We start from the raw sequence: 57671 nt of genomic DNA, 5'->3' as shown, positions 1-57671 counted from the left end.
GTATTCCCATGGGCCACGAGTTTACGTCGCTGGTTCTGGCACTGCTGCAAGTAGGTGGACACCCACCGAAAACCTCTGACGAGGTGCTTAACCAGATTAAAGCGCTCGAAGGCGATATGCTCTTTGAGACCTACTACTCGCTGTCCTGCCAGAACTGCCCCGATGTGGTTCAGGCGTTAAACCTGATGGCGATCTTTAATCCCAACGTCCGCCATGTGGCGATTGATGGGGCGCTCTTCCAGGACGAAGTTGAAGAGCGTGAAATTATGTCAGTGCCCAGTATTTATCTAAACGGTAAGCCGTTCGATCAGGGCCGCATGACCCTTGAGCAAATTCTGGCCAAAGTGGACACGGGCGCCGCCGACCGCGAAGCCAACAAGCTAAGCACCAAAGCCGCATTCGATACACTGGTGATCGGCGGTGGCCCCGCGGGTGCTGCAGCTGCCATTTATTCTGCACGCAAAGGCATTAGTACCGGTGTTGCGGCTGAGCGTTTTGGTGGCCAGGTAGCGGATACCATGAGTATCGAAAACTTTATTTCGGTTACTCATACAGAAGGTCCCAAGCTTGTTAGCGCGCTTGAAGAGCACGTCAAGGATTACGACGTTGATGTAATGAACTTGCAAACGGCAACTGCCTTTAAAGCTGCTGAGGCCGAAGGTGGCTTGCACGAAGTGACCTTTGAGTCAGGTGCAAAACTCAAGAGCAAAACACTGGTTCTGGCGACCGGCGCCCGTTGGCGCGAAATGAATGTCCCCGGCGAGCAGCAATACCGCAACAAAGGCGTTGCTTACTGCCCGCACTGCGACGGCCCGCTATTTAAAGGCAAGCGCGTCGCGGTTATTGGCGGCGGCAACTCTGGCGTTGAAGCTGCCATTGACCTATCGGGCATCGTTGCTCACGTCACCCTTTTCGAATTTATGGGTGAAATGCGTGCCGATGCGGTACTGCAGAAAAAACTTAAGAGCCTGCCCAACGTGGACATTATCTTAAATGCTCAAACCACCGAAGTAACCGGTGACGGCAGCCGCGTTAATGGCCTGACCTACAAAGACCGCAACACCGATGAGACTAAAAACATCGCGCTGGAAGGCATCTTTGTCCAGATTGGCCTGGTGCCAAATACCGAGTGGCTGAAAGGCTCGCCCATCGAAATGACACCGCGCGGGGAAATCATCGTCGACTCTCACGGCATGACCTCGGTACCCGGCGTATTTGCCGCGGGTGATGTTACCACGGTGCCTTACAAGCAGATTATTATTGCCATGGGCGAAGGCGCAAAAGCCTCACTTGGCGCGTTTGATTACCTGATCCGTAACTAATCGCCAAGCACCAACACCAAAAAGCGGGTAGTGGTTTTCCACTACCCGCCTCCCCTATCCCTTTGACGTATAACACCGTGACGTCATAACCGCTATCCTACGTCATGTTATTCGGCCAAGGCTTGCCGATACCGAAGGCTCCAAGAAAATCCGGCTCTCTCCCCCTGGAGGCCGGATTTCTTTGTCTTTAACTCACCAGCCAGCAACCAGCAGCCACCAACCAGATAGTCTAGTCGCAGCAACTCATCAAAAAAAGGGATTCTGGGCAGGGCAGCGCTTGCAGATGAACCAACTAATGCCTCTTCTACGAAACATCGTCCTGTTTAGGTATCACACTGCACACAGTGCAAGCCGGATCACGCGGTACATTGAAGTGTCGCCACTGGCCTCGTAGGCCATCAAAGGTTGCAAGCCCTTGGTGGGTTTGCCCGGCGCCACTTAGCAATTTGAACGCCTCAACTGCTTGAAAACATCCGATTAACCCCACCAACGGTGCCATCACACCACTTTCTGCGCAGCCAAGTGCCTCATCACCCATATCGTCCGGTGGGTAAAGGCAGGCATAGCAGGGGCAGTTTGGGTCACGGGGGCTAAACACCGCAAGCTGACCAGAAAAGCGAATGGCAGCGCCTGACACCAACGGAACACCTACCTTTTGCGTGGCAGCATTGATGGCATAGCGGCTGGAAAAACGATCCGTACAATCCAGCACCACATCGGCAGCAGCAACGAGCTGCTCCAGGGCTTCCCCCTCCGCATGCGTTTCAAGTGCTGTAATACGGCAATCCGGGTTTAGCGCCTGCATACTGGCCTTGGCAGAAGCCGCCTTATTCTGCCCAATGCTTGCCTGCTGATGAGCAATTTGACGCTGAAGGTTAGACAACTCGACATGATCAGCATCTACAATCGTTATCCGCCCGACACCCGCAGCGGACAGGTAAAGTGCCGCCGGCGAGCCCAACCCTCCCGCACCGATGATCAGGGCGTGGGCACTACGCAAGCGCTCTTGCCCTTCAATATCCACTTCAGGCAGCATAATGTGACGGCTGTAGCGCAGCAGTGTCTGATCATCCATCATCGACTTATTTGTCCTCAAAGTGCTCAACGTCGGGTACATGCAGGCTAAAGCTTTCTTTCACCTCTTCCATAACCACGTAACTTTTAGACTCTTTGACGCCGGGGAGCGTAAGCACCACGTCTCCTAATAGCTGACGGTAGGCGGCCATTTCTGGAATGCGGCATTTCAAGATGTAATCAAATTGACCAGAGACCAGATGGCACTCCTGGATTTGCGGCAGCTTTTCAACGGCTCGACGAAATTCATCAAATACGGCTGGCGATTGAGTTTCCAGGCTAATTTCAACAAAGACCAGTAAATTGGCTTTGAGTGCCTGGGGGTCAAGAATCGCCTGGTAGCCACGAATAATGCCCGCGCGCTCCAGGCGCTTGACACGCTCCAAACAAGGAGTTGTGGATAAACCAACCTCTGATGCCAAATCAACATAGGAAATACGTGCATTTTCCTGCAGGCAGCGCAGAATTTTAAGGTCGATACGGTCTAGCGTTCTATTTTTAGGTTTCATAGCAGGATCCACTACAGATAAGCCAGACGAGCTAGTAGCGCCCAAGGGTAATACGCTCATGCCCACCGAGGTCGCAAACACTTTCAACGTTTTGATAACCCGCATCCACCAGCGCTGCGCGCACTGAGGCTGCCTGACGATAGCCATGCTCTAGCAACAGCCATCCTGAGGCTGTTAAGTAGCGCCGCGCCGTGGCCACTAAATGTATCAAATCGGCCAGCCCATCGCCCCCTGCCACCAGCGCACTCAGCGGCTCAAAGCGCACATCCCCTTGGTGCAAATGCGGATCGTCAGCGGCAATATACGGCGGATTACTCACAATAAGATCAAACCGCTCTACGGGTGTCGCATCCTGCTCAAAGGCAGCAAACCAATTGCTTTGCATGAACGCTACGTTATCGATCCCTAACGCGGCTGCGTTTCGCTGTGCCAAAGAAACCGCTTCTGAGCGAAGGTCGACACCAACCACCTGCCAACCAGGCTGCTCACTGGCAAAAGCCAGTGCAATGGCTCCGGTGCCCGTACCTAAATCCAGCAAGCGCCCGACGGGAGAGGCAACGTGGTTGAGCGCTGTTTCTACCAGCGTTTCGGTATCCGGCCGCGGTATTAGCGTCTCTTTTGAAGTGACCAACCGCAACCCCCAAAACTCTCGCTCACCGGTCAGGTAGGCCACTGGCTGCCCCTGAACACGCGCCGCCACCAGTGCATCAAAGCGCGCATGCTCCCACCCGGAACAATCACGGTCGCCCCAGGTATACAGCCATGTGCGGTCCCGTTGAATTACGTGGGCAAGCAGGACGTCGGCATCCAGGCGCGGCGAGGCTGAGCCGGCGGCTTTTAAGCGCTCTGCTGCGGCCTGTAGAAGCGCATCAAACGTCATTACGTGTCCTGAAGCGCCGATAGCTGTTCGGCTTGATACTCGTGGATCAAGGGCTCAATGACCTCATCCAATTGCTCGCCGCTCACCACTTCATTGAGCTTATAAAGCGTCAGGTTGATACGATGATCGGTAATTCGACCTTGGGGGAAGTTGTAGGTACGGATACGTTCGCTACGATCACCAGAGCCTACCAGCGAGCGACGGGCATCCGCCTGCTCCTGACGTTGGTTATCGACCGCATTACGCTTCAATTTCGCGGCAAGCAGCGACATCGCCTTGGCCCGGTTTTTATGCTGACTACGCTCTTCCTGGCACTCAACCACTACGCCTGTCGGTATGTGGGTAATACGAATCGCTGAGTCGGTGGTGTTAACGTGCTGGCCACCGGCTCCACTTGAACGGTAGGTATCGACGCGTAAATCCGATGAATTAATATCGATATCGCCAACATCATCAACTTCAGGCATCACCGCCACGGTACATGCCGAGGTATGAATACGCCCTTGAGATTCAGTAGCAGGAACGCGTTGCACTCGGTGAGCACCCGACTCAAATTTCAAACGCGCATAGACGCTATCCCCCTTAACGCGGGAAATAATCTCTTTATAGCCGCCCTGCTCGCCATGGTTGGTACTCACTACTTCGACGCGCCAGCCACGTTTTTCCGCATAGCGTGAGTACATACGAAACAAATCACCTGCAAAAATCGCGGCTTCATCACCACCGGTACCGGCGCGTACTTCCAAAAACACGCCTCGGCCATCATCGGGGTCTTTAGGCACCAGCAAACGCTTTAGCTCAGTATCCAGTAGGTCTAGCTGCTCGCGCCCTTCACTGACTTCCATCTCGGCAAGCTCACGCATATCAGGATCATCGTCCCGACTAAGCTGCTGGGCTGCCTCAATATCGTTTTCAACGCTGCGATAGCGCTGCCAAGCCGCTACCAGCTCATCCAGCTCGGCGTACTCACGTGAATAGTCGCGAAAGCGCTGCTGATTATTAATGACCTCAGGGTCAGACAGCAGCATCGCCAGCTCTTCAAAACGTTCGGTAAAGCTATCGAGGCGTTGGCGCAAGGTATCTTTCATGCGGGCGTATTATCCTTCTGGCGGTTAGCCGTGGGCGCGGGCTTTTCAAAGGCGGGTTTAACAGGCAATAGTAAGCGTGGCGCGGCCTCCAGCAAGTCATGCTGCTCTTGCGAGGCGGCATCGCGTATTGCTTGCGTGGGCTGGTGCATTAAGCGATTAGCCAGTTGGTGAGCCAGCCGTTCAATCACTTTGGTTGGGTCTTCACCGCGCGCCAAGCGCTCCAACGCCTGATCGCGCGATTGATCGCGCAGGGTTTCGGCGTGCTGACGGTAATCGCGAATCAACTCGCCACCGTTACGAATACGTTTTTCATGCTGCCAACTACTGACACCGTGTTCAATCAGTGACTCGGCTTGGTCAGCAGCTACTTGGCGATAGCGACGATTCTCTTCGATCACCTCTTCCAGATCATCAACCGTATAAAGGAATACATCGGCAAGCTCGCCTACTTCGGATTCAATATCCCGCGGCACGGCGATATCCACCATAAAAACCGGGCGGTGGCGACGCTTTTTAAGTGCGCTTTCAACCATCCCCTTGCCTAAAATCGGCAGGGGGGATGCGGTGGAAGAAATAACGATATCAGCTTCTTCCAGCGCGACCGGAATTTCAGACAGCGTAATCGCCTTACCGCCCAATCGCGAGGAGACAAGCTCAGCACGCTCACGTGTGCGGTTAGCCACAGTTAATTGACGTACACCGGCTTCATGTAGATGACGCGCGACCAGCTCGATGGTTTCACCCGCACCGATTAACAACGCCCGCGAGCGACTAAAATCATCAAAAATTCGGCTAGCCATGCTCACCGCAGCATAGGCCACCGAAACCGGATTTTTGCCAATCCCGGTTTCGGTACGTACCTGCTTGGCAATTGTAAAGGTATGTTGAAAAAGACGCTCAAGCTCGCCGCCTAACCCCTGCATTTGGCGCGCCTGTTGATAGGCATCTTTCAATTGACCAAGTATTTGCGGCTCACCCAAGACCATCGAATCCAGACCAACGGCCACACGCATTAAATGGCGCGCAGCGTCGTTGTCTAAATAGTGGTACGCGCAGCGGGTCAGCTCCTCAACACTCAAGTTATGAAAACGCCCTAGCCACTCAAGCACGGCTTGCTCGCCAGCAGCGTCCGTTACGCAATATAGTTCAGTGCGGTTGCAGGTGGAGAGCACCGCTGCTTCGCTAATATGTGACAGACCACGCAGTTGCTCCAGCGCGTGTTCTAACTGCGTCGGAGTAAAGGCTACCTGCTCGCGTACGGCCACACTGGCAGTACGGTGATTGATTCCCAAGGCAAGAAGCGTCATACGGTATGCGTCTTCGCTAGTGGTTCGGTCATCACGTTGCTATCGGTCTTGAAGTCTCAATGGTTTACGTCTTACGCTTAATTAGCGCAAGTCTGGGCAACGGCTGATCATTACTCAATTGCGCTTATCTACCAGCCTTTCAAGGCCGACTATTCTATCACAGCAGACTAACATCTGGCGTACATCACTTTGCCGCAGCCAGCCAAGCCGCTATGCTGAACGCTCGGCCACTAAAATGAGAGACGCATGCCCCTTCGCTCACTACAATTGGGTTCATCCCTACTGCCCTTGGCCGCCACCGTGGTATTCCTGAGCGGCTGCCAGTCAGCACCCTCTTATAAAGGCGGCTTGCCAGACCTGATAGCTTCTGACCCCATGCAGTCGGCCCCACCTATTACCCGAGGCCTGGACGCCGATGGTCTACGTACGCTGCTTACGGCGGAATTAGCGGGCCAACGTGGCGATTACCGCTCTGCCAGCCAAGGTTACCTGGAGGCATCGCAACGCTATAGTGTTCCGGCGCTGGCTGAACGCGCCACTTTTGCGGCTCGGTTTGGTGACGATGTAGCGTTAATGGAGGCATCCGCACTGCGTTGGCGTGAGCTGTCCCCCTCGGCAGAATCACCCAACCAGCTACTGGCCGCGATCTCTTTGCAGCGAGGTGACTGGCTGGACAGCCTTGAACAGCGGCTAGCGATCACTCAAGCAGGCGGCAATGGCGAGCTTGCGGCCTTCGTCGACATCGCTATCACGGAAGGGAGCGCACCGCTCAACTTACTGGCCCAATCAATGCGCGCCCACTTGGCTCAGCCCAGTGCAGAGCAGCTTGAGTATCATAGCGATGCCTTGCTTGCCACTGCGCTACTTGAATCAGCGCTTGGCAATACCCGCCAAGCGCAAGCGTATCTGGACGACGTTGCAAAGCAAGCGCCAGAATCAGCGATGCTTTGGCTTGCCCAAGCACAACTGGCGCTCGAAGCTGGCGATCTACACACAGCCAGGCGAGCCGCGCAACACGGCGCCAGCATTGCCCCCGATGACGTACGGTTTACGCTGCTGCTGGCTCAAGCCGAAATTCGTTTGAATAATATTGCCGCCGCAGAAGCACAAACGGATGCGCTACTGGAAAGCCATGGCAGAAACCAGCGCTTACGCTTGGCCCTAACGCAACTCTACCTTGAGGAAGGCTACAGCGAGCCTGCTTACCGCCTGCTGCAGCCACTCACAAGTCAGGACAATGTTCCCGACCTTGCCTACTACCTGCTGGGCGCTATCACGCAGTCCCAAGGCGATACCGATAACGCACTGCTTTACTACCGCCAGGTAGGCGAGGGAGAGGAGTTTTTACCCGCCCGTGCGGCAGCCGCTCGCATGTTGATTGACGATGACCGTGTAATGGATGCGCGGGCTTTTTTACGCATTGAGCGAATGCGCTATGAAAATTACTTTGACGACCTGGTCGCCCTTGAAGTGCAACTGCTGGACGAACTGAACGCGCCCGATGAAGCATTAGCGCTACTTGACCGCGAATTGGCGCGCACACCAGATGACGTTAACCTGCTTTATTTACGCGCCATGCGCTCCTGGCAGAGTGGCAACTTCCCAGGCATGGAGCAAGATTTACGTCAGCTTTTGCGTGTTGAACCCAACAACGCAAATGCCTTAAATGCACTGGGCTATACCTTGGCAGACCTTAACTTGCCAGGACGCATGGAAGAAGCCCGCGAGCTGATTGAGCGCGCCTACGAAGAAGACCCCAGCAACCCGGCGATACTTGATAGCATGGGCTGGGTATATTTCCGGCTGGGCCAAAATGAAGAAGCGCTTGTCTGGCTTGAAAGTGCCTATAACCAGATGCCCGACCAGGAAGTGGCCGCTCATTTGGCCGAAGTCTTACATGCCCTTGGCCGTAGCGATGAGGCTCGCATGTTAATCCAACGGGTGCTTGATAACACAACGCACCACCCCCAGGTTGACGAGTTACTTGAACGTCATCCTGAACTCACCCCGTCAGGTGCTCCCTAACGGGGCTGGCGCCTCTCTTTATGCTTGATACGCCATTAAGACGCCGCCATTACCCTTTCAACACATTGACATGGAGCCTGTTATGTTGAACACACTGCCCACTTTTATGCGCTTTACCAGCACTGCTCGCGCCCCTCGCCTCTTGCTTGCCAGCATAGCGTTACTGCTACTTGCCGGGTGCGCGACGCAAGGCCCGATGGAAGAAAGTGGCCGCCAAGCAGGTCAATGGGAACGCCAGCAAGCGGATGTTGAAGCCTTTGATTCCTGGACATTGATCGGCAAAGCAGGCCTTCGCACACCACAAGAGAATCAGAGCGCCAACCTGGACTGGAGCCAACACCCCCACTATTTCCGCATGCTGATCAGCGGGCCGTTTGGTGGGGGCCGCAGCGTACTTGAAGGTCGTGAAGGTCGCTTCTCGCTAACCACGGGTGATGGCCGCTTTGAAGCAGAAACACCGGAAGCACTGATGGAAGAGCAGTTAGGCTGGTCACTTCCGGTTAGCGCCATGCCTGACTGGGTGCGCGGCCTGCCCGGTGAACATGCAAGTTATCAGTTGGAAACCGACGAGCTGGGCTTTCCGCAGCACATGCAGCAGGATGGCTGGGAAATTGATTACCGCGACTGGGAAGAGGTTGAAGGTATGTGGCTACCTCGCCGCCTGGTGATGAACTATGACGATGTACGCATCACCCTGGTCGTTAACCAGTGGCGCTCTCAATAACGCTGTATGCGCCCGTTGAGTTGTCGCGCCTAATTCAAGTCACGTGAGAGCGTTAATGCCTGCTTCTTTAACACTACCCGCACCTGCGAAGCTCAATCGCATGCTGCACATTGTGGGCCGTCGCGACGACGGCTACCACGAATTGCAAACCCTGTTTCAAATCGTTGATATCAGTGATCAGCTCACACTCACCCTGCGCGAAGACAGCGATATCACGCTCGCCACTCCGATAAACGGTGTGGCTCACGATGACAACTTGATGGTTCGCGCAGCCCGCCTGCTTCAGCGCTCAGCAGGCAGGTCACCAAAAGCCATGCCAGGGGCTACGCTAACCATTGAGAAGAATCTTCCCATGGGAGGCGGGCTGGGCGGTGGCAGCTCGAATGCCGCCACCGTATTACTGGGGTTAAACAAGCTGTGGCAATTAGGGCTTTCAATGGAGGCATTAGCCAAGCTGGGCTTACAGCTTGGCGCCGATGTACCGGTCTTTATTTATGGGCACAGCGCCTGGGCTGAAGGGGTTGGTGAAAAACTGACCTCCGTGACCCTGGATACGCCCTGGTTTGTGATTATTCACCCGAAAGTGAGCGTCTCAACCCCCCTGATATTCCAGGACCCGGAATTGACACGCGACAGCCGCCCCATTACTATGGCGCGCGCACTGCAGGGGGGAGCGTCTGAGTGGCGTAACGACTGCGAGGCCATCGTAAAAAAACGCTATCCGCTGGTGGCGGAAGCGCTTGATTGGCTCGCGCAGTATGCACCTGTTCGGCTGACCGGTACTGGCGCTTGTCTGTTTGCGACGTTTGAGTCTGAACAAACCGCACGTACAGTCGCTGAATTGGCAGCTCAATGCTGGCCGACATGGGTCGCACGCGGCCTGAACACCTCTCCCCTACAAGATGCTCTGGGCTGCTGAGAGCGCCCGGTCATCGCATTAGGTTATTGCTGGGGTATCGCCAAGTGGTAAGGCACCGGTTTTTGGTATCGGCATTCCCAGGTTCGAATCCTGGTACCCCAGCCAACCTGACATGATCTGCGTTTTCTCCCCTGATTCCAAACACTGCAAAGGTGGCTGCGCGTGTCAAAATTGATGGTTTTCACCGGGAACGCCAATCCCGAACTCGCTCAAAAGATTGCCGAGAGCTTGGACAGCCGTATGGGTAATGCCACGGTTGGCCAATTTAGCGACGGCGAAATCGCAGTCGAGATCAATGAGAACGTGCGCGGTAAGGACGTGTTTATCCTCCAGTCCACCTGTGCACCGACGAATGACAACCTGATGGAGCTGATCCTGATGGTTGATGCTCTGCGTCGTGCCTCAGCGGCGCGGATTACGGCGGTTGTGCCGTATTTCGGCTATGCCCGTCAGGATCGCCGCGTACGCTCTGCTCGTGTCCCTATTTCCGCTAAAGTGGTGGCGGACATGATGGTAAAAGCGGGTGTTGATCGCGTAATGACGATGGACCTGCACGCCGACCAAATCCAGGGTTTCTTCGATGTCCCGGTAGACAACGTCTACGGTTCGCCGATTCTTCTGGATGATATCGAGCGCCAAAACTACGCTGACTTGGTCGTGGTTTCACCCGACGTAGGCGGTGTCGTTCGTGCTCGTGCTATCGCCAAACAGCTGAATGCTGACCTTGCGATTATCGACAAGCGTCGCCCCCAAGCCAATCAGGCTCAGGTGATGCACATCATCGGTGAAATTGAAGGCCGTACTTGCGTAGTCGTTGACGACATGATCGACACCGCTGGTACGCTTTGCAAAGCCGGTGAAGCACTGAAAGATCATGGCGCTGCACGCGTAGTGGCCTATGCGACACATCCGATCTTGTCCGGCCCCGCCGTTGACAACATCACCAACTCTGTACTGGACGAAGTTGTCGTGGCCGACACTATTCCGCTTGCTGACCATGCGCGTCGCAGTGGAAAAATTCGTCAGTTGAGCGTTGCCGGTTTGATTGCAGAAGCGATCCGTCGGGTTAGCAACGAAGAATCTGTTAGCGCGATGTTCCATTGATCGCCTAACGATATAGCCCCCTTCTGGGGCCTTGGAAACGTCGTCGTCTGGTCGCGGACAGCGGCGTTTTCTTACTTAAACCAAGAGGCAAATTACATGTCTGATTTTATCCTGAAAGCCAGCGTTCGTAACGACCTGGGGAAAGGTGCGAGCCGCCGCCTGCGTCGTGCGAACCAACAAGTACCGGCCGTTGTTTACGGCGGTGAAAAAGGCGCGCAATCAATCTCTGTAGAAAAAACTGCTTTCTACAAAGCGATTGAAGACGAAGTCTTCTTCTCCTCAGTAATCAAGCTGGTTATCGATGGTAAAGAAGAGCAAGTAGTGGTGCGTGATCTTCAGCGTCACCCCTACAAGCCGCTTCTGACTCACGCTGACTTCCTGCGTGTTGACGCTACTCATGAAATCACCATGAACGTACCGCTTCACGTAATCAGCGAAGAAAAGTGTGTGGGCATCAAAGACCAGGGCGGCGAATTGCACGTACTGGCTAACGAAGTTGCCATCAGCTGCCTACCGAAAGACCTGCCTGACTACCTGGAAGTTGATATTTCCGCGGTTGAGCTGGGCACGATCCTGCACCTGTCTGACCTGACACTGCCGAAGGGCGTTTCCTCCGTTGACCTGTCTCACGGTGAGGAGCACAACCACGCCATTCTCAGCATTACGAAAGTTAAAGTACGTAATGACGAAGAAGCAGACGAAGGCGAAGAAGGCACCAGCGCTGAGTAAGGCCGATAAGGGTGCGCATCGCCTTAATGGCTGAATACGTACCTGGCCCGGGCCATGCTCGTATGGCCCGGGAATGATAAGATCAAGCGCTTCGGCGCTTGATTTTTTTTGCGACTTGCCTTTTTGCAACTGCACCTCAAGCCGCCAATGGCGCACGACGTCAAGAATACGCCCGGATTTTTTTGGAGGTAGGTCAATGAGTCAGGTAACGGCCCTGATAGGACTAGGCAACCCCGGCGCCGAGTATGATACCACCCGGCACAATGCGGGTTTCTGGCTGGTCGATGCCATTGCGCGCAGCGCCCATACCGAACTGCGCCCGGAAAAGAAGTTCCTCGGCCTGTATGCCAAGGCCCGCGTGGGCGACCACGAGCTTCATCTGCTCAACCCTACCACCTTCATGAACCGAAGCGGCGCCTCTGTGGCAGCGCTTACCCAGTTTTTTAAACTTGCCCCCGAGAATTTACTGGTCGCTCATGATGAGCTAGACCTCCCCCCGGGGCAGGCGCGCTATAAAACAGGCGGTGGCCACGGTGGTCATAACGGCCTGCGCGATATCATCAGCGCACTTGGCAACCAAAAGCAGTTCCACCGTCTACGCATAGGCATCGGTCACCCAGGTGAGGCACGTCAGGTCACCCACTACGTGCTTGGTCGGCCCGGCAAAGACGAGCAGGCGGCCATTGATCATGTGCTTAACGAGTGCGAAGCCACACTTCCGCTTGTACTTGATGGCGATTGGGCGAAAGCCATGAATCGCCTGCATAGCGTAAAATAGTTACTATCGATTTTTTTCACTTTAGACCCGCGCTGAACACATCCTTTCGTTAGCGCGCGCCTAGCGGCCAGGAATGAACTTATGGGCTTTAACTGCGGCATCGTCGGCCTACCCAACGTAGGCAAATCCACGCTCTTCAATGCGTTGACAAAATCAGGCATTGATGCGGAAAACTTCCCGTTTTGTACGATAGAACCCAACGTAGGCATCGTTCCCATGCCTGACCCACGTTTGGACAAGCTGGCTGCGATCGTCAAACCTGAACGAGTCCTGCCCACGACCATGGAGTTTGTCGATATCGCAGGCCTCGTAGCAGGTGCCTCCAAGGGTGAAGGTCTGGGCAATAAATTTCTTGCCAACATTCGCGAAACCCAAGCGATTGCCCACGTGGTGCGCTGCTTTGATAACGACAACGTTATCCATGTTGCCAACCAGGTTGACCCTCGCGCCGACATCGAAACGATTAACCTTGAGCTTGCCCTGGCGGACCTGGATACCGTTGAGAAGGCCAGCCAGAGGCTCTTGCGTTCGGTCAAAGGCGGCGATAAGGAGGCCATCGCAACCAAAGCCATCCTCGACAAGATTGAGCCACACCTGGCCGAAGGCCACCCATTGCGCAGTTTTGGTCTGGATGAGGACGAAAAGCATCAGGTGAAAAGCTTTGGTTTTTTAACCCTAAAGCCCACCATGTACATCGCTAACGTCAATGAAGACGGGTTTGAGAACAACCCTTACCTGGATATCGTTAAAGAAATAGCTGCCGAAGAAGGCGCCGTCGTGGTGCCCGTCTGCAACCAGCTGGAAGCTGAAATCGCTGAGCTGGAAGATGAAGAACGCGCCATGTTCCTGGGTGAGATGGGCATGGAAGAGCCCGGCCTTGACCGCGTTATTCGCGCAGGTTATGCCCTGCTGGGCCTGCAAACCTACTTCACTGCAGGCGTAAAAGAAGTCCGCGCATGGACAGTAAAACAGGGTGCTACGGCTCCAGAGTCTGCTGGCGCTATCCATACTGACTTCCAGAAAGGCTTTATCCGCGCAGAAGTGATCGCCTATGACGATTTTGTCTCACTGGGCGGTGAGCAAGGTGCTAAAGATGCGGGCAAATGGCGCCTGGAAGGCAAAGAGTACATTGTGAAAGATGGTGATGTGGTGCACTTCCGGTTTAATGTCTAATTGACCATCCCGTAATCTGCTAGCTCCTGCCATGGGCGCACTCTTGCGCTCATGGCAATTTGTCTCTTCATCTGCCACCTTCAGGCAACGCCCCTACCTCTTTTTTCTTAATTTTTCAGTGGCATCCTACGCCCAGCCGACTAATACTGAGGCATCCGAGCTTATTCAACCGGAAGCTGATACCTATGGAAACACTGTACAAAGTGCTGTTACTTGGCAGCCTGATGCTTATGATCATTGCGCTGGTGCAACGGCTCTCTGCACGTACGGCGTTTCCTGAAGCGACGCTGCTGGCGTTAACAGGCATCACCCTGGGGCTCTCTTACGCGACCCTGTCGACATTGTGGCCTGCCATAGATCTCTTTGATCCTCTCTTATCAGCATCCTTGCCTGCTGAAATATATCTGTGGATTTTTCTCCCCCCGCTGTTGTTCCAGGCAGCGCTCAGTGTCGATGTTCGTGAAATGGTGCCTGATGCAGCGCCTATTTTACTCCTTGCGGTAGTGGCTGTTTTCGTTGCTACAGGTATGGTGGGCCTGTCTATATGGCTGCTAGGCGCAGCAGCGCTGCCTGTTGGGCTGTTACTTGGCGCCGTCATCGCGACAACTGACCCATCCGCCGTCATTGCCATTTTCCGTAACGTTGGAGCACCTCCACGGCTAATCCGTCTAGTGGAAGGCGAAAGCCTGCTAAATGATGCGGCCGCAATCGCGATTGTCAGCGTGCTACTCGCTTCACTTACCGACCATGTCGCTACCACTGCGCTACAGGTGGCCGGGATGCTAGCGTTATCCTTGGGTGGCGGTTTGATCCTTGGCGCTATCATCGGGCGTATCGGTGCAGAGGTACTCGCTCTTATCGGTAATGATGGCAAAGCGCAGATAGCCATCACGCTTTCTCTGCCATACCCCACCTACCTGCTGGGCGAAAGTTTCGGTGTTTCGGGGGTTGTCGCCGTCGTAGCCGCAGGCCTGGTGCTCAACGGTTTAGGCAGAACGCGGACGTCACCCGCCAATTGGGAATACCTGCAACTTCTCTGGGTGCAAATTGCCTCCGTCGCGGGTGCCATGGTGTTTTTGCTCGCCATGCTGCAAGTGCCAAAAATGCTGGAAGGGATGACTCTTGCGTGGCTACCGTTACTCGTAACGATTATTCTGGCGACCTTACTGGCACGCCTCCTCGTTCTATTTGGCTTTCTGCCGCTGTTGAATCGACTCAAACTTTCAACCCCGATCAGCGCAAGCTATAAGCTGGCTATCACCTGGGGAGGACTACGTGGCGCGGTCACACTCGTACTTGCGCTTGGCGTTGCAGAGCAAACAGCGCTTTCAGCAGACGTTCGCCATTTTGTCGCTATCCTGGCCACCGGCTTTGTACTATTCAGCCTACTAGTTAATGGAACCAGTCTTCAGGCGGTCATTCGCAAGCTAAAGCTTGATCAGCTAAACCCTTATGATAAAGCGCTTCAGCAACAGGCCATTCATCTTTCGTCCATTGAGGTTGAAAGCGCGGTACAACGCACAGCGCAGAACTTCAACATTGCCCCCTCCATCACCGATGATGTCATTGCTAAATTTCGTCGTGATATGGCCATCGAGACGGCCCCTTTCGCGCTTGATCAAGCGCTACCTGAACGAGACCGTATGGCAATTGCGCTGGTGACGCTGGCTGTTCGAGAGCGCGATCTTATTCCGCGCTACGGAAACGGCGTCACCAGCATCCATAACCTGGATACGATGATGCGCGCCAGCGGCAGAACCATTGATGCGGCTCGCTCAGAGGGCCGCTTGGGTTATAACAGAGAAACACGGAAAATAACCTCTCACACTCGCTGGATTAAGCTGTGCACCTTTCTTCACCAGCATATGAGGATTCGCTGGCCGCTGACACGTCTGCTATCTAACCGTTTTGAGTTATTAATTTGCCACAGGGCGGTGCTAGAAGAGTTGCGCCATTACACGACACAGCGGCTAACCCCGCTATTCGGTCAGCGCATGGCTGAATTACTTGATGAGGTGCTCAATATAAGGATCAGCGCTGTCGATCAAGCAATACGTGAGACGGAAGCAAAGTTTGGTCGTCACGCCTACCAACTTGAGCAGCGCATGTTACGCCTTTATGCGTTGCGCCGAAGTGCTGAAAGTATGGAAGAAATGGTAAAAGACCGCTTAATCTCTCAACAGGTTTTCGACGATATACAGCGTGGTTTACATCGCATTTGGCACAAGGCAACTGACCGTCCCAGCCTTTCCGGGCACGATTACGAGCACTTTCCTAAACACTCTCCTAAACACTCCCCCAAGCCCCCTCACAAGTTCACTGACAAACCACCAGGGAACAGCCACTCCCTACCCAATGTAACGCCATCAGACAAACCACCTCAAAAAGGCAACGAGTAACTACCTGGGCATCGCGCTTATTACGTTAAAATATTGACGAGCGGAAAAAAAGCTGTTAATATACGCCCCCGCTGAAAGGCTACGTAGCTCAGCTGGTTAGAGCACATCACTCATAATGATGGGGTCCCCTGTTCAAATCAGGGCGTAGCCACCAACACCGAATAGCAAAAGGCCCGCTGACTTAGTCAGCGGGCCTTTTTCGTTGTTGGGCGTTATCTAGTGCGCATCAACCAAGCGCCGGCCGATTCAGAAACACTTTCAATGCTCGGGCTAGGTATTCCACGTCACGCGTACCCGCCGTTTCACGGATAGAGTGCATGGCCCACTGTGGCACGCCGATATCCAGCGTAGGCACGCCCAGCTCCGTCGCCGTAATCGGCCCAATGGTGCTACCGCAGCCCATATCCGCCCGCGTCACAAACGACTGTACCGGCACGTCGGCTTCGCGACACACATCACGAAATAGCGCACCGGTTACGCTATTGGTGGCGTAGCGCTGGCTGGCATTCACCTTGATAACCGGGCCGCCGTTAATGGCGGGGCCATGCTGCTCATCATGCTTATCGCGAAAGTTAGGATGCAACGCATGCGCATTGTCACAGGAAATCATCAGCGATGACTGAATCAACTGAATCAGCGACTCCTCGCTGCCCTCTCCTACCTGCGCATTGATGCGCTTAAGCACATCGCCCAGGAACGGCCCCTGCGCACCACAAGCGCTCGCACTACCCACCTCTTCGTGATCGTTCGCCACTAACAACGCCCCCTGGCTACCATCACTTTCGAGCAAGGCCTCCATGCCAATAAAACAGGAGAGCAGATTGTCCAGCCGCGCACTGGCGATGAGCTCTTGCTTCACCCCTACGAGCGAAGGCGGCTGCACATCGTAAAAACCCAGTTCAAAATCCACCACCTCAGCGGAGCGCACACCGTGCTGCTCCTCAAGCCAAGCGGCTAGCAATTCAGAAAGCTTGGCGCTATCGCTTTGCAGCAGTACCGGCGCCATTTGCGTTTGCGGATTAATAGCACGGCCCGAATTCACCTCGCGATCCAGATGGATGGCCAGGTTCGGCACCATCGCAATAGGCCGGTCAACATTCAGCAGCAGGCTTTCCAGCCGCCCGTCTGCATGGCGCACATGTACGCGCCCAGCTAATCCTAAATCACGGTCAAACCAGGGCGCCAACAGTACGCCCCCATACACCTGCACGCCAAGCTGCAACCAACCTGCAGAGTACTGAGTGGCGTTGGGCTTTAAGCGCAATCCGGGGCTATCCGTATGCGCGCCCAGCATACGCAAACTTTTAAGCGTATCGCTTGGCAACTGAAAGGCGATAATGGAAGAATCATTGCGCGTAACGTAATAGCGCTGCCCAGGCGCCAGCTGCCAATTAGCTGTCTCGTGGAGGCGCTGAAAACCTGCTTTCTCCAAGCGTTCGGCCATTGCCTTCGTTGCATGCCAAGGTGTGGGCGACTGGCGCAGAAAATCACATAACCGCGTTAGCCGATCGGCGTTGAAAGCTTCGGACATGGAAATCCTCATAACAGTAATGATTGAGTCTCATAGAGCAAACGACCTGCTACAATGCCCCCTGGCCTACGCAACACATAGGTCACAAGCAGGTCTAGGGAAGAATGAGTGTACACAAATCCGGGAGAGCTTGACTGATGAGCTTGTTTGCAACGCTTTCGCGCTCGGTCGCCCTTGCCGTGATGCTGGTCGTTACCAGCCCGGCAGTTATGGCGCAAATTGCGCCGACCGACGAACAACGCCAAGCGGCAGTAGAAATTGCGGATGCGCTCCGCTACGGCCACTACGCCAACATAACGTTTGATGAGCAGTGGTCACAGGAGGCCTTCCAACGCTACCTGGATATCCTCGATGGTCAACGCGCTTATTTACTGAATCGCGATATAGAGCCCTACCGCCATTATGAAAATGATATGGCTGAAGCACTCTTTAACGGCGATTTGGATGATGCTTACGCGCTTTATAACCAGCTAAGCGAGCGTAATATTGCGCGGGTTGAATGGCTGCTTGCACGTCTTGATGAAGGCCTATCGTTTAGCTTTGATAGCGATGAGCGCCTGGAAGTTGATCGCGAAAATGCTCCCTGGGCCACCCGCGAGAGCGAACTTGATGAGCTGTGGCGCAAGCGGTTAAAAAATGACGCGCTAACGCTCGCGCTTACCGACCAGGATGACGAGCAGATAGTCGACAACCTGCGCCAGCGCTATGAAGGCCAGCTTAGTCGCCTACGCCAAACCGAATCAGAAGATGTCTTCGGCTTGATAATGGCAGCGGTCACCAGCACGATTGATCCGCATACCGGCTACCTCTCACCACGCCAAAGCGAATCCTTTGACATCCAGATGAGCCTCTCGCTGGAAGGCATTGGCGCGCTACTGCAGGCCGATGGCGAATACGTGAAAGTAGCAAGCCTGGTGCCCGGCGGCCCCGCTGACCGTGCAGATGTCCTGGAACCTGCCGACCGCATCATTGCGGTTGGCCAGGAAGAGGGCGAAATGGTCAACGTTGTGGGCATGCGCCTGGACAACGTCGTTGACTTGATTCGTGGCCCCAAAGGCTCCGTCGTCCGCCTGGATATCGTGCCCGCCCAAGCGGTGGACATGACCCGCTCGCATATTGTCGAGATCACCCGCGATACGGTAAGCCTTGAAGACCAGGCTGCCCATGGCGAAGTGATCAACGTTGAGCGAGACGGTGAACCCCATCCCATTGGGGTCATTAACATTCCTACTTTCTATGTTGATTTTGACGCCTGGCAGGCGGGCGAAGAGGAGTATCGCAGCACCACACGCGATGTCGCCCGTGAAGTCGAGCGCCTAAAAGAGCAAGGCGTAGAAGGCATTGTGCTGGATCTGCGTAATAACGGCGGCGGCGCGCTTCAAGAGGCTAACTCGCTGATTGGCTTGTTTATTGACCGAGGCCCCACCGTACAGGTACGTGACGCTCAAGGGCGCATTCAGCTCTATGGCGATACCAGCGCAGGCACACTCTACGATGGTCCGCTGACCGTGCTGGTCAACCGCCTTTCCGCCTCTGCCTCGGAAATCTTTGCAGGCGCTATTCAGGATTATGGTCGCGGCCTGGTAGTAGGCTCATCAACCTTTGGCAAAGGTACCGTACAAACGCTGAACGACCTAAGCCATGGGCAGATCAAGCTGACCCGCGCCAAGTTTTACCGCATCACCGGTAAAAGCACGCAAAACCGTGGGGTTGAGCCTGACATTAGCTTCCCGAGCTTAATCGACCCAGAACGGATCGGTGAAAGCAGCCTGGATAACGCCCTTGGCTGGGATACTGTTCAAGATGTTCAGTACCGTCGCTACGGAACGCCGGAAGCCTTTATAGACGCACTGAACACCCAACACGCAGCGCGCGCCAAAGAGAACCCCAACTTCCGCTATGTTGAGCGCCAGTCCACGCTGGCCCGCCAGCTACGTGAGCAGCACACCAGCGTGAGCCTGAACCGCGAGCAGCGCCAGCGTGAGCTTGAGGCTCAAGAGGCCGAGCAGCTTTCGCTAGAGAACCAACGTCGCCGGGCACTCAAACTGCCAGAACTAGACGAGTGGATGGATGCACGCCTGGAGAGCAGCGAACCCAGTGACGATGCTGACGAAAACGGAGAGGATGAAGGCATGCCCGCTGATCGCGCTCCCGTACTAGAAGCCGCAGAAATCCTGCTGGATTACGCGCAATTTCAACAGGCCCAGCGAATGGCGACACGCTAAATAACCATTGATCGCTGTATGACGCCGACCTTTTAGGTCGGCGTTTTTTTACGCGTGACTTTTGACCCGCCAGATACACGAAATCAACCCAATACCGTTAGGCAGCGGGGCCAATAATTTTACAGGGGTTAATAACGTCCTGGAGACGATAAAGGTTTGAAGAGGTAATAAAGGTTTGAAGAGGTAATAAAAATCAGGGGAGCTAGAAAGCAGCACGCTTTTCAGAACTAGGCACAGAAGCACACTGTGAATCTAAAAAGGCAAGTAGATGGCTCCTCGAACAGGACTCGAACCTGTGACCCAATGATTAACAGTCATTTGCTCTACCAACTGAGCTATCGAGGAATAACGCGCTACCTATAGCAGGCTATGCCGAAACAGGTAGTAAAATAGTCAGCTTGGCTCCTCGAACAGGACTCGAACCTGTGACCCAATGATTAACAGTCATTTGCTCTACCAACTGAGCTATCGAGGAACATCTTAAGCTATTGTGTTTTAAGCAGAACCAACCTGTAAAGTGTTGGCTCCTCGAACAGGACTCGAACCTGTGACCCAATGATTAACAGTCATTTGCTCTACCAACTGAGCTATCGAGGAACTTCTCAAACACGGTGCGTAGTATACTGATTTAGAGACTAAGGTCAAGTATCGATTATTGGGGAATGCTAGCCCCCGGTTTCTTGTGCCCGTATAATAGGATTATTCAACAGTAGCCTACGCTGCTAAAACGATACCCCATTCATTCCTCGTCCCCCGACGACCCATAGACGACAGGTACCGATGGCGAAGAAGCTCTTCATCAAAACGCACGGCTGCCAAATGAACGAGTACGACTCCTCCCGTATGGCGGATCTACTCGGTGAATCTCACCAGCTTGAACTCACCGACAATGAGAAGGAAGCCGATGTCATCCTTCTTAACACCTGTTCAATTCGTGAGAAGGCTCAGGAGAAAGTGTTTCATCAGCTGGGGCGCTGGAAAAAGCTAAAAGACGCCAACCCGGACCTGGTAATTGGCGTAGGCGGCTGCGTGGCAAGCCAGGAAGGCGATGCGCTGCGTAAGCGTGCGCCCTTCGTGGATATGATTTTCGGCCCGCAGACGCTGCACCGTGTGCCCTCCATGCTGGATGCGCGCAGCAACAATCAAATTGCCGCCGTAGACGTAACGTTCCCGGAAATCGAGAAGTTTGATCACCTGCCCCAGCCCAAGTCAGATGGCGCCACGGCCTTTGTCTCGATCATGGAAGGCTGCTCCAAATACTGCACCTTCTGCGTGGTGCCCTATACCCGCGGAGAAGAGGTCTCGCGTCCGTTTGAGAAGGTGATGGATGAAGTTATCCACCTGGCCGATCAAGGGGTGCGCGAAGTCAACCTGCTGGGCCAAAACGTTAACGCCTACCGAGGCGACAACGACGACGGTGATGAAATTGATCTTGCCGAGCTGATTGCCTGCATCGCTGCAGTAGATGGCATTGACCGCATACGCTTTACCACCTCGCATCCGGTTGAGTTCACCGACAGCCTGGTGGATGCATTTGCAGACATCCCGGAACTGGTCAGCCACCTGCACCTGCCGGTGCAATCGGGTTCCGACCGGATTCTCAGCGCCATGAAGCGTGGCCATACTGCCGAAGAGTACATTGAGAAGATGGAGCGCGTGCGCGCTAACCGTCCGGATATCAGCTTCTCATCGGACTTCATTATCGGCTTCCCAGGTGAAACCGAGGAAGACTTTGAAGCCACGATGAATCTGATCCACCGGATTGGCTTCGATCACTCGTTTAGTTTTGTGTACTCGGCGCGCCCGGGCACCCCCGCCTCAGGCCTGCCGGATGACACCCCAGAAAGCGTCAAGAAGCAGCGTCTGGCGATTCTGCAAGAGCGCATTCTGCAGAATGTGGCCCAGATCAGCCGCCGCATGGTGGGGTCTACCCAGCGCATTCTGGTCACCGGCTTTTCACCTAAAGACCCCGGCCAACTCTCTGGGCGTACGGAGAATAACCGCGTGGTTAACTTCCGTGCGGCTAACCCTACCGAGCTAATCGGCTACTTTGTGGATGTTGAGATCACTGAGGCATTCCCCAACTCGCTGCGCGGCGAGCTCGTCTCCCCCGAGCGTTACTGATCGCTATCTTATCTTAGGTAATTGCCCCAACCCCGGTTGGGGCAGTAAGCTGGGTGTCTACACACATTAACTGACGGATTTCCTACTCTTGAGCCAGCCATCACCTCAGGCCAACCGCATTATCACCCTAAGCCTTGAACCCAATGACCCACAGCGGCTTGCCAGCTTAAGTGGCCAGCAGGACGAGCATCTAAAGCTGATTGAGAGCCGCTTGGACGTGACTTTGCGCAACCGGGGCAATATGTTTCAGCTGGCCGGTGCTGCCAACCGCATCAAAGCGGCGGCTAACGTGCTTGAGCACCTCTACCGCGAAACGGCGGTGGATGATCTTTCGGCAGATACCGTGCACCTGTTCCTGCAAGAGTCTGGCCTGGAAGCACTAGAAGACGAGCAGGACGGAGAAGGCAGCCCCGATGACGTGGTAATGCGCACGCCGCGCACCATGATCAAGCCGCGCGGCTTGAACCAGCAGCGCTACGTCACCAGCATCCGCGAGCACGATATTAACTTCGGCATCGGGCCAGCCGGCACCGGCAAAACGTATCTGGCGGTAGCAGCAGCGGTTGAAGCGCTTAACCAACAGGAAGTGCGCCGCATCTTACTGGTACGCCCAGCGGTTGAAGCGGGTGAAAAACTCGGCTTTTTGCCTGGTGATCTAGCCCAAAAGATCGACCCGTACCTGCGCCCGCTGTACGACGCGCTGTACGAGATGATCGGTTTTGAACAAGTGGCCAAGCTCATCGAGCGCCAAGTGATTGAAATAGCGCCGCTGGCCTATATGCGCGGTCGCACGCTGAATAATTCGTACATCATTTTGGACGAAAGCCAGAACACCACGCCGGAGCAGATGAAAATGTTCCTGACCCGGATCGGTTTTGGCTCAACGGCCGTGATCACCGGGGATATCACCCAGGTCGACCTTCCTCGTGGGCAGCGCTCTGGCTTGTCCCAGGTACTTGACGTACTGAAAGATACGCCTGGTATCGGCGTTACCCACTTTGCCGCCAAGGATGTCGTACGCCACCCCCTGGTGCAGCGTATTATCGAAGCCTACGACGAATTCGAATCGCAGCAGGAAGTGGAAGAGCGTGCCCGCCGTGAAGTACGCCAGCAAGAGCGCGAGGCACGCCTTCAGGGGCGCGAACAGTCTCAGGAACGATGGGGAGATACATCACGTTGAACAATATCGTGATTGATCGACAGGCCGCTATTGATGAACCGCTGCTGCCCACGCTTGAACAGCTCACCCACTGGGTGGGCTGTGTGTTTTCTCATCACCCGGATGATGAGCGCCAAGAGCTTACGATCCGCTTTGTGGACGAGCAAGAAAGCCAAGCCTTAAACCGCGATTATCGCGGCAAAGACAAGCCCACCAATGTGCTATCGTTCCCATTTGAAAACCCGCCGGGGCTCACGCTACCGCTGCTCGGCGATTTGATTATTTGTCATGCCGTTGTGGTAAAAGAGGCGGGCGAGCAACAGAAGCCGTTAACGCACCACTATGCGCACATGGTCGTTCATGGCACGCTCCATTTAATGGGCTATGACCATATTGAAGATAATGAGGCAGAAGAGATGGAGCAGCTAGAGCGTACGCTGCTTGCTGAGCTGGGCATCTCTGACCCTTACCATGTGCCATGACACTGACAACGCGCAGGGAAGAAACCGTTCATTGATGCAAGGCAAGAGGCATAGTGCAACATAGCGCCCTGTACCAGGGGGACACCGCCTTGTTGGCACCCTGTTTTTTGTTGATACTAGATTTAGGCACGTTACGACACCTGTCTGCCCCGTAAACAAGAGATTTGACGCATGAGCGAAGACCGATCGAGCAATCCTAATCAAAAATCCTGGCTCGAGAAACTCTTTGGCGCCCTTACCGGAGATACCGACGAACCCAGTTCACGCGCTGAGCTGATGACGTTTTTACGCCATACCGCTGGGAAACTGAAGCTGGATCAGGACGCCATCATGATTATTGAAGGTGCGCTTGAAATTAGCGATCGACAGGTTCGAGAAGTATTAATACCCCGCTCTCAGGTATCGGCCATAACGCTGGACCAAACGCGTGATGGCTATTTACCGCTTATCCAGGAAACCGGTCACTCCCGTTATCCTGTGATTGGCGAGAATTTGGATGATGTTAAAGGGATATTGCTGGTAAAAGACTTGCTTCCTTTACTGTCGCAAACCCAGGAAAGCCGGGACGCCTTCAAACTGGAAGATGTTCTACGTCCGGCCATGTTTATTCCAGAGTCGAAACGGCTTAACAGCCTGCTCAAAGAGTTTCGTGATACGCACAACCACATGGCAATTGTGGTAGATGAGTATGGCGGTACTGCCGGCATTATTACGATTGAAGACATTCTGGAACAAATCGTGGGTGATATTGAAGACGAGCACGATACCGACGAAGAGGACGATATCCGCACGCTGGAAAACGGCCACTTTGCTATTCGCGCCCTCACCCCCATCGAAGACTTTAACGAACGCTTTGGCACCGAATTCTCTGATGATGAATTCGATACCGTGGGCGGTCTGGTGATGCAGCAATTTGGTCATTTGCCCGGGCGCAGCGAGCATACTCGCTTCGGCGGCTGGCACTTTGTCATCTTGAATGCTGATAACCGGCGCATCCGCTTATTAGAGGCCTATCGTGAAAGCGATGGCGAGAGCCTCGAACCTCAAAAAAACGACTAGCAGCTTACCGATTAACCACGTATTGACAGGATATTTCATGGGGCCAACACCCGCCTTTATGCTTCAACTGTTACTGGCCCTGGTTGCGGGCGGCTTTACCACGCTAACCGCTTCACCATTTGAACTATGGTGGCTTGGCCCGGTAGCGATTGCCCTGCTTTACGTAGGGATTCATACCTTAACGCCCGCCCAGGCAGCGCTTAAAGGCTGGCTCTATGGCATTGCACTCTTTGGCAGCGGCGCCTCATGGGTCTATATCTCCATTCATGATTACGGCTATACCGGCGTGCCGCTGGCAGCGTTGCTGACCGCACTTTTTGTCGCCGTACTGGCCCTTTTTTATGCGGGCACTTTCTGGCTTTACCGGCGCTTTACCACGCCCCGATTGGCATGGCTAACGTTTGCCGGTGCCTGGGTGCTGGGTGAAGTGCTGCGCACCTACCTGTTCACAGGCTTCCCTTGGCTACTAATGGGCTCAGGCTATGTCGATTCACCCTTGGCAAGCTGGGCACCAATTGGCGGTGTCTACCTACTTTCCCTGCTGGTGGTGCTTAGCGGCACACTGGCAGCTAACGTGCTTCTGCGCCGCCAGTGGTGGGCACTGGCCCCGTTACTGGCGATCTGGCTGATACCGCTGGCCTTGCCTGCACAGTGGACCACCCCTTCCAGCACACCGACTCGGGTTGCTTTACTTCAGGGCAACCTCCCGCAGTTGCTAAAGTGGACGCCAGACGGCCAGCGCATCGCAGCGAATACCTACAGCCGACTGACCGCTGAAGTCGCCGATGAGGCTGACATAATTATCTGGCCAGAAACCGCACTTCCCATGACGGAAACTCAGGCACGTCCGGTCCTGGAGCGCGTTCAGGCTAACCTTCCGCCAGGCGTTGCCTTGGTGACAGGCATCGTTCAATTGGATGAGGCTAACCGCTACTACAACAGCGTGGTGGGCATTGGCAACGTTGAAGGCAGTTATCAAAAAGAGCACCTGGTGCCCTTTGGCGAATACCTACCGCTTGAAAGCGTGCTGCGCGGTGCTATCGACTTTTTTGACCTGCCGATGTCGAGCTTTACCAAAGGCGCATCGCATCAGACGCCCATGCAGGCCTCCGGCATTCGCCTGGGCAACGCGATCTGTTATGAAATCATCTATCCGCAGCTTGTGGCGCGTCGCGCTCAGGACAGCGATGTGCTGCTGACGGTTTCCAACGACACCTGGTTTGGCGCCTCCATTGGCCCTTTCCAGCATTTGCAAATGGCACGACTTAGAGCACTTGAAAATGGTCGCTATGTAATACGCGCCACCAGTAACGGCGTTACAGCGATTATTGATGCCCACGGAAGCATCGTTGCTCAAGCGCCCCAGTTTGAAACGACAGCGTTAGTGGGTGAGTTCTATGCGATGGAGGGGTTAACACCTTTTACCCGCACCGGGAGCTGGCCTGCATGGCTACTAGCGGGGCTAATGCTGCTACCTGGCCTTCGCTTGACACGTTGTCGCGGTCGATAGGAACCTTCAACATGACACGCTACAATAGAGCACTTTTTTGATTCTGGCTGGCATAGGAATACCACTATGTTAAAATCTCGTCCTTTTTTACTACTTGTCGTGATGCCGCTGGCGCTTACTGTCGTGTTGGCGGGCGCTATCTTCGGTGGCCAGGTTATGTCTGACAGCCATGTTGGCGATGACATTCAACACGCTCTGGCAAATAAGCTGGGGACATCCCATGATATTGAGCTCTCGCAGCTGCAGGAAGTGCAGTATGGTTATGGCATCTGCGGCCTCTATCGCACAGCCTCTTCTGACAATGGCTATGCCTCCTTTTTCTACGATAAAGACAGTGAGAATATCGAACTGGATATTAACTCTCGTCTGTACAAGTCGCGCTGCGGCCTCTCTGCCGTCTGCTAAATCGCTTTCGTTGCCAGGTATTAGCCAAGTAAACGGCATATAAAAAGGGGCGACTGATCATCAGTCGCCCCTTTTTTGCTACAGACTTTTTCTACCTACGTCTACTACCTGTTTAGCTCCCTGGGGCTACTCCAAGCGGCGTTAGCTTTTTTCTATCAGCCGTTTGATATCCGCCTGAACATCCGTTATCGGGTGGCTATCCCGCACCAGGAACTGTGCATTCCCCTCTCGATCAAAGGCAAAAACAGCGCTGGAGTGTGTTACCAGGTAGTCACCATTCTCATTCTCTTCACCGTATTCGTAAGCAACGCGGTAACGGTTGGTGATCGCATCAATGTCGGCTTTATCGCCGGTCAAGCCAGTAAACTCAGGGCCAAAGGCATTGGTATAGCGTTTTAGCACCTCGGGCGTGTCACGCGCCGGGTCGACCGAAATAAACAGCACCTGAACCTCGTCGCGCGTCTCATCATCCAGCTGTCTGATCGCATCGCCTAATCTTGCCAGGGTAATGGGGCAAACATCGGGGCAAAACGTGTAGCCAAAATAGACAAGCGCTGGCTTACCCAGATATTCATCCGCTTGGACGCTGTCGCCGTTATCATCCACCAGTGAAAAATCAAGCGACGGCATAATGTCGGCAACGTCGGTGGTACGCCAGCTCTGATCACTACAACCAGCCAGTAAAAGAGACGCCAACGTGGCGAACAACAACTTGTACATATAGGGTTCCTATTCCTGGCCTTTACATCGATGCTGGAGAGACAACATTAAAGGTAACGGGCAGTTGCTGTTCATCGCTAAACTCAAGCACCACGTCAACGTCATCACCTACGTTTAAGGGCTCAACGCGGCGCATAAACATCAGATGATGACCTTTAGGCGCAAACTCAAAACGCTCGCCTGAGGCAATTTCAAGCGATGTAAGTTCGTGCATATGGGCCATACCGTCGTGCTCGGAGCTAACATGTATTTCAACACTATCAAAGGCAGGGCTTTGAGCGCCCACCAGCGTGACAGCTTCATCGCCCGCATTATAAAGCTCAAAGTAACCCGCACCGGGCGTGTTACCAGGCAGCAGGCTTAACCGAGCATTGCTTACTTCTAGCGTCTGCGCCTGCGCAACACCTGCCGTTAATAGCAGTGCTAACGCGCTTAACGCCAGCCGCTGAGTCACTCGTTGGGCCATGACATTCAGTGCCTTATTCGCCATTACTTCGATGCTCCATTTATAAACGCGGTTAAACGGTACACGCGCCAAGCTCTCACGTACCGGCCTATCGCATGTCGTTATTAATCTTTGGCTACCATAGCGCCATCCAGGTGTTCTACAACCCACCTGCGACATTATGACAGCACTCTCGGCCTGCCGATATTAGGCGAGAACACGGCTAAATCACGGTTTGTGTTTACCACAAAGAGGGCGCCAGAAGCATGGGAACAGCGGTTGCAAATGGCCCCTAAAAAAGAGTTCAACGTCTATCTCCTTAAGCCCGGAAATAGACGTGGGGCCTGCTGAAATCCCAACTACCGCGTTAGAAACATTTAAACCAACAAGGTTGTCCTAACACCAACTCTTTTATTAATGGCTGGAAAAGCGGCCAGTGCATGATTGATTCAACATAAACAAACAACCGTTCAAGCACTTAAAATCGATATTTATAAACGATCTTGCCAAGCTATTGCTGCAAACAATCTTTATAAACACGCCCAGCTTTCATAATCATGCGCAAGTTACGCTCTGGATCTTTAAGAAAATCAAGATCTTTGCTTGGATCACCATCAACGACCAGCAGGTCGGCTAGCGCGCCAGGCTCAATACGCCCCAGCACTCCCGGATACGGGTTACGCGGCCCCGAGAGAGAAAGTAGCTCCCCGTTACGCCCCGTCGCCATTGCCAATGCGGTCAACGGGTCGTAGAAACGCGTTAGCTTAGCCAAGTGATGCAGCTGGTTGGGGGTATTTTGGGGGTTAAAAAGAATATCCGTTCCCCAGCCAGTTTTAACGTTAAATCGCTGGGCCATTTCATACGCGCGAACCGTTCCTTCGGCAACTTGCCGCTGAGACTCTCGGCGTGCCGCATCCGGGTAAACGTTGGAATCTTCATCCTGCAGAAAAGGCTGAAGGCTCCACCACACATCTTCACCGGCCATCATTCGAACGGTCTCTTCATCTGCCAACTGACCATGTTCGATTGAGCGTACGCCTGCCCGCAGGGCACGCTGAATACCCCGGGAGGTGTAGACATGAACCATGACATACGTGCCCCAGTCACCGGCTGCCTCAACCGCTGCGCGAAGCTCGCGCTCGCTAAACTGCGTACTGTCGAGCGGATCATAAAATGACGCGACGCCACCACCCGCAATCAGCTTTATTTGAGAAGCCCCCAGCATCAACTGCTCACGCGTGCGCCTAAGCACTTCAGCTTCACCGTCAGCAATCATGGCGACCCCTTGCTGCTCCGTGTAACTTAACGGGGTTGTACTACCACGAGGCAATTCGTGCCTCATTCTGAAATCACCGTGCCCGGATGTCTGGGAAATCATGGCGCCTGCGGGAAATATCCGGGGTCCGTTTACGATGCCTTCATCAATGGCTCTCTTCAGTGCAAATGACGGCCCTCCCACATCCCTGACAGACGTAACCCCTCGCATCAGCGTTCGCTCGGCCTCTTTTGCGGCGACCAAATGGATGTAACCAATATCCGCGCTCATGGCTTCCATCTGTGTAATAGCGGCTAGCGTGGAGTGCCAATGCGCATCGATTAAGCCAGGCATCAACACGCGCCCATCACAGTCGATAACGTCCCCGGACTCGGCGCCAGCATTACCTTCAAGAATGGCGCTGACCCGCCCATCCTCTACCTTAACGGATACGCCATCCCGCAACGGGCCACCACTTCCATCAAAAAGCGTTAAGTTGGTGAGTAGCACAGAGCCGTCATGCGATTTTGAGGGCTGGTCAACTACGTGTGGCGTATGTACACCTGCAAACAGCGCCATGACCGCTGCCGGCCCACCCAGCATTTCGCGGCGAGCAATCTCTGCCATAACGCGCTCATGAAAATGCTGTAAAACAGGTGAACCACAGCAGCAAGCGCCATGGTTATTAGGACGGTGTTGTGCGCTAAACGCGGGGGCTAATGAGTAACGGGTAGTGGGCGGCATTGTTAGCACCTCGCTTAAACATGAGAAGGATAGTTTTTTTGTAGAATACCCGGATAATCGGAGCAGCCTTTATAGGCTGCCCTGTTCGCTTAGCACGTCAGGAATGGTCATTTTTACATAGCGCCCTGGCGCTGGCTCAATCACCTCAAGCTTACCGTCGCCGGGTGTGTGCGAGGGCACCATTTTCTGGGTATCCGCATAACCATTCTGTGTCATCCATGCCTGCCAGTGCGGCCACCAGGAACCCTCATTAAACGCCGCTGTTTCAAGCCACCCTTCATGGCTTTCTGGCAGTGCGTCGTTACTCCAATAACCGTACTTGTTCTTTTGCGGTGGATTAACGATACCGGCGATATGCCCCGAGCCACCTAATACAAACGTGACGGGGCCTTTAGGCAGCAGCGCCCCATAATAGGTGCTGTTCCACTTGGCAATATGGTCCTCTTTGGTCGACACGAAATAACTGGGGGTGGAGATTTTGCGTAAATCAATTTTTACGCCATCAAGCTCAATACCACCCGGCGCGACCAAACGGTTTTCAAGATACATGTGGCGTAAATACCAGGCATGCGTGCCCGCCGGCAGATTCGTGCCATCCGTATTCCAGTGGAGAAGGTCAAAGGCGGCGGGCATCTCTCCTTTCAGGTAGTTATTGATATAAAACGACCAGAAAAGATCATTTTCACGCAGCAGGTTAAAGGTGTAAGCCATCGAGCGACCATCCAGATAGCCCTTTAGCTGCATGGTTTGCTCAAGCCCTTGCACCACGGCTTCGTTCAGGAAAACGCCGATATCGCCGGGGTCACGAAAATCCTGCAGCGTGGCCATGTAGGTGACCGACTTAACCTTTCGCCCCTTGCGGGTACTTGTTAGATAAGCAACGGTCGAAGCCGTCAGGGTGCCGCCTACGCAGTAGCTCACCAGGTTGACCGACTTCTCACCGCAGGCATCCTCAATGGCGCTAATCGCGCTGATCGGCCCCATTTGCATGTAATCGGCCCAGGTAATGTCACGCTGTTCAGGGCCAGGATTGCGCCATGAAATTAAAAATACGGTGTGGCCCTGGTCCACCATCCACTTGACCATGGAATTATCCTGGCGCAGGTCAAGGATGTAATACTTGTTGATCCAGGGCGGCACGATTAACAGCGGCGTTTTAAAGGTCTTCTCAGTGGTGGGCGTGTACTGAATCAGTTGAATTAACTCGTTTTCATACACGACAGCCCCAGGGGTAACCGCGATGTTTTCCCCGATGCCAAACGCATTGCGCTCGGTCATACACACATTGATGCCTTCCGCTGAGTTGGCAAGGTCTTCACGCAGCCGTGATAGCCCCTCTACCAGATTTTGCCCACGGGTTTGCAGCGTTCGCCGCATCACCTCAGGGTTAGTAGAAACGAAATTGGTGGGCGACATGGCATTGACGAGCTGACGGGCATAAAACCCCAGATTTCGTTTCTGGAGGTCATCCATGCCTTCAAGGCTTTCGATCAGTTCTTCTACTACCTGCGAAAACAGCAGGTACTGCTGCATGATCGCCGCATAGTGCGGGTCTTGCGTCCAGGCATCATCTTTAAAGCGTCGGTCACCTTTGGAAGGAGTAATCAGCGGTGTGACCTGCTCACCAGACAAAGCACGCATGCTTTGCTGCCATAGCAGCCACTGATCTTGCAGCAGGCGCGCTTGGGTTTGCCACAGCAAGGTTGGGTTATTCATTAATGCCTGCGCACCCGCCTCGAAGCTTTTACGCATATCGCTATAGACCGAGTCGGCCGCCTCGCTTGGGGCCATGCGTGCCAGCAGATCCTGCATAAGCCCCTGGTACTGCTCAGCGGCCTCTTTCAGCTGCGTATTCCATGCCTCAATGTCTTCTTGAGACACTCCCTGCTGAAACATGTCGTGCAATGGTCGTTTCCACCCCTGCATACTGAATCCCCTTATAACAATACGGCGCCTAGAGGCGCCGTGAGTTAGCCGACTTCTTATTTTTTCCGTGAAGACTGGCTCGAGGCGGATCCAGAAGCACCAGGCTGTTGGCCTTTTGTGGCGGCAGTCGCCTGCTCGGTCATTTGCTGCCCAGCATCACTGAAGAGTTTTTCCATTTCCGTTTTGAACTGCAGGCTCATCTCGCCCATAGCACGGGCGTCTTCCTGCATTTGCTGGGAAAGCTCGTTCATGATTTCAGCCTGCTGGGTGCCGAAATCACGCAGGCTTTCTGCATCTTGAATGCTGGTGGCACTGCGGATGCGCTCGGTGCCCATTTGGCTATAGCGCTTCATGGCTTCCAGTTGATACTGGGTCATTTTTTCCATGTTGTTGAGCATCAGCGAGTTAATCTTGCGCATGGGCTCAAACATTTGGCGGGTCTGGGCGTTAAAAGCGTCCATCATATCGTCTTGCATAGTGTCCAATCCTCTTCCGTTTCAGAGTGTGGGCGCTTTCGCGCCTCCCTACGAACGTGATTTGCTGCACTGCAAAAAGAGTAATCCTTGACCGGGTGCTTTGCAATAACACTGTTTTCAAGAGCCTTGTTTTCAAGAACCCTGTTTTCAAGAGCCCTGGATGACGGCGCTCATTAACTGGCCGTTATGCACCTCGCCACATTACTCGGTTTTTCCCTTGCCACGCGAACGCGAGGACGCCGTCGCCTTGGCATTAGGCGCTCTCTCGCTGCTCGACGCATCATTGTCCGCCGCTTGATCATCAGGGGCGGTACTACTGGCATTGCCTGCCTGGCGCAACATATCCAACATCATCTGTTGGTAAGTTCCAAAGTTGGCCAACCCTTGAGAAAGCCCCTGCTGCATCATGGGCTGCTGCAAAAAGGGGCGCATCAAACTCATGGGGTCATACCCTTCTGCACCCGACTCCATTTGCCGCTGAATATTTTCCAGCAGGCTTTGCTGGAATGCCTCTACATCAGGAAGCCCCAATGCTTGACGAAATTCATCCGGGGTCAGATCAAACTCAACGTTAATCTTCATGGGTTACTCCTCAGCCATCTTCCTTGAGTGTAGCAGCGTTACGCCAAGCCGTACGCCGCTTTAACACTGCGCTAAACGGGGTGTATCAACGCTAACCTCACCGTTTTGCCCACGCTGGCGCAGCCAGTGGTCAAGCAATGTAATCGCCATCATGGCTTCGGCAATCGGCGTGGCGCGAATCCCCACACAAGGGTCGTGGCGACCTTTGGTAATCACCTCGACCGGCTGGCCGTTAACATCAATGGAACGCCCAGGCGTCGTAATGCTGGAGGTCGGCTTAAGCGCCAGCCTGGCCACAATCGGTTGCCCACTGGAAATACCGCCCAATATGCCACCGGCATGATTGGACAAGAAGCCTTCCGGCGTCATCTCGTCGCGGTGTTCGCTACCGCGCTGGGCAACGGATTCAAAACCTGCACCAATCTCAACACCTTTTACCGCATTAATGCTCATCAAACCGTGCGCCAGCTCAGCATCCAGGCGATCAAACACCGGCTCACCCAGCCCGACCGGAACGCCCTCAGCGACCACGGTAATCTCGGCACCGACGGAATCCTGGTCACGGCGCAGCTGATCCATATACGCTTCAAGCTCGGCTACTTTGGCGGAATCGGGGCAGAAAAACGCATTCTGCTCGACGGCCTCCCACTGCTTAAATTCAATCTTGATGGGGCCCAGCTGGCTCATATAGCCACGAATTTGTACGCCCTGGGCGGCCAGGTACTTCTTGGCGATAGCACCAGCAGCTACCCGCATGGCCGTTTCGCGGGCGCTTGAGCGGCCGCCGCCCCGATAGTCACGGTGGCCATATTTATGGTGGTACGTGTAGTCCGCATGGGCGGGGCGGAACTGCTCCTTGATTTTCGAGTAGTCCTTGGAGCGCTGGTCGGTATTCTCGATCAGTAGGCCAATCGAGGTGCCGGTGGTTTTTCCCTCAAACACGCCCGATAAAATCCTCACCTGATCAGGCTCTTTGCGCTGCGTGGTGTGGCGAGAGCTACCTGGGCGACGACGGTCCAGGTCGCGCTGTAAATCCTCTTCACACAGCGCAAGCCCCGGCGGGCAACCATCGACAATGGCGCCCAGCGCAATGCCATGGCTCTCTCCAAAGGTGGTAACGGTAAACAGCTTGCCAAAACTATTGCCAGACATGGGCGCTCATTCCTTACGCAAAAGACGCCGCATGGGCGTCGAGTTCATCGGCGCTCAAAGCAAATACGCCTTGGCCGCCGCGCTCGAAGTCAAGCCACAGGAAAGGTACGTCGGGAAACGCAGCCTCCACATGGCGGTCAGAATTGCCCACTTCGACAATCAGCCAACCTGTATCGCTCAAATGGCTGCGCGCCTCGCGCAAAATACGCCGCACAATATCCAAGCCATCTTTACCGGCACCCAGTGCCAGTGCGGGCTCATGGCGGAACTCGGCGGGCATGGTAGCCAAATCACGCGCATCGACGTAGGGCGGGTTGGAAACAATCAGGTCAAAGCGCTGGCCTTCCAGCCCGTCAAACACATCCGAGGCGACCGCCCGTATCCGGTCACCCACGTCATGGCGGGTAATGTTTTCTCGGGCGACGGCCAGTGCATCCTGGCTAATATCGGCAAGCGTCACTTCGCAGGTAGGCAGATAAAGGCCGGTTGCAATGCCGATACAACCAGAGCCGGTGCATAAATCCAGCACGCTCTCCGGCGGCTCTTCCGGGAACCAGGCCGAAAAACCGTCTTCGATCAGCTCGGCAATCGGCGAACGCGGAATCAGCACTCGCTCATCAACATTGAAGGGGTGGCCTGCAAAAAAGGCCTCGCCCAGCAGGTACGGCAATGGCTGGCGGCTGGCTACCCGCTTCCGGGTCAGGGCGATAATACGCTGGCGCTCAACAGGCAAAAGCCGTGCTTCCAAAACGGCGGGGTCGACGTTCCAGGGCAGATGAAGTGCCCCCAGGCAGAGCGCAACGGCTTCATCCCAGGCAGACTCGGTGCCGTGGCCATAGTGCAGTCCGGCCAGATAGAACTCGCTGGATACCCAGCGCAGATAGTCGCGTAGTGTAAAAAGATCGCTCACCAACGCCGTATCCGGCAACGAAAGGGTTGAGTGAGAGGTCTCAGCATTGAGGTGCGTGGTCACAGCGACTCCTGATAAACGAAAACCATCCATGCAGCCACATGCGGCTACACTCATTGATAAAGAAAAGATTGTACCTGTAAAGATTGTACCTTTGACGCCGCCCGGTTCACAGCGCCGCTCAGCTCGCTATACTGTCGGCACTTTATATGCTTTCTTGTTTTACTCTTTCTTCCTTTTCACACTTTGAGCTTGATATGACGCGACGCCACCTGCCCAACGATGACGATATCAGCGCTTTTCGCCAGGCGCTGCAAGCAGCGGGCGTACGCCGTATTGCACATAATCAAGCCGACCCCGGCAAGCCCAAGCGCAATGATGAAGCCCAACAGGCGCGGCGTAATGCGGCGGTTCAAAACAGTACAGTGCAAGCCAGCGGCCGCACATCAGATGGCCGGGTCGAGGCCGTGCGCCCGTCTGAGTACCTTGAGTTTAGCGTGCCCGATTTACCCTGGCGTACCTTCAGCCAGTTAAAGCGTGGCCAAACCGAGTGGCAGGCGGGGCTTGACCTGCACGGCTACACGCTTGAAGAAGCCCGCGCGGAGCTTGAAAGCTTCTTGCGCGATGCATCAAGCCAAGGGCTGCGCTGCGTGCTGGTGGTTCACGGCAAGGCGTGGGGCACCACTTCAGATTTTCCGGTGCTTAAGAGTCACACCAATACCTGGTTACGCGAATGGCCGGGGGTGCTGGCCTTTTGCTCGGCCATTGATATTGATGGCGGCACCGGAGCAGTCTATATATTGCTGCGTAAGCGCGGGGCGTAACGCCGCTCAACCGCTCTCTTCACTGCTCTACTTGCGCTTTTCCAGCGGCTCTCTGCCTCACTCTGTTGCATCCGAGGCAATGCTGGGCATGCGCCGCTCCAGCGCCTCATCGGCCAAGTGCCGCCCCAGGCGGATCAAGTCTTTGGCGCGATGAAACTCATACGTGCTGCATACCGTCTTGGGAATCTCGATCAATATATCGGGCGGATAACCGGCAATTTTGTATTTTGCCAGGGCCGCTTGGGTAATATCAAACGACTCTAAAATCATATCGAGCTTGCTCCACTCGCGCTTGCCTCGCGTCTCAACGCTCTCTTCAGCGCCAGCTTCCACGCTGCTGTCCTCTTCGCTACTGCCAAGTCCCTCCCATAAACGCAGGGTGGCTTGGCGCACGTCACTCATCCAGCCGCCAATTTTTTCATCACGGTCGCGCTCTTGCGCCGTTCTGCTGTCATTTTCCTCGTGCTCACGGGGCAGGAGTTCTTCCAACGATACCGGCTGCGGGCTATGTGCCGTTACGTTAATCGCAATTACCAGGTCTGCTTCGTGGGCAGAAATAACCGGCATGATAGGCAGCGGATTAAGCAGCCCGCCATCGACCAACACCTGGTCACCAACACTGACCGGCGTAATGACGCCTGGAATGGCGATAGAGGCACGAATGGCGCGCAGTAACGGGCCATTTTGAAACCACACTTCGCGCTGGCGAACCAGGTCAGTCGCCACCGTTGTCACCGGAATAGGCAAATCCTCAATGAGCACATCGCCTACCAACGCTTCCAACTTACTCATCACCTTATTGGCACGCATGGCTCCCATCGGGCTCCAGGTCACATCCACCAGCTTTAGTACGTCCAGATAATCGAGATTACAGACCCACTCGCGATACTCGGGCAGTTTGCCAGAAGCGTAGATGCCACCAATCAGCGCGCCCATGGAGCATCCCGCCACTGAAATAATCTCAAAGCCTCGTGCTTCCAGGGCTTCAATGACACCGATATGGGCATAACCGCGCGCCCCGCCACTGCCCAACACCAAAGCCACTTTTTTCCCGCTACCCGCGTGCGTCAGTTGATTCATTGGCTATTCCTATTGCTCTTGAGCCGACCGTATAACCGTTTTACACGGCTGCCTCCCAGTGGGCGGTGGCGAGTTCCGCCACAGCGGCAACCGCTTTAGATTCTAAATGTAGATGATGCCCGCCAGGCAACACATGGCGGGTCAGATCATTAACCGCCAAGCGCGCCTGCTCGGCCCAGGCACGCTTTCCTAAAATACCCTGCTCGCCTTCAATCAGTAGTACTGGCGCCTGAATACACGCTAACAGAGCCAGCACCTGCTCAGGGGTAAAGCGCACCAGAGAGGGTTTTAGCAGTCGACTATCCGTACGCATTTGTAGATAGCCATCGGCAGTTGCTTGCGTATTACGCTCAACCAACGGCATCGCCGTTACGCTATCCAGCGTGGTGACGCCACCGGCTACCCGCGCGGCAACCGCACTTTCGATATCAGCATAGCGTGGTGGGCGGGAAAGCGGGCGACGATGGGCAATAAGCCCTTTGCGCAATTGGCTGGCGGTTTCTTCCGCAGGCGTATTCAATGCCCCCAGCCCGTCAATCAAGGTTAACCGGGCAATACGCTCCGGCATAGCAGCGGCCAATAGGCAGGCAACCGCCGCGCCCATGGAGTGGGCCAGTAAAGATGCCTGTTCAATACCCAGCGCGTCCAGCGCATCAAGCACATCGTGGCAGTAATCCCACAACGCATAGTCGCTTCCGAAAGCGGCATGCTGGGAGTGCCCATGGCCGCGAAAATCAATGGCTACCACGCGGATATCCAGCGCATCTGCCAAAAGCGGTGCCAAGCGGCTAAAGCTTGCCGCGTTATCCAGCCAGCCGTGTAGCGCCAGCCAGACAGGTGCATCCACGCGGCCCCAGCCCAGTGCGGCCAAGCGCCCTTGCGCAAGCACCAGCGGTTGCGCGAAGTGTCGAGACGCGGGTTGGAGGGTTGGTTCACACATACGTTGTTTTCCTGATGAAGCGGCCATCTCGTTGGCAAATAACGCGACGCCTTTAATGTTCCTGAATTCAGCGTTCAGGCAATGTCTGGATGACGGTATCAGTAACAAACGTTACCATGCCAGGCGCAATTCTTCCGTCGCTTTTACCCAACCCTTGCTAATGGTGCTGCCATGAAACCACGCCGCGATACACGCGCCCGTAACCTTGTTTTTTTTATTGCTGTTGTTAGTGCCATCGTCGTGGGGTTGTGGCTAGCGCGCTAGGCTTGCCTAACCGCCGCTCAACGCTTGCAATTTAAACCTCACGAATAAATACTGTATATACATACACATTACATTCAGTGAGGATGCCGACGATGTCGTTGCCTCCATCGACGCTCGTGCCCACCTTGCCGTTAACTTCTCAGCCGCTGCCTTTTTCATCGTTACAAGGCCGTGCGGGCTTTAGCGGCTTTCCATCACCAGCGCAGGATTACGAACCGCGTACGCTCGATCTCAACACGCGGCTAATTAAAAACCCTACCCAGACGTTCTACCTTTCCGCCGCTGGTGACAGCATGGAAGGCTGGGGGATTTTTGATGGCGACCTGCTGGTCGTTGACCGCAGCATTAAGCCTCGGCTAGGGCACATTCTGGTTGCCATGTTTGAAGGGGAAGTGCTGATTAAGCGCTACGCCCTCTACCAAAATACGCCGCATCTCTGCTCCGCGCATCCTCACTACCCGCCGCTTCCTTTGGAAGGCACCGAGTGCCAGCTATGGGGAGTAGTGCGTGCCGTCATTCATGAGTATGTCCGATGATTGGCCTGGTCGATGCCAACAACTTTTACGTCAGTTGTGAGCGTGTGTTTGATCCTGCGCTGGAAGGCAAACCGGTTGGCGTTATGTCGAACAACGACGGCTGTATCATCGCCCGCTCTGCCGAGATGAAAGCCATGGACATCCCCATGGGCATGCCATCGTTTAAGCTCGAAAGCCTGCGTAAGCGTGGTGACATTTACCTCAAGTCATCCAACTATGAGCTGTATGGCGATATGTCGGCCAGGCTGTGCCAGCTACTGCGTGATACCTGCCCAGCCGTGTCGCCGTACTCCATTGATGAAATGTTTATTTACCTGGAGGCGTTCAGCAACCAGCAGTGCCAAACCCTGGGCGAATGGCTGCGTCGGCGGATTCGGCGTCATTTAGGCCTGCCGGTATGCGTCGGGCTGGCCCCTACGCATACGCTGGCGAAGCTTGCCAACCACTTGGCCAAGCAGGCGACTCACTATCAAGGCGTGTGCCTGCTAACGGGAAAAGATGCGGCAACGACCGCCCTGCTTAAACAGACACCGGTGGGCAGCGTATGGGGCGTTGGGCGCCGGATTGCTGAGCGGTTAGCGATCAGCAATATTAATACCGCCTGGGACTTGCGTGAGGCTGACCTTCGGCTACTGCGCAAACATTTTTCGGTAGTGCTGGCCCGCACGGCGCTGGAGCTGCGCGGTACGCCCTGCCTGCAGATGAATGCGCTGGATCAACCGCGCCACCGCATTATGACGTCGCGCTCATTCGGCCAATCAACCGGCAGTAAAACAGAAGTACATAACGCGTTACGCCAACATGCCCAGCGCAGCGCCGAAAAACTCCGTCAGCAGCGCAGCCTAACGCGAGCCGTGATGATTTTTTTAAACACCAACCGCCACCGCCGAGACCAACCCCAGTATTCTCCCCACGCCATGGTGCCCCTGCCCTCACCCAGCGACGATACGCGCACAATTCTTGAGGCCGTTCACCAAGGGGTTGAACAGGTTTACCGGCCAGGCTACCGGTTTATGAAGGCAGGTGTGATGCTATTGGACCTGGTTGATGCCGAGCAGCACCAGCTCTCGTTGCTACATCAACCGCCGCGGAACCGATACCCTTACTTAATGGCCACCCTGGATAATATCAATCAGCGCATGGGGCAAGGCACCATCAGCTTTGGCATGATGGATGCCGATGCCGCCTGGCAGCTGCGCAGCGCTCATTGTTCAAACCGCTACACCACACGCTGGGACGAGTTGATGCAGGCAGGCACTCACCCTGGCGCTATCAAGCAATCTGCTTTACGTAAGTAACCACTGCTATCTCAATTACGATCTCAACTCCTGTCTCAGCTCCTGTCTCAACTACGATCTCAGGAAGAGACTCAAATCACCTGCCAAACGCCGCTGGATGAGCCGTCACTCATTGCTCAGCAGCAGCGTTGGCTGGGGAGATCCGTTAGCGTGTCGTTAACGCCTGACGCAGGCGAGGGCTCAACCACTCGCCCAGCGCCATCATGATCAGCAGGATAGCCAACAACCACGGCCAATGAACTGAAAAGGTAACGGTAAACAGCCCTAATGCATCAGCGAAAATAACCAAAATACCCAGCGGGCTGACATAACGCACCATGGCAAGCCATAGCGTATAGGGCAGGGGCGAGAGTCCTAGCTCGTCGCGGAACGTTTCACTCTTCAGGACAAAGCCTGCCAGTATGACGGTGCCTAACCCACCCAGCGGCATCATCCAGCGTGAAGTGATGTAGTCCAGCCAGTCAAAGAAGGTCTTGCCTGCCAACGTCCAATCAGCGCCCAGGTTAAAGGAGAGCATGGCAGCGGTACTAATCAGCCAAAGAACAATCCCCGTGCTCCACGCAGCACTGCGGCGTGAGAACCCTTTGTTGTCGCAGAGCCAGGAAACGGTCGCCTCAACCATCGAAATGGACGATGTCAGCGCGGCCATGGAGAGCATGGCGAAAAATAGAATCCCAAACAGCGTGCCCAGCGGCATGGCCTGGAACGCCAACGGCAAGCTCATAAAGATAAGCCCGGGGCCTTCACCTGGGTCCATGCCATTGGCAAAAATTACCGGGAAGATCGCCAGCCCCGCCATCAAGGCAACGGCCGTGTCTGCAATGGCGACGCTAATGGTGGTGCGCCCAATGGAGGCGCCTTTGGGCAGATAGCTTCCGTAGGTAAGAATGGCACCCGAGGCAAGCGATAAGGTAAAGAACGCATGGCCAAGCGCGGCCAACATCCCTTCACTCGAGAGACTCCCCGCCTTAAAGGAGAACAAAAAGCGTACCGCATCACCAAAGCCACCAGAAAACACGCCGTACACAATCAGCAGTATCAGCATGATAACCAGGCCTGGCATCATCCAACTGACGTTTTTCTCGATCCCCTCCTGAACGCCTTTGCCCACAATAATCATGGTCACCAGCGTAACAAGCGTGCTCCAGAAGCCCAGGCTGAGCGGGTTGGCGTTGTTTTCCCCAAAAACGGCGGCCATGTCGTCAACGCTGGTGCCCACCAGGCCACCGGTTAACATCTTCCACAGATAAGAAAACGACCAGCCTGCCACGACCACGTAGAACGACAGAATCAAAAAGCCGCACAGCATGGCCATCCAGCCAAGCAGCGACCACGTCGATGAGCGACCGGACTCGTTAACCACTCGACGAATCGCATCAATGGGGCTGCCGCGCCCGCGCCGCCCGAAAGCGATTTCGCTCATCATTACCGGCACGCCCACCGCAAAAATGCACGCCAGATAGACAAGCACAAACGCGCCACCGACATACTCGCCGGTGATATACGGGAATTTCCAGATGTTGCCCAGCCCTACCGCCGAACCGGTAGCGGCGAGCACGAACCCCCAGCGGCCCAGCCACTGGATGCGAGGTTGCTCGGAAGACGCCATGACTATCCTTCTGGTGTAAAAAAAGCGTTTATCCTAGAGGATTTCGGCTCAAAAGCACAAAACTCGTTAACTCTTTTCTGAAAACGACCGCCTGACGCCCCTGGCTTCTTCCTGGCCTGCCCCATTCGCTCATCACTTAGCGCTTCAATTAGCGCATTACAGACAGCGCTTGCGCCTCGGCATCCAGCCGCTGAGCAGTTTGGTCCACGCATCGCAGCCAAACCAATAGCACCGCCCCCAACATGACAAAGCCACTGGCCAGCCAAAGGCCTACGGTATAGTGGCCCGAAGCCTCAGCCAGCACGCCGGTTAAGGCAGGTGCAAAGATCTGCGCGGCGCCATACGCCAGCGTCATTTGGCCCATTAAGCGCGCAGGGCTTGCCGGGTAAAGCCTGCCAGCCATGGTCAGCACCAAACTCACGCAGCCTAGAAAAGTACCGCCGTATAGCACCGCGCTGAGCAACACAACCACCAGGTTTGAGGAGATAGCAGGCAATACAATCCCCACGGCCTGGATCGACATGGCCACCACCAGCGCCCCCAAATAGCCAAGCCTCCGCGCCACCAAATCCCACAGCATAACGGCAGGTGCGGCCGCTAAACCGACCACAGCAAAGGTCCAGTTACCCGCGCCCGCAAGCAGCGGCTCGCGCTCCACGATGGTGACAATAAACGTGGCGTTAATCACATAGCCATACCCGGCACAAAAATAGGCAGGCAACATTAAGCGCATAAAGGTGCGTGAAGGCGGCTTGGCAGCCGGCAACGCTTTTTGATGCGCACCTGCAACCGGCTTTACCGGGCGTGGCAGACATCGCCAGGCAGGCACCAACAGCACCGCGCCCAATACGCCAAAAATCCACCACTGGCTTTGCCAGTCAAGCGAGAACGCCAGCATTAACTCTACCGCCACAGCAGCCAGTACAATGCCTAACCCCAGCCCCGCAAAATGAATCCCCAGCTCTCCCCGCTGGTGATGGTTCATCAACCAGTGAAGGATCAGCCCAGACGCCAAAAGCATGGCCGCACTGCTGGAAAGCCCCGCCAAAAAACGCAGCGCCGCCCATAGCCAAAAGTGCTCAGTAAGTGCCATACCCACGGTTGTCAGCACCGCCAGCACCAAGCCAATACGGTAAAGCGTGTCTTTGATGTAAATACTGCGAATCGAGGCGGCCAGCACCGCGCCCAGCATATAGCCCGCGTAATTAAGCGCCGCTAGCCAGCCACCATCCGCGTCGCCCATCCAGGTGTGCTGCTGCATGATCGGCAGCAATGGCGTATAGGCGAAGCGGGCAATGCCAACACACAAAAGCTGACTGCAAACGCCCGCCAACAATACTCTATAGCGCTGAACGCGTAGCGATGCCGCACTCATGCTCTCTCCTGTCGCTGTTTTGACTTAACCGTTGTTTCTAGTTAATTAGCCTGCATATTACGTGTACACGGCGCGGCCCACATCGTCTAATGGTGGAAGAGCCTGATGAATCTGGCAGACTAGTCACACAGATAACCCCATGGAGAGTTTTAATGAGCGATAACGCCAAACCCTGGACACAACCGATGCCCGAAGCGCAGTTCAAGCTGATGCGCGACATCCTGGCCGCACCTAGCCCGGTTGGCCTTGAAGGGGCCATGACCTATGGCGTCTTAAAGCCCTACTTCGAGACATTTGCCCCCAAAAGCTGGCACCTTCACCAGTTCAAGGGCAACGCAGGCGTGGTGCTGGATACCCACCCTAACCGCGATGATATGTTCAAGGTCATGATTATCGGCCATGCGGACAAGATCCGTATGCAGGTCCGCTCTATCGGCGAAGACGGTAAAATCTGGATCAACACCGACTCATTTTTACCTTCCGTGCTGATCGGCCATGAAGTGAAGCTGTTCAGCGAAGACCCCGAAAAACCGGGCAGCTATCGCTCGATTGAGGGTGGCACCGTTGAAGCACTCGGCGCCATTCACTTTTCCGACCCGGCGGCGCGCACCGGTGACAAAGGCATTAAGAAAGAGCAGATCTACCTGGACCTGCAAATTCACGGCGAGAATAAAAAGCAGCAAGTGCTTAATTTAGGCGTGCGCCCGGGTGACTCGATTATTTTTGACCGCCCTATCCGCCCCGGCTTCAGCCCCGACACCTTCTACGGCGCCTACCTGGACAACGGCCTGGGCTGTTTTGTAACGGCTGAAGTAGCGCGGTTAATCGCCGAAGCAGGCGGCACTGACAACGTGCGCATTATGTTTGCGATTGCAAGCTACGAAGAGATTGGCCGTTTTGGTAGCCGGGTAATGGCCGGTGAACTAAAACCCGATGCGCTGATTGGCGTGGACGTTAACCACGACTACGTAGCCGCGCCGGGTATCGGCGATAAACGCATGCAGCCGCTGGAAATGGGCAAAGGCTTTACCATGTCGGTAGGTTCGATTGCCAGTGAGCAGTTAAACCGCATCATCGCCAGCGCCGCCAAAGAGCAGGATATTCCGATGCAGCGCGATATGGTGGGCGTCGATACAGGCACCGACGGCATGGCAGGCGTGCTGGCCTCTATCGACAGCGCCGCGACCTCCATCGGTTTTCCGATCCGCAATATGCACACCATTTCGGAAACCGGAAACACCCAGGACGTACTGGCCGCTATCCATGCGCTCACGCATACCCTACAAGCGCTGGACAAACTGCCCAACCTTGAGCGTGAATTTTTGGATAACCATCCGCGCCTTGACCAAGCAAGCGCACTTAGCCACCAGGGGCATGCAAAACCGGAGAACAACGAGGACAAATAACCGCGCTGTTCATTTTCATTAGTACGTTTTTATTAGCACGTTGCAATAAGAAAGCCCCAGGCATCACTGCCTGGGGCTTTATCGGTTCCTCCGTAATCTTTCCTCGCGAACGTCCTGTTCGTGCATCCCTGGCGACCACAAGCACTCCTTGCTTGCTCTTCCTGACCACGTTTCCGTTTGTGGCACTGCCTACCTTGAACCTTAAATGTGTCAAACACATTAACCTGAGATAGGAAAACTTTAAAAGCCCTTAATCTCTAAAAGATGGTTGCCAATAGCCAACGTAGGCACTGGCGTTATGCGCTGCTTATACTTAAAAACAGTTAATCTTCATGCACAACAAGAGCCAAATAAAAAGTTAAACGCCAATAACTCTGACAATACGACATGTTACTTTTTATGCTTCCCGCCAAATAACGCGCCAATCCTTGCACCCTCTCAATTTGCTATTGATTACCACGCTGAGTGAAAGCAGCGCTGGCAGACACTCCACTCTTATACCAAAGTCTAAAATCTACAACCAACGGCGTATAAACGAAAGTGGTAGCATGCCCGCTTCTTATTGTTAGCAAATTATCAATAAATTCATGCAATAGCGTCAGGAGACGAGTATGGGAATGTCATTGTCAAATTGGCGCCACTGGGTACCACTGTTAGCGGGACCACTTCTTTTTGTACTGATACAGGTACTGATGCCAGACACGCTGATTGATCCAGCCCCCCGCACGGTGCTGGCATTAACCGTATGGATGGGCGCCTGGTGGGTGACAGAGCCGGTTCCTATCCCTGTTACTTCTTTTCTACCCATGTTGGTACTGCCGCTTAGCGGTGTGATGGTGTTGGACGAAGCCGTTGTGGGCTACGCCAACCCGGTTATTTACATGTACATGGGTGGGTTTATTCTGGCCATTGCCATTGAGCGCTGGAACCTGCACCGGCGCATCGCCCTGTCGATCGTCAACCGCATTGGCAACAGCCTGCGTAGCATTGTATTAGGCGTTTTGATTGCCTCGGCGTTTTTATCCATGTGGATATCCAACGCCGCCACAGCGCTTATGATGCTGCCTATTGCCGTCGCGCTAACCAACGAATTAGACGAACGCGACCAGTTTGAACGCCATCATCGCGATAGCTTTGCACGTATTTTGCTGCTAACCGTTGCTTATTCAGCCTCGATTGGCGGGCTGGCAACCATTATCGGCTCAGTGCCCAATGCCATCGTAGTGGCCATGATCCCGCAGTTTTTTGAAGGGGTAGAAATCAGCTTCTTGCAGTGGATGATTTTCGCGCTGCCACTCACGCTGATCTTACTGGCGATTTTGTACGTCTATCTCACGCGGATATACACCAAAATACCCAATACGCCGCTTGAAATTGATTTTGTAGCTCAGGAGCTTGCGGCCCTTGGACCCATGAGCCAGGAAGAGAAGCGTGTCCTGGGCGTATTTGTGGCAACGGCACTGGCCTGGGCGTTACGCGGCTGGCTGGCACCGTTTTTTGATCTGCCCATTAACGATACGATTATTGCGGTAACCGCCGCCATTGCGTTGTTTGTCATTCCTGCCCACAACGAAAAACGCGCCCTGCTGGTTTGGGACGATATGAAGGGCTTGCCGTGGGGCTTGTTTATACTTTGGGGCGGGGGTATGACGCTCGCTGCTGCGTTCATCGCCAGCGATTTGACCGGTTGGATCAGCGAGCAACTGCAGTTACTGGATGGCGTCAATTACTTCTGGCTACTGTTAATTATGGTGCTGTTAATGCTGTTCTTGACGGAAATTATTTCCAATACTGCAACAGCAAATATGGCACTGCCCATTACCGCAGGCATGGCTGCAGCCATCACGACCGGCAATCCGCTCGGATTAATGGTGGCGGTTGCTCTCGCCACTACGTGCGCCTTTATGTTGCCGATATCCACCCCGCCTAACGCCGCTGTATTTTCCACAGGGCGTATTTCTATTAAACAAATGGCCAAAGCGGGATTTGCCATGAACCTCGTAAGCGCTATTGCAATTACGCTGTTTGTTTATTTTATTATGCCGCTGCTGTTACCCACGCCTTAATTAGCGAACTATCTTTTCGAAAGAGTATTAAAAAAACCCCGGCCATTGCTGGCCGGGGATGATTAGTTCCTCCATAATCCTACACCACGAACATCCTGTTCATGCTTCCTTGTGTACCACAAATATCCTTATCTGCTCTTCCTTAATACGCTGTCCTTGCGCTATATGGCTACAATGGACCCTAAAGCGTCTGAGTTATCTAACCCAGGTTATGAAAAGATAAAACAAGCGCTTTTTTACAAACATTTAATACACCCTGCAAATGTTTTATTTCAAAGCAAAAGCACCTGCCAACCAAGGTTAATAATTATCGAATAAAATAAAAGCTAAACTTTAGACCTTTTCGATCTTAGCAAATTATAAAATAAAATTTATTAAATATTAAACAACTTGACTATAAAAACAGCGCCAAATTACCAACAAAAGTTTTGGGGGGCCACTGATTAAGACAATTACGTTAAATATAACTCAAAAATATATACTAATTTCTTCGTACTATTACTGGTAAATGGGTAATACGGACAATTCGCCTTTCACCTCAAGCCTGGTATCGCCCTACGTCACAACGAGCGAATCCTGACTTCAGCCATTAAGCACAGCAGAAGGCCAACCCGCAGGCAAGCATTGGCCATTTTTTAAACAGAAGTTTGCCTCCATTGCGCATCGGATCAGTTCTGAAACGTTTTCGTACAATATCTTTACAATAATTATTTGTACACCAATTAACTTTTAGCTATGGTCTGTAGTGTTCGCGGCAAGGAAACCGCTAGCAAGGAAGCGATCGCTCAGGATGAGCTGCAATATGTCATGGATGGTCAAGAAGACGAAAAGAAGCCCTCGCATCGAGGGCTTCTTTTCGTCTGGTTCCATACCCAGCATTTATTCCTCCCCCTCCCATGACGCTTCACTCCTATGCGCATATCCACCTGTTCGAAAGTCCATCTATTCGCAAGTTCATTGCGCCTGAAATAGAATAAAGTTAGCAGAAAGCCACTCGCTTAGCGCCAACGCCTTAGCGATTTTCGTTCAAAGCCTACAGCGACCATGGATAACCAATGGAACTGAGCAGACAACAACAGTGGATCTTCTCACGCCTTGCGCGTTTTTCAGGCGTGGGCCTGGTACTGGGCACGCTCTTCTTTGCGTTTTCGCTAACGCCAAGCCTTATACCTCGCCCACTCATCGCGCAAGGTATCGTGTCGGGGCTAAGTTTTACCGCAGGCTATGCGTTGGGAGTGATGGGGCATGGGCTTTGGCGTTACCTCCATTTACCTGACCCCAATGCGCGGCTGGAAACGTATTTTCACTGGTTAGCCGCCGCGGTATCCCTGAGCATCGCCGCTCTTTTTTTATGGCGAGCCGCCGAATGGCAAAATAGTATTCGCCAACTCATGGAGATGGAACCCGTTAGCGGCACACACCCCTTCTCCATTGCCTTAATTGCCTTGGGTGTGTTTGCGTTTTTAATGCTTATGGCGCTGCTTTTTAGGCGTACCTTCCGGCTACTTTCACGTAAGTTGGCTTATATTTTGCCCCGCCGAGTGGCCTATGTGCTGGGCACGATCGCCGCTATTGCGCTGTTTTGGCTCGTTATCGAAGGCGTTCTTTTTTCGTATGCGCTAAAGGTGGCCGACCGCTCTTACCAGCAGGTAGATGAGCTTATGCAAAGCGACCTTTCTCCGCCTGAAGACCCACTAAAGCCCGGCAGCGCAGAGTCGTTAATTAGCTGGGAAGCGTTAGGCAGCCGTGGCCGGCGCTTTGTGACCGAAGGCCCGAGCGGCGCGCAAATCGGTGACTTTCTGGGCGAAGAAGCTCCTGACCCTGTCCGTGTTTATGTGGGTCTTAATGCTGCTGAAACGCCTACCGAGCGAGCCGAACTCGCGCTGGAAGAGCTGATCCGAGTAGGCGGTTTCGAGCGTTCTGTCTTGGTATTAGCGACACCAACAGGGCGTGGGTGGATAGACCCGGGGTCGCAGGATACAGTGGAATACCTACACCGCGGCGACATTGCCACGATAGCGGCCCAATACTCCTACCTGCCCAGCCATCTATCGCTAATTTCTGAAGCCGATTATGGCGTCGAAAATGCCCGGGCGTTATTTGCAGTGGTCTATGATTATTGGTCCAGCCTTCCCAGTGACGAACGTCCTCGGCTGTACCTGTTTGGGCTCAGCCTGGGCGCACTTAACTCGGATCTTTCGTTTGATCTCTACGATATTATTGATGATCCCTTTAATGGAGCGCTATGGGCCGGCCCGCCTTTCCGAAGCGACACATGGAAACGCATTACGGCTGACCGTGACCCTGGCTCGCCAGCTTGGCTACCCAGGTTTCGCGATGGCTCGGTAGTGCGCTTTATGAACCAAACGCAGGGGCTTCAAGAAGTACCGGGAGAATGGGGAAATTTTCGTATTGCCTACCTGCAATATGCCAGCGACCCCATTACGTTTTTTGAACCCGCTTCTTTCTGGCGTGAACCAGACTGGATGCACACACCGCGTGGTCCCGATGTTTCACCCGATCTGCGCTGGTATCCTGTGGTAACAATGCTGCAATTATTGGTAGACCTTACTACCGAAAGCGCCCCGCCAGGCTTTGGCCATGAAATTGCGGCGGAAGACTATATTGATGCCTGGGCCGCGCTTTCCGAACCGCCCGGCTGGGATGAAGAGTCTCTGAAACGTTTACGTGACTTCTTTATTCACGCCAGGGAGGCAAGGATTCAGCACTAACCCTCAAGCTGTCTAGCTTGAATAGCCAACAGGTAAGCGCGCCGTGAGTATCGACGCTCGAACGTTTTATCGCAACGGGCCGTCTCATCGCCAGCAGGAGCCCAGTAGCTTTGCGCTTATTCGGCGCCAGTTCGATTTTCGCTCCATCGAAATTGGCCGCTGGGTGACTCCTACTGAGCGCGACCGTGCAGCGGAGCTGTTTCATGATGCGCTGTGCGATTTGATGTTGATTCTACAAGGCCCCGAAACGCTGGTGTCATTACGCGGTTCACTGGCATTGCAGTATGGCAGCGGCGGGCGGCCCGGCGTTGCCGCCCATTACGACCCTGCCCAGCGCAGCTTTGCGCTGGCTAAGAACGCAGGGCCTGGCAGTATTGCCCACGAGTGGTTTCATGCCTTTGATCACTACATTGCGCAAAAGTGTTTCACGGGGCTATCTCGCGATATATTTGCATCAGCCGCTTGGCTGGCTGATGCGCCGCCTATTGTGCACCCACTTAACCTGCGCCTAATGGAGTGCTTTACGGCCATTCTGCTACAACCCGACGGCAAGCGGCCCAGCGAGCTTTTTCAGCACTCGGTAGCCATGGACCGCAAGCTGGGACAAGTGTATTACAGCAAACCGGAAGAGCTATGCGCCCGCGCGTTTGAAGCCTTTGTGCAGGACGCGCCGATCAAGAATCACTTTTTGGTTAAAGGCACCAAAGCCACCCCAGAAGCCGAACTTGGCCTTTACCCCCAGGGCAGCGCCCGCCAGCACATCAATACTGCTTTTCAACGCTATTTCAGCCAGTTAGGCCTCGCCTTAAGCCGCTCCCTATAAACTCTGGTTATCAGGTATCAGTCCGTTCATCGTCTCTCTGTTGGTGCACAATCGCTCGCCTACATATCGGCATTTACAAGACGACTAAGCATAAAGTCTAGGTTGTGCAGCCAAAACAGAGTCACCATAATCCGCGCGACTTTAGTTTATTAACCATTAGTTTAATTCAGGAAATAGTGAAATACCCTGGATTGAAAATTCACGCTCAAGGAGCTGAAAATGTCGCTAAGCCTAGCGGGCCTGACCGCTATCGCTGCTATTGTAGCCATGCTGTTAAGCGGACGCGTATCGCCCCTGGTGGCCTTCGTCCTTGTGCCTATTGTTGCCGCCATAGTTACCGGTTTTGGTATTGATGATATCGCGATGTTTTATGAGCAAGGCTTCGCACGCGTTATCCCTGTCGCTGTCATGTTTGTGTTTGCCATTCTGTTCTTCGGTATCCTTCAGGATGCGGGGCTATTTGAACCGGTTATTCGCAAGGTGCTGTCAGTATCCAAAGGCAATGTGGTTAGCATTACCGTAGCCACCGCGCTTGTTGCCAGTATTGCCCACTTGGATGGCTCCGGAGCCACCACTTTTCTACTAACCATTCCTGCACTTCTACCTACCTACCAGCGCCTACGTATGAGCCCTTACCTGCTGTTACTGCTGGTCGGTTTGGGCGCCAGCATTATGAATATGCTTCCCTGGGCGGGCCCGCTCGCCCGAATTGGTTCAGTACTCGGCATGAGCCCAAGCGAGCTATGGCGCCCACTTATTCCCCTGCAGATATTTGCACTGGTCCTTCTACTCGCACTGGCAGTGGTATTAGGCCTGCGTGAAAATCGTCGTATCAAGCGCCTGCCTTCACTCGACGCTGACGCTACCTTGAATGACACCGCTACCGCCAATATTCAGGAAACCTTCAAAACACAGCCAGCCGCCGACAAGGTGCCCGGCTGGAAAATGGCCTTTAATGCGCTGCTGTTATTCGCGGTTGTCGTTGCGCTTACCATGGACACTTTGCCGCCCGCGCTGATCTTTATGATCGGTGTTGCCTTGGCACTACCGGTTAACATTCCCCAAATGGATGGGCAGATGCAGAGCATCAAACGCCATGCGCCCAATGCCCTTGTTATGGCTACCATTATTATTGCCGCGGGCACCTTCCTCGGGATTCTTAATGGCTCCAATATGCTGAGCGAGTTATCGGCGGATATCGTGGCAATTCTCCCGGCAGCCGTGGTGCCCTATATGCATATATTGATCGGCATTTTTGGCGTACCGTTTGATCTTATTCTGAGCACCGATGCGTACTTCTTCGCCTTTTTGCCTATCGTGATTGAAGTGGTCGGCAATGCAGGGGTTCCAGCGGTTTCAACCGCGTACGCAATGGTGATCGGTAATATTATCGGCACCTTTGTTAGCCCGCTTGCCCCGGCCGTTTGGTTAGCGTTACAGCTTGCCGGGCTGGAAATGGGCAAACATATCCGGTACTCCTTCGGCATTATGTGGGTCTTCAGCCTTGTATTACTGCTTTTTGGCTACCTTATCGGTGTCATCACTCTGTAGACCAAAGCTGCGCGATAGCCGCTTGTAAAACGCTGTGAAAAAAGCTCGCTGAGGTATTCCCTCATGCGAGCTTTTTTATGCTTTTTTTCAAACGAGGTAGCAAGTAGTCAGGCCTTTAATTACCCGGCTGGCCTGGGAAAGGAACAAATTCGCTATTGTCGTCAGGTGGCAGTTGGAAGCGGCCATGTTCAAAGTCGCCTTCAATCCATGCTTCCTTGGCGGCTTCAAGCTTCTCTTTGGAAGAGGCGACAAAGTTCCAGGACACGTAGCGCGGGCCGTTAAGCGTCTCGCCGCCCAGCAGCATTAAACGCGCGCCGCGCTCGCCTGCCGTAACGGTAATCGGGTCGCCTAGGCGGAACACCATCATCCGGCCCTCCTCAAACACTTCACCGGCGATAATCACGCTGCCCGAGGTAATATAAACGCCTCGGTCTTCATGGTTATCAGGCAGTGGCAATTTAGCGCCCGGCGTCAAGGTAGCATCGGCATAAAACATGTCCGAAAAGGTCTGTACGGGGGCTTTCTCACCCCACGCCGTGCCTAGAATCAAGCGCACCTCTTTGCCTTCACCCTGCAGTAGCGGCAGTGCGTCCTGGCCCTGGTGCTCAAAAGTGGCGGGGTTATCTTCGTGTTCTTCAGGCAACGCTACCCAGGTTTGAATGCCAAACAGCGAATGGGTTGGCTGCCGGCGGGTAATGGGGCTGGTGCGCTCTGAATGCGTCACCCCATTGCCGGCCACCATCCAGTTGACCTCTCCCGGATAGATCATTTGGTTGGTGCCTAGGCTATCACGGTGCTGAAATTCCCCCTTATAAAGGTACGTAACGGTGGCCAGGCCGATATGCGGATGAGGGCGAACATCGATTCCACCTTCCGTTAAGAACTCGGCAGGCCCCATTTGATCGAAGAAAATAAACGGGCCAACCATCTGCCGTTTGGGCGCAGGCAATGCGCGGCGCACTTCAAAGCCGCCCAAGTCACGCGCACGGGGAATAATCAGCGTCTCGATATCCTTCAGACCACCCGCTGAAGGGCATTGGGGTTCAATCGTCGGCATCCAACTCATGTGCTGCACTCCTCAAAAATAGCGTAGGCAAGGCGGCCCGGCTTTATCGTTATGTTTTATGGCGTAGTAACCGTTATCGATGAAGATAAACCTGCCTTGCTGCCCCAAGTGAGAGATAAGCCACTGGCGACAGATTCCGCCGCCAGTGGTTACTCGTGATTACTTGCTTGTCAGCGTGCTGTAGCTGTTCATCAGGTTGCGATAATCGGGGATGTGGTTAGCGAACAAGGTACCCAGACCTTCAACATCATTGCGCCAGTCGCGGTGAAGCTCACACGCCGCGCCAAACCAGCTCATCATTTGCGCACCGGCGGCTGACATACGGTCCCAGGCGGCATCGCGCGTCATGGCATTAAAGGTGCCGGATGCATCGGTGATCACAAACACGTCAAACTCTTCTTCCAGGGCAGAAAGTGCCGGAAAGGCAACACATACTTCGGTAACGATGCCCGCGATAATCAGCTGCTTTTTACCGGTCGCTTTAACGGCCTTAACGAAATCTTCGTTGTCCCACGCGTTAATTTGACCAGGGCGAGCGATGTAAGGCGCGTCGGGGAAGCGCTCTTTTAACTCAGGCATCAACGGGCCGTTAGGGCCATTTTCAAAACTGGTGGTCAAGATAGTGGGCAAACCGAAGTACTTTGCTGTATCAGCTAGGGCCAATACGTTATTTTTGAAACAGTCAGGTTCAATGTCGCGCACCAGTGAAAGCAGGCCCGCTTGATGATCAACCAACAATACGGCGGCGTTATCTTTATCTAGACGAACGTAAGGTTTTGACATGATCCACTCCTAGCACTCAGTTAATGGAGCCATCACCATTGGCAGCTCCGGTTGGCCTTGCGACTTACAAAACTGAGTGTAGACGGTCGTCTGCTCGGTGATTAGATGGGAAAATCACAACACACCGTTTCAATTTGAGAACGATAATGGCAATCCCCAATCTCAACGACCTGTACTATTTTGTCCAAGTGGTGGACCACGAAGGTTTTGCACCCGCCGGGCGCGCCTTGGGCATCGCCAAGTCAAAGCTTAGCCGACACGTTGGGGAGCTCGAAAAACAATTAGGGGTATTGCTACTCCACCGTTCAACGCGGCATCTGCGTATGACCGATATCGGCCAGCGCTATTACCTGCACTGTAAAGCCATGCTGGAAGAAGTTGAGGCTGCCCAGCAGGTGATTGAAGAGAGCCAGTCTGGGCCTTGCGGCATCATACGGCTTAGCTGCCCCACTGGGTTACTAAACTTTCATGTCAGCAAGATGCTGGCGGATTTCATGCGTCTCTACCCCCAGGTACATATTCACCTGGAAGCCACCAACCGCCATGTAGACCCCCTGACGGAAGGTATTGATATTGCTATTCGTGCCCGCCCTCTACCGTTTGAAGATAGCGACCTGTTCCACAAGGTGCTGTCAGCAAGCAGCCAGTGCCTGGTGGCCAGCCCGAAACTGCTCAGCCGCTATGGGAAGCCGAAAGCGCCCAGCGACCTTACCCACTTTCCCAGTATCAGCCGCGCAAGGCCCGTGGAGCAGCACGTTTGGCGATTACAGCGCAACGAACACATCGAGGTTATTGAGCATACGCCACGCTTTATTACCACCGATATGACCGCCCTTTACCATGCCACGCTAGCAGGCATTGGTATTGCGCAAATGCCCAAGCTGGTGCTGCCGAGCGCCATTGATTCCGGCCAGCTGACGCTTGTTTTACCGGAATGGGAACTGCGCCAAGAAGTGATTCACGCGGTTTACCTCGCACGCCGCGAGCTACTTCCCTCAGTGCGCGTGTTGCTGGACTTTATGGAGGAACGCTACGCCGAGCTTGAACTATAAATCACTAACGCAATTACATAACACTGGGAGCCGGGTCTATGCTGACGTTACCAACACAGGAGGTGCAATATGGCTCAACAACAGTGTGCTTGCCCGAAATGCGATTGTTCCGTGGACGACCAATCCATTGAGAAAGATGGTCAGAAATTCTGCTCCGAGGCGTGTGCTATTGCCCATACAGACGGCTCCACGGGCTGCGGCCATAACTGTAGCTGCGGAAAACCAGCATAGCCTTAACGTGCCTGCAGTAGTCATCATAGCGCCCAGCACCTCTGCTGGGCGCTAATGGGTTAAGCCTCTACTTTCTTCTGTTCGTTGCTACGTTTAATTTCTACTTTCAGCTTCTACTTCAGCTCCTAATTGGCATCAGCCCCTTAATCAGCCCACCGGTTAATCATTCCGTATCGGCATGTTCGCCTCGCCACGTGCGAAAAAGCCACCCATGCACTAGCCTTAAAGGCTCTCCCCCTTACAAGGAATGTAAATATGCCTTCTACTACCGTTATTGTTGTCGTGGTTGTCGTGATCGCCGTACTAGGGATTGGCTTTAGCGGCGTTCTGCCGTTTTAAATAGTTTTGCTGTTCTAACTACGTGGCAACTCAACGACTGCTGGCTCGAATATTGGTAACGTGCGAACAAGGAAGATTAGACTTCCGAATGCTACAAGAAATGCCCGCTGAGCCATCAGCGGGCATTTTTCTGTGTGGCCATTTCGTAAGATTATTCGTTCAGCTTCTCGGGCTTGGGCGGGCTGCCTACTTTCACTTTAGTAAGGTCCTCATGAGAAAGGCCGCGCAGCAGCGATAGCATCATGACAAACACCAGAATAAACATGGGCAAACCGACCACGGTAATTACCTCTTGTAGTGCGGTAAGCCCCGCATCACCCGCCAGCACAATTAACATAGCGGCCAGCATACCTTCCGAAACACCCCAGAATACGCGCTGATGCCAAGGGCCAGGGTCGGCGCTGCCGGTACACAACATATCGACCACCAACGACGCAGAATCTGACGAAGTAGCGAAGAAAATTGCCACGATTACCACCGCCAAGCCCTGGATTAACGTAGCCGCTGGGAAGTTCTCAAAAAACGCGAACATGGCAAGCGGGATGCTTTCAGCCACGGCGGCGGACAAGACACCCGCTTGGTCCCCCATTGCCTCGCGAGCCGCTGCGCCAATGCCATCAATCTCCATGGCCGACCAACCAAAGATTGCAAACCACACCAGCGTAAACATGGAAGGCGCAAACAGCACACCCAGCACAAACTCACGGATGGTTCGCCCGCGGGAAATACGTGCCACAAAGATGCCGATGAAAGGCGACCATGTCACCGTCCAGGCCCAATAGAACACCGTCCAACTGCCCTGCCACCCCCAGCCACTGCCGTCGGTGCTGGCGTAGCGAGCCAAGGTGTCATTCCAGAACGCCATCGGCAACAGGTTAGTGATGTACAGGCCAAAGGTTTCAACAACGGCACGTAACAAAAACACGGTCGAGCCGGTAAGCAGCACAAACACCAGCAAGCCAACCGCCATACCAATATTGATATTGGAAAGCCGCTTCACACCGGAATCCAGCCCCGCCACAATCGACCCCACAGCAACGGCGGTCAGCACAGCGATAATAACCACCTTGGTAAACACCGCATCTGGCACACCGAACAGTTCGGTTAACCCTGCATTGATCTGTTGAGTACCCAAGCCAATGGAAACCGCCACGCCAAACAACGTGCCCAGAATGGCAAAGATATCGAGGGTTTTGCCGACAGGGCCGTAAATGCGCTCGCCCAGCAACGGGTAGAACACGGAGCTAAAACGCATCGGCAGGTTGTAACGGTAGATAAAGTACGCAAACGCCAGCCCCGGCATCGCGAAAATCGCCCAGGTATGCAGCCCCAAGTGATAGATCGAAAAGCTCATGGCATCGTCGGCGGCTTCTACCGAAAAGGGTTCGACACCCGGCCTTGGCGGCGTAGAGAAGTGGGAAATAGGCTCGGCAACCCCCCAGAACATCAACACCGTACCGATACCACCCGCAAACAGCATGGTGAACCAGGAAATGTTGCTATACGCAGGCTTGGCGTCGTTACCGCCCAAGCGAATTGCCCCGTAACGGCTAATTGCCACCCACAGCAAAAACGCCACCCAACTGGTCACCCCTAAAATAAAAAACCAGCCAAGGTTAGTAACCACCCACTCGCGCCCCGCACCAAAGGCACTCCCTATCGCGTCCGGTGCAATCAACAGCGCCACCAGGAACAGGACCATGATGCCTGCAGAGGTGAAAAAAATAGTCGGATCCGTCCGAAGGCCCAGCTTGTTGGCGAGATTATTGAGCATAATCTTTCCTCTTGTCTTTACAACAAGGTAGGGGGTATGGGCGGATTGCGCCAAGGTGCATTAAAAGCTCCCGGAGAAGCTCTTACATGTGTATTGACGCATTTGTGATGACCTTACGAGCAAAGCTTTTGTCATAAAAACAAATAAAAACAAAAACATACTTCAAAGACCAAATAATCAACCAAGAGGTAAAACAACCATCTCTCAATTAACATAAGCTCTTACATTATTTGTAAGCCTTATCTTACAAATAATTTTAATTTTCCATTTATTAACCATTTCATTGACATTCAAATTAGAATTCGCTTTTGTGGATTAACTATTTTAAAAATAATCATGGAATCCATATGAGCGAAGCCCGTCCTGAATACACATCACAGGGAAAATATGCCCGGTTAATCCCTACTCTGGCTGACAGCAAAAAAGAGGAGCGCGCAACTTCTATACTCTTGGCAGCGCTAATGTCGGTATATGAATTTCGCAAAGCGATGCTTCAATCGATCAACAAACGCGTTGGAGAACGCACAAAGCTTGAGGCTTGGACCGAAGTAGTCTTCAAAAACGAAACCCCGATAAACCAAAAAAAGAGCCCTGATGACCGACCTGATGGGCTTATCGTTCTTAATACTGGCCGAACGAAGTGGCATGCTTTGGTTGAAGCCAAGGTAGGCAGCGAGACTGTTGGAGAAGACCAGCTATTAAAATATATCAAACAAGCCAAGGAACACGGCATTGATGCTGTCATCACCATTACCAATCAGTTTGTCGCCTTTCCAACTCACCACCCAGTGACCATTCCCAAGAAGCACTTACGCTCGGTTGAAATTTTCCATTGGTCGTGGACCTACATCGTGACCATGGCCCAACTGCTTCTAGCGCAGGACAAAATAGAAAGTCAGGACCAGCGGTTCATTCTGCACGAAGTAGTTAAATACCTAGAAGATCCAGGAAGTGGTAAAGCTGGTTTTACCAGCATGAACTCTGAATGGAAGACGGTGGTACAGAGCGCTTTTAACAATACGAAGCTTAATAAAAACTCTGAAGAAGTACTAAAAACTGTTGGTAGCTGGCATCAGGAACAACGTGAGCTGTGCCTTCAAATGTGGCCTTTAGTCGGAGAAAAGGTAGCGGTTAAGCTCCCACGAGCCCACCGAAATGATCCAAAGCAACGACTAGCGGATGATTG

The 57671-nt window shown here is 54.0% G+C and carries 48 protein-coding genes and 5 tRNA genes (1 of these 53 running past the window's edge); 29 read left to right on the top strand and 24 right to left on the bottom strand.

Going from position 1 to position 57671, the window contains the following annotated elements; genetic code table 11:
- A protein-coding gene (ahpF, locus tag ACT3R4_RS11455) for an alkyl hydroperoxide reductase subunit F (protein WP_441679079.1) crosses the window boundary here: on the top strand, positions 1-1322 show its 3' portion. 235 nt of this gene lie to the left of the window's left edge; 1322 of the gene's 1557 nt are visible here — the last part of the coding sequence; its start codon lies beyond the left edge, outside the window; its stop codon occupies positions 1320-1322.
- A gap of 304 nt (positions 1323-1626) precedes the next feature.
- Here ahpF and ACT3R4_RS11450 read toward each other — a convergent pair whose 3' ends face one another.
- Genes ACT3R4_RS11450 through hemA form a run of 5 tightly spaced genes read right to left on the bottom strand, consistent with a single transcriptional unit; the run spans position 1627 to position 6180 of the window.
- Entirely contained in the window at positions 1627-2400 is a 774-nt protein-coding gene (locus ACT3R4_RS11450; protein WP_441679078.1) for a HesA/MoeB/ThiF family protein, read from the bottom strand.
- Positions 2401-2404: 4 nt separating this feature from the next.
- The gene (locus ACT3R4_RS11445) at positions 2405-2905 is read right to left on the bottom strand and encodes an Lrp/AsnC ligand binding domain-containing protein (protein ID WP_087106768.1); all 501 of its coding nucleotides are present in this window, start codon (positions 2903-2905) and stop codon (positions 2405-2407) included.
- 31 nt (positions 2906-2936) lie between these two features.
- Complete coding sequence (prmC, locus tag ACT3R4_RS11440) at positions 2937-3785, bottom strand: peptide chain release factor N(5)-glutamine methyltransferase (protein WP_441679077.1); 849 nt, start codon at positions 3783-3785, stop codon at positions 2937-2939.
- Positions 3785-4873 carry a peptide chain release factor 1 gene (gene prfA, locus ACT3R4_RS11435; RefSeq protein WP_441679076.1) on the bottom strand — a complete coding sequence of 363 codons (1089 nt, stop codon included), beginning with the start codon at positions 4871-4873 and terminating at the stop codon, positions 3785-3787. The genes prmC and prfA overlap by 1 nt, the downstream gene beginning before the upstream one ends.
- On the bottom strand, positions 4870-6180 hold the full coding sequence (gene hemA, locus ACT3R4_RS11430; RefSeq protein ID WP_441679075.1) for a glutamyl-tRNA reductase: 1311 nt from the start codon (positions 6178-6180) through the stop codon (positions 4870-4872). Before hemA ends, prfA begins: the two co-directional genes overlap by 4 nt.
- 246 nt (positions 6181-6426) lie before the next feature.
- On the opposite strand from hemA, the gene ACT3R4_RS11425 reads away from it, so the two are divergent.
- The 10 genes from ACT3R4_RS11425 to ACT3R4_RS11380 all read left to right on the top strand — a co-directional run bounded on the left by ACT3R4_RS11425 (position 6427) and on the right by ACT3R4_RS11380 (position 16185).
- Complete coding sequence (locus tag ACT3R4_RS11425) at positions 6427-8205, top strand: tetratricopeptide repeat protein (protein WP_441679074.1); 1779 nt, start codon at positions 6427-6429, stop codon at positions 8203-8205.
- Positions 8206-8287: 82 nt separating this feature from the next.
- Positions 8288-8929 carry a lipoprotein insertase outer membrane protein LolB gene (lolB, locus tag ACT3R4_RS11420; protein ID WP_441679073.1) on the top strand — a complete coding sequence of 214 codons (642 nt, stop codon included), beginning with the start codon at positions 8288-8290 and terminating at the stop codon, positions 8927-8929.
- Positions 8930-8984: 55 nt separating this feature from the next.
- Positions 8985-9848: a 4-(cytidine 5'-diphospho)-2-C-methyl-D-erythritol kinase gene (gene ispE / locus ACT3R4_RS11415; RefSeq protein WP_441679072.1), complete on the top strand. Its 864-nt coding sequence runs from the start codon at positions 8985-8987 to the stop codon at positions 9846-9848.
- A gap of 30 nt (positions 9849-9878) precedes the next feature.
- Positions 9879-9953, top strand: a tRNA-Gln gene (locus ACT3R4_RS11410).
- Between the two features lie 57 nt (positions 9954-10010).
- Positions 10011-10952 (top strand): ribose-phosphate pyrophosphokinase, encoded by a 942-nt coding sequence (locus ACT3R4_RS11405; protein WP_172117127.1) that lies wholly within the window; start codon positions 10011-10013, stop codon positions 10950-10952.
- Positions 10953-11048: 96 nt separating this feature from the next.
- Entirely contained in the window at positions 11049-11681 is a 633-nt protein-coding gene (locus tag ACT3R4_RS11400; RefSeq protein WP_441679071.1) for a 50S ribosomal protein L25/general stress protein Ctc, read from the top strand.
- Between the two features lie 196 nt (positions 11682-11877).
- Positions 11878-12459 (top strand): aminoacyl-tRNA hydrolase, encoded by a 582-nt coding sequence (pth, locus tag ACT3R4_RS11395; RefSeq protein WP_193054974.1) that lies wholly within the window; start codon positions 11878-11880, stop codon positions 12457-12459.
- Between the two features lie 81 nt (positions 12460-12540).
- The gene (gene ychF, locus ACT3R4_RS11390; protein ID WP_441679070.1) at positions 12541-13632 is read left to right on the top strand and encodes a redox-regulated ATPase YchF; all 1092 of its coding nucleotides are present in this window, start codon (positions 12541-12543) and stop codon (positions 13630-13632) included.
- A gap of 185 nt (positions 13633-13817) precedes the next feature.
- Positions 13818-16031: a cation:proton antiporter gene (locus ACT3R4_RS11385; protein WP_441679069.1), complete on the top strand. Its 2214-nt coding sequence runs from the start codon at positions 13818-13820 to the stop codon at positions 16029-16031.
- A 77-nt stretch (positions 16032-16108) separates the two neighbouring features.
- Positions 16109-16185: transfer RNA gene (locus ACT3R4_RS11380), tRNA-Met, on the top strand.
- Between the two features lie 72 nt (positions 16186-16257).
- Here ACT3R4_RS11380 and ACT3R4_RS11375 read toward each other — a convergent pair.
- Positions 16258-17562, bottom strand: a complete 1305-nt coding sequence (locus tag ACT3R4_RS11375) for a M18 family aminopeptidase (protein WP_441679068.1) — start codon at positions 17560-17562, stop codon at positions 16258-16260.
- A gap of 137 nt (positions 17563-17699) precedes the next feature.
- On the opposite strand from ACT3R4_RS11375, the gene ACT3R4_RS11370 reads away from it, so the two are divergent.
- The gene (locus tag ACT3R4_RS11370) at positions 17700-19787 is read left to right on the top strand and encodes a carboxy terminal-processing peptidase (protein WP_441679067.1); all 2088 of its coding nucleotides are present in this window, start codon (positions 17700-17702) and stop codon (positions 19785-19787) included.
- A gap of 269 nt (positions 19788-20056) precedes the next feature.
- On the opposite strand, the gene ACT3R4_RS11365 is transcribed toward ACT3R4_RS11370, so the two are convergent.
- The 3 genes from ACT3R4_RS11365 to ACT3R4_RS11355 form a co-directional block, all read right to left on the bottom strand.
- Positions 20057-20132, bottom strand: a tRNA-Asn gene (locus ACT3R4_RS11365).
- Between the two features lie 54 nt (positions 20133-20186).
- Positions 20187-20262, bottom strand: a tRNA-Asn gene (locus tag ACT3R4_RS11360).
- A 46-nt stretch (positions 20263-20308) separates the two neighbouring features.
- Positions 20309-20384, bottom strand: a tRNA-Asn gene (locus ACT3R4_RS11355).
- A gap of 183 nt (positions 20385-20567) precedes the next feature.
- Here ACT3R4_RS11355 and miaB point away from each other — a divergent pair.
- From miaB to ACT3R4_RS11325, 6 genes are all read left to right on the top strand, one after another.
- Entirely contained in the window at positions 20568-21911 is a 1344-nt protein-coding gene (miaB, locus tag ACT3R4_RS11350) for a tRNA (N6-isopentenyl adenosine(37)-C2)-methylthiotransferase MiaB (RefSeq protein WP_193053077.1), read from the top strand.
- Positions 21912-21999: 88 nt separating this feature from the next.
- Positions 22000-23091: a PhoH family protein gene (locus tag ACT3R4_RS11345; RefSeq protein ID WP_172117135.1), complete on the top strand. Its 1092-nt coding sequence runs from the start codon at positions 22000-22002 to the stop codon at positions 23089-23091.
- Complete coding sequence (gene ybeY / locus ACT3R4_RS11340; RefSeq protein WP_441679066.1) at positions 23088-23552, top strand: rRNA maturation RNase YbeY; 465 nt, start codon at positions 23088-23090, stop codon at positions 23550-23552. Before ACT3R4_RS11345 ends, ybeY begins: the two co-directional genes overlap by 4 nt.
- Positions 23553-23723: 171 nt before the next feature.
- Positions 23724-24611, top strand: coding sequence for a CorC family transporter (locus tag ACT3R4_RS11335; protein WP_193053079.1), 888 nt, complete (start codon positions 23724-23726; stop codon positions 24609-24611).
- A 37-nt stretch (positions 24612-24648) separates the two neighbouring features.
- Positions 24649-26121, top strand: a complete 1473-nt coding sequence (gene lnt / locus ACT3R4_RS11330) for an apolipoprotein N-acyltransferase (protein ID WP_172117138.1) — start codon at positions 24649-24651, stop codon at positions 26119-26121.
- Positions 26122-26187: 66 nt separating this feature from the next.
- Positions 26188-26526: a hypothetical protein gene (locus ACT3R4_RS11325; protein WP_172117139.1), complete on the top strand. Its 339-nt coding sequence runs from the start codon at positions 26188-26190 to the stop codon at positions 26524-26526.
- A 141-nt stretch (positions 26527-26667) separates the two neighbouring features.
- Here ACT3R4_RS11325 and ACT3R4_RS11320 read toward each other — a convergent pair whose 3' ends face one another.
- From ACT3R4_RS11320 to prmB, 8 genes are all read right to left on the bottom strand, one after another.
- Positions 26668-27246 (bottom strand): SCO family protein, encoded by a 579-nt coding sequence (locus tag ACT3R4_RS11320; RefSeq protein WP_172117140.1) that lies wholly within the window; start codon positions 27244-27246, stop codon positions 26668-26670.
- 22 nt (positions 27247-27268) lie between these two features.
- Complete coding sequence (locus tag ACT3R4_RS11315) at positions 27269-27736, bottom strand: copper chaperone PCu(A)C (protein ID WP_172117141.1); 468 nt, start codon at positions 27734-27736, stop codon at positions 27269-27271.
- A gap of 466 nt (positions 27737-28202) precedes the next feature.
- Positions 28203-29573, bottom strand: coding sequence for a metal-dependent hydrolase family protein (locus ACT3R4_RS11310; protein WP_441679065.1), 1371 nt, complete (start codon positions 29571-29573; stop codon positions 28203-28205).
- A 186-nt stretch (positions 29574-29759) separates the two neighbouring features.
- Positions 29760-31586 carry a class I poly(R)-hydroxyalkanoic acid synthase gene (phaC, locus tag ACT3R4_RS11305; protein ID WP_441679083.1) on the bottom strand — a complete coding sequence of 609 codons (1827 nt, stop codon included), beginning with the start codon at positions 31584-31586 and terminating at the stop codon, positions 29760-29762.
- Between the two features lie 86 nt (positions 31587-31672).
- Positions 31673-32092 (bottom strand): phasin family protein, encoded by a 420-nt coding sequence (locus ACT3R4_RS11300; protein WP_441679064.1) that lies wholly within the window; start codon positions 32090-32092, stop codon positions 31673-31675.
- A gap of 201 nt (positions 32093-32293) precedes the next feature.
- Complete coding sequence (locus ACT3R4_RS11295; protein ID WP_172117144.1) at positions 32294-32674, bottom strand: hypothetical protein; 381 nt, start codon at positions 32672-32674, stop codon at positions 32294-32296.
- A 60-nt stretch (positions 32675-32734) separates the two neighbouring features.
- Complete coding sequence (aroC, locus tag ACT3R4_RS11290; RefSeq protein WP_441679063.1) at positions 32735-33826, bottom strand: chorismate synthase; 1092 nt, start codon at positions 33824-33826, stop codon at positions 32735-32737.
- 13 nt (positions 33827-33839) lie between these two features.
- Positions 33840-34799 carry a 50S ribosomal protein L3 N(5)-glutamine methyltransferase gene (gene prmB, locus ACT3R4_RS11285; protein WP_172117146.1) on the bottom strand — a complete coding sequence of 320 codons (960 nt, stop codon included), beginning with the start codon at positions 34797-34799 and terminating at the stop codon, positions 33840-33842.
- 194 nt (positions 34800-34993) lie between these two features.
- Between prmB and ACT3R4_RS11280 the strand changes: the two genes are divergently transcribed.
- On the top strand, positions 34994-35560 hold the full coding sequence (locus tag ACT3R4_RS11280; protein ID WP_087106822.1) for a Smr/MutS family protein: 567 nt from the start codon (positions 34994-34996) through the stop codon (positions 35558-35560).
- 57 nt (positions 35561-35617) lie between these two features.
- On the opposite strand, the gene ACT3R4_RS11275 is transcribed toward ACT3R4_RS11280, so the two are convergent.
- Positions 35618-36640, bottom strand: a complete 1023-nt coding sequence (locus ACT3R4_RS11275; protein ID WP_441679062.1) for a patatin-like phospholipase family protein — start codon at positions 36638-36640, stop codon at positions 35618-35620.
- 40 nt (positions 36641-36680) lie between these two features.
- Positions 36681-37580, bottom strand: coding sequence for an alpha/beta fold hydrolase (locus ACT3R4_RS11270; protein WP_193053086.1), 900 nt, complete (start codon positions 37578-37580; stop codon positions 36681-36683).
- 356 nt (positions 37581-37936) lie between these two features.
- Here ACT3R4_RS11270 and ACT3R4_RS11265 point away from each other — a divergent pair, with 356 nt between their 5' ends.
- Both ACT3R4_RS11265 and ACT3R4_RS11260 read left to right on the top strand, forming a co-directional pair.
- On the top strand, positions 37937-38380 hold the full coding sequence (locus ACT3R4_RS11265) for a LexA family protein (RefSeq protein WP_441679061.1): 444 nt from the start codon (positions 37937-37939) through the stop codon (positions 38378-38380).
- A complete protein-coding gene (locus ACT3R4_RS11260; protein WP_441679060.1) occupies positions 38377-39678 on the top strand; it encodes a Y-family DNA polymerase in 1302 nt (433 codons plus the stop codon). The genes ACT3R4_RS11265 and ACT3R4_RS11260 overlap by 4 nt, the downstream gene beginning before the upstream one ends.
- Before the next feature lie 145 nt (positions 39679-39823).
- On the opposite strand, the gene ACT3R4_RS11255 is transcribed toward ACT3R4_RS11260, so the two are convergent.
- Positions 39824-41287, bottom strand: a complete 1464-nt coding sequence (locus tag ACT3R4_RS11255; protein WP_441679059.1) for a sodium-dependent transporter — start codon at positions 41285-41287, stop codon at positions 39824-39826.
- Between the two features lie 148 nt (positions 41288-41435).
- Positions 41436-42662, bottom strand: a complete 1227-nt coding sequence (locus tag ACT3R4_RS11250) for a YbfB/YjiJ family MFS transporter (RefSeq protein ID WP_441679058.1) — start codon at positions 42660-42662, stop codon at positions 41436-41438.
- A 152-nt stretch (positions 42663-42814) separates the two neighbouring features.
- On the opposite strand from ACT3R4_RS11250, the gene ACT3R4_RS11245 reads away from it, so the two are divergent.
- The 5 genes from ACT3R4_RS11245 to ACT3R4_RS11225 all read left to right on the top strand — a co-directional run bounded on the left by ACT3R4_RS11245 (position 42815) and on the right by ACT3R4_RS11225 (position 51240).
- Positions 42815-44068, top strand: coding sequence for a M20/M25/M40 family metallo-hydrolase (locus tag ACT3R4_RS11245; RefSeq protein WP_441679057.1), 1254 nt, complete (start codon positions 42815-42817; stop codon positions 44066-44068).
- A 617-nt stretch (positions 44069-44685) separates the two neighbouring features.
- A complete protein-coding gene (locus ACT3R4_RS11240) occupies positions 44686-46134 on the top strand; it encodes an SLC13 family permease (RefSeq protein WP_225733806.1) in 1449 nt (482 codons plus the stop codon).
- A gap of 1055 nt (positions 46135-47189) precedes the next feature.
- A complete protein-coding gene (locus tag ACT3R4_RS11235) occupies positions 47190-48866 on the top strand; it encodes an alpha/beta hydrolase (protein ID WP_441679056.1) in 1677 nt (558 codons plus the stop codon).
- Positions 48867-48909: 43 nt separating this feature from the next.
- Positions 48910-49689, top strand: coding sequence for a CLCA_X family protein (locus tag ACT3R4_RS11230; protein WP_441679055.1), 780 nt, complete (start codon positions 48910-48912; stop codon positions 49687-49689).
- Between the two features lie 219 nt (positions 49690-49908).
- Positions 49909-51240, top strand: a complete 1332-nt coding sequence (locus ACT3R4_RS11225) for a CitMHS family transporter (RefSeq protein WP_441679054.1) — start codon at positions 49909-49911, stop codon at positions 51238-51240.
- Positions 51241-51355: 115 nt separating this feature from the next.
- Here the strand turns inward: ACT3R4_RS11225 and ACT3R4_RS11220 are convergent, their stop codons facing one another.
- Both ACT3R4_RS11220 and ycaC read right to left on the bottom strand, forming a co-directional pair.
- A complete protein-coding gene (locus tag ACT3R4_RS11220; protein WP_441679053.1) occupies positions 51356-52306 on the bottom strand; it encodes a pirin family protein in 951 nt (316 codons plus the stop codon).
- A 159-nt stretch (positions 52307-52465) separates the two neighbouring features.
- Positions 52466-53089: an isochorismate family cysteine hydrolase YcaC gene (gene ycaC, locus ACT3R4_RS11215; protein ID WP_441679052.1), complete on the bottom strand. Its 624-nt coding sequence runs from the start codon at positions 53087-53089 to the stop codon at positions 52466-52468.
- Positions 53090-53235: 146 nt separating this feature from the next.
- On the opposite strand from ycaC, the gene ACT3R4_RS11210 reads away from it, so the two are divergent.
- Both ACT3R4_RS11210 and ACT3R4_RS11205 read left to right on the top strand, forming a co-directional pair.
- Entirely contained in the window at positions 53236-54141 is a 906-nt protein-coding gene (locus ACT3R4_RS11210) for a LysR substrate-binding domain-containing protein (RefSeq protein ID WP_441679051.1), read from the top strand.
- 69 nt (positions 54142-54210) lie between these two features.
- Positions 54211-54372 carry a metallothionein gene (locus ACT3R4_RS11205; RefSeq protein WP_193053101.1) on the top strand — a complete coding sequence of 54 codons (162 nt, stop codon included), beginning with the start codon at positions 54211-54213 and terminating at the stop codon, positions 54370-54372.
- Between the two features lie 490 nt (positions 54373-54862).
- On the opposite strand, the gene ACT3R4_RS11200 is transcribed toward ACT3R4_RS11205, so the two are convergent.
- On the bottom strand, positions 54863-56485 hold the full coding sequence (locus ACT3R4_RS11200; protein ID WP_441679050.1) for a BCCT family transporter: 1623 nt from the start codon (positions 56483-56485) through the stop codon (positions 54863-54865).
- Between the two features lie 347 nt (positions 56486-56832).
- On the opposite strand from ACT3R4_RS11200, the gene ACT3R4_RS11195 reads away from it, so the two are divergent.
- On the top strand, positions 56833-57671 hold an 839-nt coding region (locus tag ACT3R4_RS11195; RefSeq protein ID WP_496201218.1), incomplete at its 3' end, for a hypothetical protein.

This window comes from Halomonas sp. AOP7-E1-9 (genome assembly GCF_052376035.1).
GTDB classification, from domain to species: domain Bacteria; phylum Pseudomonadota; class Gammaproteobacteria; order Pseudomonadales; family Halomonadaceae; genus Vreelandella; species Vreelandella citrativorans.
This window is presented reverse-complemented; position numbering and strand designations above follow the sequence as displayed.

Excerpts from the sequence above, each read along its gene's own strand:
- ACT3R4_RS11235 (WP_441679056.1), top strand. The coding sequence starts at position 47,190 with ATGGAACTGAGCAGACAACAACAGTGGATCTTCTCACGCCTTGCGCGT.
- hemA (WP_441679075.1), bottom strand. The coding sequence starts at position 6,180 with ATGACGCTTCTTGCCTTGGGAATCAATCACCGTACTGCCAGTGTGGCC.
- ACT3R4_RS11220 (WP_441679053.1), bottom strand. The coding sequence starts at position 52,306 with ATGAGTTGGATGCCGACGATTGAACCCCAATGCCCTTCAGCGGGTGGT.
- ACT3R4_RS11265 (WP_441679061.1), top strand. The coding sequence starts at position 37,937 with ATGTCGTTGCCTCCATCGACGCTCGTGCCCACCTTGCCGTTAACTTCT.
- ACT3R4_RS11210 (WP_441679051.1), top strand. The coding sequence starts at position 53,236 with ATGGCAATCCCCAATCTCAACGACCTGTACTATTTTGTCCAAGTGGTG.
- ACT3R4_RS11250 (WP_441679058.1), bottom strand. The coding sequence starts at position 42,662 with ATGAGTGCGGCATCGCTACGCGTTCAGCGCTATAGAGTATTGTTGGCG.
- pth (WP_193054974.1), top strand. The coding sequence starts at position 11,878 with ATGAGTCAGGTAACGGCCCTGATAGGACTAGGCAACCCCGGCGCCGAG.
- lnt (WP_172117138.1), top strand. The coding sequence starts at position 24,649 with ATGGGGCCAACACCCGCCTTTATGCTTCAACTGTTACTGGCCCTGGTT.
- ACT3R4_RS11300 (WP_441679064.1), bottom strand. The coding sequence starts at position 32,092 with ATGCAAGACGATATGATGGACGCTTTTAACGCCCAGACCCGCCAAATG.
- ACT3R4_RS11450 (WP_441679078.1), bottom strand. The coding sequence starts at position 2,400 with ATGATGGATGATCAGACACTGCTGCGCTACAGCCGTCACATTATGCTG.
- ACT3R4_RS11335 (WP_193053079.1), top strand. The coding sequence starts at position 23,724 with ATGAGCGAAGACCGATCGAGCAATCCTAATCAAAAATCCTGGCTCGAG.
- ACT3R4_RS11385 (WP_441679069.1), top strand. The coding sequence starts at position 13,818 with ATGGAAACACTGTACAAAGTGCTGTTACTTGGCAGCCTGATGCTTATG.
- ACT3R4_RS11375 (WP_441679068.1), bottom strand. The coding sequence starts at position 17,562 with ATGTCCGAAGCTTTCAACGCCGATCGGCTAACGCGGTTATGTGATTTT.
- prfA (WP_441679076.1), bottom strand. The coding sequence starts at position 4,873 with ATGAAAGATACCTTGCGCCAACGCCTCGATAGCTTTACCGAACGTTTT.
- ACT3R4_RS11200 (WP_441679050.1), bottom strand. The coding sequence starts at position 56,485 with ATGCTCAATAATCTCGCCAACAAGCTGGGCCTTCGGACGGATCCGACT.
- ychF (WP_441679070.1), top strand. The coding sequence starts at position 12,541 with ATGGGCTTTAACTGCGGCATCGTCGGCCTACCCAACGTAGGCAAATCC.
- ACT3R4_RS11270 (WP_193053086.1), bottom strand. The coding sequence starts at position 37,580 with ATGTGTGAACCAACCCTCCAACCCGCGTCTCGACACTTCGCGCAACCG.
- ACT3R4_RS11205 (WP_193053101.1), top strand. The coding sequence starts at position 54,211 with ATGGCTCAACAACAGTGTGCTTGCCCGAAATGCGATTGTTCCGTGGAC.
- ACT3R4_RS11310 (WP_441679065.1), bottom strand. The coding sequence starts at position 29,573 with ATGGCAGAGATTGCTCGCCGCGAAATGCTGGGTGGGCCGGCAGCGGTC.
- miaB (WP_193053077.1), top strand. The coding sequence starts at position 20,568 with ATGGCGAAGAAGCTCTTCATCAAAACGCACGGCTGCCAAATGAACGAG.
- ACT3R4_RS11245 (WP_441679057.1), top strand. The coding sequence starts at position 42,815 with ATGAGCGATAACGCCAAACCCTGGACACAACCGATGCCCGAAGCGCAG.
- phaC (WP_441679083.1), bottom strand. The coding sequence starts at position 31,586 with ATGTTTCAGCAGGGAGTGTCTCAAGAAGACATTGAGGCATGGAATACG.
- prmC (WP_441679077.1), bottom strand. The coding sequence starts at position 3,785 with ATGACGTTTGATGCGCTTCTACAGGCCGCAGCAGAGCGCTTAAAAGCC.
- ACT3R4_RS11315 (WP_172117141.1), bottom strand. The coding sequence starts at position 27,736 with ATGGCGAATAAGGCACTGAATGTCATGGCCCAACGAGTGACTCAGCGG.
- ACT3R4_RS11240 (WP_225733806.1), top strand. The coding sequence starts at position 44,686 with ATGTCATTGTCAAATTGGCGCCACTGGGTACCACTGTTAGCGGGACCA.
- ACT3R4_RS11445 (WP_087106768.1), bottom strand. The coding sequence starts at position 2,905 with ATGAAACCTAAAAATAGAACGCTAGACCGTATCGACCTTAAAATTCTG.
- ACT3R4_RS11275 (WP_441679062.1), bottom strand. The coding sequence starts at position 36,640 with ATGAATCAACTGACGCACGCGGGTAGCGGGAAAAAAGTGGCTTTGGTG.
- ACT3R4_RS11295 (WP_172117144.1), bottom strand. The coding sequence starts at position 32,674 with ATGAAGATTAACGTTGAGTTTGATCTGACCCCGGATGAATTTCGTCAA.
- ispE (WP_441679072.1), top strand. The coding sequence starts at position 8,985 with ATGCCTGCTTCTTTAACACTACCCGCACCTGCGAAGCTCAATCGCATG.
- ycaC (WP_441679052.1), bottom strand. The coding sequence starts at position 53,089 with ATGTCAAAACCTTACGTTCGTCTAGATAAAGATAACGCCGCCGTATTG.
- ACT3R4_RS11280 (WP_087106822.1), top strand. The coding sequence starts at position 34,994 with ATGACGCGACGCCACCTGCCCAACGATGACGATATCAGCGCTTTTCGC.
- ACT3R4_RS11325 (WP_172117139.1), top strand. The coding sequence starts at position 26,188 with ATGTTAAAATCTCGTCCTTTTTTACTACTTGTCGTGATGCCGCTGGCG.
- lolB (WP_441679073.1), top strand. The coding sequence starts at position 8,288 with ATGTTGAACACACTGCCCACTTTTATGCGCTTTACCAGCACTGCTCGC.
- ACT3R4_RS11225 (WP_441679054.1), top strand. The coding sequence starts at position 49,909 with ATGTCGCTAAGCCTAGCGGGCCTGACCGCTATCGCTGCTATTGTAGCC.
- ACT3R4_RS11425 (WP_441679074.1), top strand. The coding sequence starts at position 6,427 with ATGCCCCTTCGCTCACTACAATTGGGTTCATCCCTACTGCCCTTGGCC.
- ACT3R4_RS11400 (WP_441679071.1), top strand. The coding sequence starts at position 11,049 with ATGTCTGATTTTATCCTGAAAGCCAGCGTTCGTAACGACCTGGGGAAA.
- ACT3R4_RS11255 (WP_441679059.1), bottom strand. The coding sequence starts at position 41,287 with ATGGCGTCTTCCGAGCAACCTCGCATCCAGTGGCTGGGCCGCTGGGGG.
- ACT3R4_RS11370 (WP_441679067.1), top strand. The coding sequence starts at position 17,700 with ATGAGCTTGTTTGCAACGCTTTCGCGCTCGGTCGCCCTTGCCGTGATG.
- ACT3R4_RS11260 (WP_441679060.1), top strand. The coding sequence starts at position 38,377 with ATGATTGGCCTGGTCGATGCCAACAACTTTTACGTCAGTTGTGAGCGT.
- ACT3R4_RS11320 (WP_172117140.1), bottom strand. The coding sequence starts at position 27,246 with ATGTACAAGTTGTTGTTCGCCACGTTGGCGTCTCTTTTACTGGCTGGT.
- aroC (WP_441679063.1), bottom strand. The coding sequence starts at position 33,826 with ATGTCTGGCAATAGTTTTGGCAAGCTGTTTACCGTTACCACCTTTGGA.